This window comes from Kitasatospora sp. NPDC086009 (assembly GCF_044540385.1).
Lineage (GTDB): Bacteria > Actinomycetota > Actinomycetes > Streptomycetales > Streptomycetaceae > Kitasatospora.
Map to the genome: position 1 here is coordinate 1 of NZ_JBITSA010000027.1, position 57401 is coordinate 57401.

The 57401-nt window shown below is 74.6% G+C and carries 46 protein-coding genes and 1 pseudogene (1 of these 47 running past the window's edge); 25 read left to right on the plus strand and 22 right to left on the minus strand.

Annotation, left to right across the window (positions count from 1 at the left end; genetic code table 11):
• On the plus strand, positions 1-4982 hold a 4982-nt coding region (locus ACIF6L_RS35820; RefSeq protein ID WP_396492650.1), incomplete at its 5' end, for an SDR family oxidoreductase.
• 178 nt (positions 4983-5160) lie between these two features.
• On the opposite strand, the gene ACIF6L_RS35825 is transcribed toward ACIF6L_RS35820, so the two are convergent.
• Positions 5161-6855 carry a fatty acid CoA ligase family protein gene (locus ACIF6L_RS35825; protein ID WP_396490784.1) on the minus strand — a complete coding sequence of 565 codons (1695 nt, stop codon included), beginning with the start codon at positions 6853-6855 and terminating at the stop codon, positions 5161-5163.
• Between the two features lie 394 nt (positions 6856-7249).
• Between ACIF6L_RS35825 and ACIF6L_RS35830 the strand changes: the two genes are divergently transcribed.
• The gene (locus ACIF6L_RS35830) at positions 7250-8122 is read left to right on the plus strand and encodes an SDR family NAD(P)-dependent oxidoreductase (protein WP_359837311.1); all 873 of its coding nucleotides are present in this window, start codon (positions 7250-7252) and stop codon (positions 8120-8122) included.
• 28 nt (positions 8123-8150) lie between these two features.
• Here the strand turns inward: ACIF6L_RS35830 and ACIF6L_RS35835 are convergent, their stop codons facing one another.
• Entirely contained in the window at positions 8151-8957 is an 807-nt protein-coding gene (locus tag ACIF6L_RS35835) for an alpha/beta hydrolase (RefSeq protein WP_396490783.1), read from the minus strand.
• A 105-nt stretch (positions 8958-9062) separates the two neighbouring features.
• Positions 9063-9416, minus strand: coding sequence for a DUF6401 family natural product biosynthesis protein (locus ACIF6L_RS35840; RefSeq protein ID WP_396490782.1), 354 nt, complete (start codon positions 9414-9416; stop codon positions 9063-9065).
• A 162-nt stretch (positions 9417-9578) separates the two neighbouring features.
• Between ACIF6L_RS35840 and ACIF6L_RS35845 the strand changes: the two genes are divergently transcribed.
• From ACIF6L_RS35845 to ACIF6L_RS35865, 5 genes are all read left to right on the plus strand, one after another.
• On the plus strand, positions 9579-10505 hold the full coding sequence (locus ACIF6L_RS35845; protein WP_329491098.1) for an LLM class F420-dependent oxidoreductase: 927 nt from the start codon (positions 9579-9581) through the stop codon (positions 10503-10505).
• A 320-nt stretch (positions 10506-10825) separates the two neighbouring features.
• Positions 10826-11530 carry an AAA family ATPase gene (locus tag ACIF6L_RS35850; RefSeq protein WP_352293803.1) on the plus strand — a complete coding sequence of 235 codons (705 nt, stop codon included), beginning with the start codon at positions 10826-10828 and terminating at the stop codon, positions 11528-11530.
• A gap of 293 nt (positions 11531-11823) precedes the next feature.
• A complete protein-coding gene (locus ACIF6L_RS35855; RefSeq protein WP_396490781.1) occupies positions 11824-12834 on the plus strand; it encodes a zinc metalloprotease in 1011 nt (336 codons plus the stop codon).
• A 261-nt stretch (positions 12835-13095) separates the two neighbouring features.
• Positions 13096-13539, plus strand: a complete 444-nt coding sequence (locus tag ACIF6L_RS35860; protein WP_329491101.1) for a universal stress protein — start codon at positions 13096-13098, stop codon at positions 13537-13539.
• Between the two features lie 46 nt (positions 13540-13585).
• Positions 13586-14437, plus strand: coding sequence for a DNA-formamidopyrimidine glycosylase family protein (locus tag ACIF6L_RS35865; protein WP_396490780.1), 852 nt, complete (start codon positions 13586-13588; stop codon positions 14435-14437).
• Here ACIF6L_RS35865 and ACIF6L_RS35870 read toward each other — a convergent pair.
• From ACIF6L_RS35870 to ACIF6L_RS35880, 3 genes are all read right to left on the minus strand, one after another.
• Positions 14391-15020, minus strand: coding sequence for a uridine kinase (locus ACIF6L_RS35870; RefSeq protein WP_329491103.1), 630 nt, complete (start codon positions 15018-15020; stop codon positions 14391-14393). The two genes, ACIF6L_RS35865 and ACIF6L_RS35870, sit on opposite strands and share 47 nt — an antisense overlap.
• Before the next feature lie 64 nt (positions 15021-15084).
• Positions 15085-16401, minus strand: a complete 1317-nt coding sequence (locus ACIF6L_RS35875; RefSeq protein ID WP_396490779.1) for a PQQ-binding-like beta-propeller repeat protein — start codon at positions 16399-16401, stop codon at positions 15085-15087.
• Between the two features lie 145 nt (positions 16402-16546).
• Positions 16547-16870: a DUF4326 domain-containing protein gene (locus ACIF6L_RS35880; protein WP_396490778.1), complete on the minus strand. Its 324-nt coding sequence runs from the start codon at positions 16868-16870 to the stop codon at positions 16547-16549.
• Between the two features lie 182 nt (positions 16871-17052).
• On the opposite strand from ACIF6L_RS35880, the gene ACIF6L_RS35885 reads away from it, so the two are divergent.
• The 3 genes from ACIF6L_RS35885 (at position 17053) to ACIF6L_RS35895 (ending at position 22054) form a co-directional block, all read left to right on the plus strand.
• A complete protein-coding gene (locus ACIF6L_RS35885; protein WP_396490777.1) occupies positions 17053-19479 on the plus strand; it encodes a SpoIIE family protein phosphatase in 2427 nt (808 codons plus the stop codon).
• Between the two features lie 116 nt (positions 19480-19595).
• Positions 19596-21281, plus strand: coding sequence for a histidine kinase (locus tag ACIF6L_RS35890; RefSeq protein WP_396490776.1), 1686 nt, complete (start codon positions 19596-19598; stop codon positions 21279-21281).
• Between the two features lie 104 nt (positions 21282-21385).
• On the plus strand, positions 21386-22054 hold the full coding sequence (locus ACIF6L_RS35895; RefSeq protein ID WP_329491108.1) for a response regulator transcription factor: 669 nt from the start codon (positions 21386-21388) through the stop codon (positions 22052-22054).
• A gap of 31 nt (positions 22055-22085) precedes the next feature.
• Here ACIF6L_RS35895 and ACIF6L_RS35900 read toward each other — a convergent pair whose 3' ends face one another.
• Positions 22086-22517: an Lrp/AsnC family transcriptional regulator gene (locus ACIF6L_RS35900; protein ID WP_329491109.1), complete on the minus strand. Its 432-nt coding sequence runs from the start codon at positions 22515-22517 to the stop codon at positions 22086-22088.
• 69 nt (positions 22518-22586) lie between these two features.
• Between ACIF6L_RS35900 and ACIF6L_RS35905 the strand changes: the two genes are divergently transcribed.
• The 6 genes from ACIF6L_RS35905 (at position 22587) to ACIF6L_RS35930 (ending at position 27649) form a co-directional block, all read left to right on the plus strand.
• The gene (locus tag ACIF6L_RS35905; protein WP_396490775.1) at positions 22587-23324 is read left to right on the plus strand and encodes a LysE family transporter; all 738 of its coding nucleotides are present in this window, start codon (positions 22587-22589) and stop codon (positions 23322-23324) included.
• Positions 23325-23851: 527 nt separating this feature from the next.
• Complete coding sequence (locus tag ACIF6L_RS35910) at positions 23852-24619, plus strand: transglycosylase family protein (RefSeq protein WP_396490774.1); 768 nt, start codon at positions 23852-23854, stop codon at positions 24617-24619.
• A gap of 77 nt (positions 24620-24696) precedes the next feature.
• Entirely contained in the window at positions 24697-25389 is a 693-nt protein-coding gene (locus tag ACIF6L_RS35915) for a class I SAM-dependent methyltransferase (RefSeq protein WP_396490773.1), read from the plus strand.
• A gap of 94 nt (positions 25390-25483) precedes the next feature.
• Positions 25484-26233, plus strand: coding sequence for an SDR family oxidoreductase (locus tag ACIF6L_RS35920; RefSeq protein WP_329491113.1), 750 nt, complete (start codon positions 25484-25486; stop codon positions 26231-26233).
• Positions 26234-26428: 195 nt separating this feature from the next.
• Complete coding sequence (locus ACIF6L_RS35925; RefSeq protein ID WP_396490772.1) at positions 26429-27025, plus strand: TIGR03086 family metal-binding protein; 597 nt, start codon at positions 26429-26431, stop codon at positions 27023-27025.
• Between the two features lie 90 nt (positions 27026-27115).
• Positions 27116-27649 carry a GNAT family N-acetyltransferase gene (locus ACIF6L_RS35930; RefSeq protein WP_396490771.1) on the plus strand — a complete coding sequence of 178 codons (534 nt, stop codon included), beginning with the start codon at positions 27116-27118 and terminating at the stop codon, positions 27647-27649.
• 219 nt (positions 27650-27868) lie between these two features.
• Here ACIF6L_RS35930 and ACIF6L_RS35935 read toward each other — a convergent pair.
• From ACIF6L_RS35935 to ACIF6L_RS35975, 9 genes and pseudogenes are all read right to left on the minus strand, one after another.
• Positions 27869-28315 (minus strand): annotated as a pseudogene (locus ACIF6L_RS35935) ((2Fe-2S)-binding protein); the annotation flags it as partial.
• A gap of 71 nt (positions 28316-28386) precedes the next feature.
• Positions 28387-30444 (minus strand): molybdopterin cofactor-binding domain-containing protein, encoded by a 2058-nt coding sequence (locus ACIF6L_RS35940; RefSeq protein ID WP_396490770.1) that lies wholly within the window; start codon positions 30442-30444, stop codon positions 28387-28389.
• A gap of 587 nt (positions 30445-31031) precedes the next feature.
• Entirely contained in the window at positions 31032-31697 is a 666-nt protein-coding gene (locus tag ACIF6L_RS35945; protein WP_396490769.1) for a cysteine hydrolase family protein, read from the minus strand.
• Positions 31694-31933: an acyl carrier protein gene (locus ACIF6L_RS35950; protein ID WP_329491118.1), complete on the minus strand. Its 240-nt coding sequence runs from the start codon at positions 31931-31933 to the stop codon at positions 31694-31696. Before ACIF6L_RS35950 ends, ACIF6L_RS35945 begins: the two co-directional genes overlap by 4 nt.
• A 111-nt stretch (positions 31934-32044) precedes the next feature.
• A complete protein-coding gene (locus tag ACIF6L_RS35955) occupies positions 32045-33058 on the minus strand; it encodes a methyltransferase (protein ID WP_352293773.1) in 1014 nt (337 codons plus the stop codon).
• Between the two features lie 4 nt (positions 33059-33062).
• The gene (locus tag ACIF6L_RS35960; RefSeq protein WP_396490768.1) at positions 33063-34124 is read right to left on the minus strand and encodes an NAD(P)H-dependent flavin oxidoreductase; all 1062 of its coding nucleotides are present in this window, start codon (positions 34122-34124) and stop codon (positions 33063-33065) included.
• Positions 34111-34956: an aminoacyl--tRNA ligase-related protein gene (locus ACIF6L_RS35965; RefSeq protein WP_352293770.1), complete on the minus strand. Its 846-nt coding sequence runs from the start codon at positions 34954-34956 to the stop codon at positions 34111-34113. Before ACIF6L_RS35965 ends, ACIF6L_RS35960 begins: the two co-directional genes overlap by 14 nt.
• Before the next feature lie 124 nt (positions 34957-35080).
• Positions 35081-35968, minus strand: a complete 888-nt coding sequence (locus ACIF6L_RS35970; RefSeq protein WP_359807746.1) for a diiron oxygenase — start codon at positions 35966-35968, stop codon at positions 35081-35083.
• A gap of 187 nt (positions 35969-36155) precedes the next feature.
• The gene (locus tag ACIF6L_RS35975) at positions 36156-37496 is read right to left on the minus strand and encodes a condensation domain-containing protein (RefSeq protein ID WP_396490767.1); all 1341 of its coding nucleotides are present in this window, start codon (positions 37494-37496) and stop codon (positions 36156-36158) included.
• A gap of 1037 nt (positions 37497-38533) precedes the next feature.
• Here ACIF6L_RS35975 and ACIF6L_RS35980 point away from each other — a divergent pair.
• The 9 genes from ACIF6L_RS35980 to htpG all read left to right on the plus strand — a co-directional run bounded on the left by ACIF6L_RS35980 (position 38534) and on the right by htpG (position 51130).
• Positions 38534-40534, plus strand: coding sequence for an ABC transporter ATP-binding protein (locus tag ACIF6L_RS35980; protein ID WP_396490766.1), 2001 nt, complete (start codon positions 38534-38536; stop codon positions 40532-40534).
• Complete coding sequence (locus tag ACIF6L_RS35985) at positions 40531-42312, plus strand: ATP-binding cassette domain-containing protein (RefSeq protein ID WP_396490765.1); 1782 nt, start codon at positions 40531-40533, stop codon at positions 42310-42312. Before ACIF6L_RS35980 ends, ACIF6L_RS35985 begins: the two co-directional genes overlap by 4 nt.
• Before the next feature lie 218 nt (positions 42313-42530).
• Positions 42531-43787, plus strand: a complete 1257-nt coding sequence (locus ACIF6L_RS35990) for an MFS transporter (RefSeq protein WP_396490764.1) — start codon at positions 42531-42533, stop codon at positions 43785-43787.
• Positions 43788-43992: 205 nt separating this feature from the next.
• On the plus strand, positions 43993-45600 hold the full coding sequence (locus ACIF6L_RS35995; RefSeq protein ID WP_396490763.1) for an alpha/beta hydrolase: 1608 nt from the start codon (positions 43993-43995) through the stop codon (positions 45598-45600).
• Positions 45601-45866: 266 nt separating this feature from the next.
• Complete coding sequence (locus ACIF6L_RS36000; protein WP_396490762.1) at positions 45867-46559, plus strand: O-methyltransferase; 693 nt, start codon at positions 45867-45869, stop codon at positions 46557-46559.
• 129 nt (positions 46560-46688) lie between these two features.
• Positions 46689-47864, plus strand: coding sequence for an alpha-hydroxy-acid oxidizing protein (locus ACIF6L_RS36005; RefSeq protein ID WP_359807757.1), 1176 nt, complete (start codon positions 46689-46691; stop codon positions 47862-47864).
• 187 nt (positions 47865-48051) lie between these two features.
• On the plus strand, positions 48052-48738 hold the full coding sequence (locus ACIF6L_RS36010) for a type III effector protein (protein WP_396490761.1): 687 nt from the start codon (positions 48052-48054) through the stop codon (positions 48736-48738).
• A complete protein-coding gene (locus ACIF6L_RS36015) occupies positions 48735-49091 on the plus strand; it encodes a hypothetical protein (protein WP_396490760.1) in 357 nt (118 codons plus the stop codon). The genes ACIF6L_RS36010 and ACIF6L_RS36015 overlap by 4 nt, the downstream gene beginning before the upstream one ends.
• Positions 49092-49183: 92 nt before the next feature.
• Positions 49184-51130: a molecular chaperone HtpG gene (gene htpG, locus ACIF6L_RS36020; protein ID WP_396490759.1), complete on the plus strand. Its 1947-nt coding sequence runs from the start codon at positions 49184-49186 to the stop codon at positions 51128-51130.
• Between the two features lie 569 nt (positions 51131-51699).
• On the opposite strand, the gene ACIF6L_RS36025 is transcribed toward htpG, so the two are convergent.
• From ACIF6L_RS36025 to ACIF6L_RS36050, 6 genes are all read right to left on the minus strand, one after another.
• Positions 51700-52503: a hemolysin III family protein gene (locus ACIF6L_RS36025; protein ID WP_396490758.1), complete on the minus strand. Its 804-nt coding sequence runs from the start codon at positions 52501-52503 to the stop codon at positions 51700-51702.
• A gap of 173 nt (positions 52504-52676) precedes the next feature.
• The gene (locus ACIF6L_RS36030) at positions 52677-52955 is read right to left on the minus strand and encodes a MerR family transcriptional regulator (RefSeq protein ID WP_329492369.1); all 279 of its coding nucleotides are present in this window, start codon (positions 52953-52955) and stop codon (positions 52677-52679) included.
• Positions 52956-53844: 889 nt separating this feature from the next.
• Entirely contained in the window at positions 53845-54270 is a 426-nt protein-coding gene (locus tag ACIF6L_RS36035) for an Hsp20/alpha crystallin family protein (protein ID WP_396490757.1), read from the minus strand.
• Positions 54271-54889: 619 nt separating this feature from the next.
• Positions 54890-56143, minus strand: a complete 1254-nt coding sequence (locus ACIF6L_RS36040; protein WP_396490756.1) for an NAD(P)/FAD-dependent oxidoreductase — start codon at positions 56141-56143, stop codon at positions 54890-54892.
• Between the two features lie 177 nt (positions 56144-56320).
• A complete protein-coding gene (locus tag ACIF6L_RS36045; protein ID WP_329491137.1) occupies positions 56321-56758 on the minus strand; it encodes a nuclear transport factor 2 family protein in 438 nt (145 codons plus the stop codon).
• Positions 56759-56764: 6 nt separating this feature from the next.
• Positions 56765-57401, minus strand: the 3' portion of a protein-coding gene (locus ACIF6L_RS36050) for an MBL fold metallo-hydrolase (RefSeq protein ID WP_329491138.1). Its footprint extends 167 nt past the window's final position; 637 of the gene's 804 nt are visible here — the last part of the coding sequence; the start codon falls outside the window, past its right edge; it ends in the stop codon at positions 56765-56767.

Here is a 57401-nt window from a genome sequence, read left to right on the forward strand (position 1 = left end):
CGGCGCTGCCGGAGCGGGCCGCGGTCCTGGGCGCGGACCGGGCGGCGCTGCTGCACGGCCTGGACGCGCTGGCCGAGGGCCGGCCCGCCGCCGCGGTGGTCCGGTCCGCCGTCACCGAGCACGACGGCACCGTCTTCGTCTTCCCGGGCCAGGGCTCGCAGTGGCTCGGGATGGGTGTCGAGCTGCTGGCGGAGTCGGAGATCTTCCGGGCCCGCATGGCGGAGTGCGCCGAGGCGCTGAAGCCCTTCGTCGACTGGGACCTCCTGGACGTCCTGCGGGGCGCGCCCGGCGCGCCGTCGCTGGACCGGATCGACGTCGTCCAGCCCGTGCTGTTCTCCGTCCTGGTGTCGCTGGCGGCGGTCTGGCGCTCCTACGGGGTGGAACCCTCGGCCGTGGTGGGGCACTCCCAGGGCGAGGTGGCGGCGGCCTGCGTGGCCGGTGTGCTGACGCTCCCGGACGCCGCCCGGCTGGCCGCGCTGCGCAGCCGGGCCCTGGCCCGACTGGCCGGACTCGGTGGGCTGGCCCCGGTGTTCCTGCCGGTGGAGCAGGTGCGCGAGCGCCTGCGGGCCTGGGAGGGCCGGCTCTCGGTGGCGGCCGTGAACGGGCCGGGCACCGTGGTGGTGTCGGGGGACCTCGACGCGCTGGGCGCCTTCGTGAAGGACTGCGAGGCGGACGGCGTCCGGGTCCGCCGGGTCCAGGCGGGCGTCGCCTCGCACGGGCCGCAGATCGATCTGGTCCGGGACGAGCTGGCCGGGGTACTGGCGCCGGTCGTGCCGGGCCCGGCCGCGATCCCGTTCTACTCCTCGGTCACCGGGCGGCTGATGGAGGGGCGGGAGCTGGACGCCGCCTACTGGTACGCCAATCTGCGCCAACCGGTGGAGTTCGAGGCCGCCACCCGGGCGCTGCTCGACGACGACCACCGGGTCTTCGTCGAGGTCAGCCCCCACCCGGTGCTGGCGGCGAGCATCCAGGACACCGTCGAGAGCGCGGAGGCCACGGCGACGGTGACGGGCACGCTGCGCCGTGACGAGGGCGGGCCGGAGCGCTTGCTGGCCTCGGTGGCCGGGCTCTGGGCCGCCGGAGTGCCGGTCGACTGGAGCGCCGCCACCGCCGGCGGCCGCCCGGTCGAACTGCCCACCTACGCCTTCCAGCGCCGCCGCTACTGGCTCGACGCCGAGCCGGAGGAGGAGCCGGAGCCGGGCGGCCGGCCGCTCGCGGACCAGCCGTTCTGGGCGGCCGTCGAGCAGGGCGACATCGAGGCCCTGGCCCGCGCGCTCGGCGCCGGACCGGACGGCGGGGCGGCCGTCGACGCCCTGGCGCCCGCCCTGCCGCTGCTCGCCGCCTGGCGGCAGCGGCAGCGGACGCTGTCCGTGGTGGACGGCTGGCGGTACGTCATCGACTGGCAGCCGCTGCGCGAGCCGTCCGGGCCGGCCCTGTCCGGCACCTGGCTGGTGGTGGCCCCGGCCGGTGACACCGGCGACCCGTGGGCCGCCGAGGCCGAACGCGCCCTCGCCGAGCACGGCGCCCGGGTGCTGCGGATCGCGCTCGACCCGGCCGCGGACCGCGCCGGGCTGGCCGACCGGCTGCGCGAACTCGCGGGCGGGCCGGAGCCCTTGGCGGGCGTGCTGTCGCTGCTGGCGCCGGCCGGGCAGCCGCACCCCGAGCACCCCGCGCTGTCGGTGGGCCTGGTGCTCACGCTGACCCTGGTGCAGGCGCTCGGTGACGCCGGTGTCGCGGCCCCGCTCTGGTGCGCGACGCGCGGCGCGGTCACGGTCGGCGCCGCCGACCCGCTCGACAGCCCCGGCCAGGCCGCCCTCTGGGGCCTGGGCCGGACGGTCGCCCTGGAGCACCCCGACCGCTGGGGCGGCCTGGTCGACCTGCCCGGGCAGCCGGACGACCGGGCGCGCGCCCGGCTGTGCGGCGTGCTCGCCGGGATCGCCGACGAGGACCAGGTGGCCGTCCGGGCCGGCGGCCTGTACGCGCGCCGGCTGGTCCGCGCGTCGGCCCCGGCCTCCGGGGCGGAGGTCGCAGCGGGAGCCGGGGCCGAGCCGGGGACGGCGGCCGAACCGGCCGGCTGGCGGCCGCGCGGCACCGTCCTCCTCACCGGCGCCACCGGGGCGGTCGGCCCCTATCTCGCCCGCTGGCTGGCCCGCAGCGGGGCCGAGCACCTGGTGCTCACCAGCCGCTCCGCCGCCGGCGGTCCGGCCACCGACGTGCTGCGGGCCGAACTCGCTGCCACCGGTACCAGGTTGACGGTCACCGCGTGCGACGTCGCGGACCGGTCCGCGCTCGCCGCGCTGGTGGCCCGGCTGGCGGCGGACGGCACGCCGGTGCGGGCCGTCGTGCACGCGGCCGCCTTCATCCGGCTGAGTTCGCTGGACGCCACCACCCCGGCGGAGTTCGCCGAGGTGGTCGCGGCCAAGGCGGACGGCGCCCGCCACCTCGACGAGATCTTCGACCGGGACGACCTGGACGCCTTCGTGCTCTTCTCGTCCGTCGCAGGGGTCTGGGGCAGCGGCGACCACGGCGCCTATGCGGTGGCCAACGCCTACCTGGACGCCCTCGCGCAGCAGCGCCGGGCCCGCGGGCTGCGGGCGACCTCGGTCGCCTGGGGGCTCTGGAACACCCCGGACCGCTGGGGCCCCGAGGGCCCGTCGAAGGAGGCCGAGCGCCGGCTGTTCCGGCAGGGGCTGCCGCTGATGGACCCCGAACCGGCCGTCGCCGCCCTCCAGCAGGTGCTGGACCGCGACGAGACCTTCGTCGCCCTGGTCGACGTGGCCTGGGACCGCTTCGTGCCGACCTTCGCCTCCGCCCGGCCGCGGCCACTCCTGGACGCCATCCCCGAGGCCCGCCGGGGCCGCCGGAGCGAGCAGCCGGAGCCCGGGCACGCGGCGGACGCGCTCGCCCGGTGGCGCGACCGCCTGGCGGGTCGCCCGGCGGCGGAGGCCGACCAGAAGCTGCTGGAACTGGTCGCCGGGACGGTGGCGGCGGTGCTGGGCCACGACTCGCCCGAGGCGATCGCGACCGGGCGGCCCTTCCGCGAACTCGGCTTCGAGTCGCTGGCCTCGGTCGACCTGCGCAACCGGCTGAACGCCGCGACCGGCCTGCGGCTGCCGACCACCGTGGTCTTCGACCACCCGACGGTCCGGGCGCTCGCCGACCGGCTGCGGACCGAGATCCTGGGTAAGTCGCCCCAGGTGGCCGAGCACCCGGCGCCCGCCGGTGCCGCGGCCGGGGACGACCCCGTCGCGATCGTGGCGATGAGCTGCCGGCTGCCGGGTGGCGTCCGGACGCCCGAGGACCTCTGGCAGCTGCTCGACGCCGGTACGGACGCCGTCTCCGGGCTGCCCACCGAGCGCGGCTGGGACCTCGCGGGCCTCTACCACCCGCAGCCCGGACGCCCCGACACCACCTGCACGCGGGAGGGCGGATTCCTGCACGACGCCGCCGAGTTCGACCCCGGGTTCTTCGACATCGGCCCGAGCGAGGCGCTGGCGATGGACCCGCAGCAGCGGCTGCTGCTGGAGGCCTCCTGGGAGGCCGTCGAGCGGGCCGGCATCGACCCGCACGCCCTGCGCGGCAGCCGCACCGGCGTCTACATCGGCTCCCGCTACCAGGGCTACGGCGCCCGGGCCGAGGTCACCGACGAGCTGTCGGCGCACCTCGGTCTCGGCGACGTGATCAGCATCCTCTCCGGCCGGGTCTCCTACACCCTCGGCCTGGAGGGCCCGGCGGTCACCGTCGACACGGCGTGCTCGTCCTCGATGGTCGCCCTGCACCTGGCCGCCCAGGCGCTGCGCCAGGGCGACTGCTCGCTCGCCCTGGCGGGCGGGGTCACCGTGATGTCCTACCCCTCCGAACTGGTCGGGCTGAGCCGGCTGGGCGAGCTGTCGGCGGACGGCCGCTGCAAGTCCTTCTCGGCGGAGGCCGACGGCATGGGGATGGCCGAGGGCGTCGCCGTCGTCCTGCTGGAGCGGCTGTCGGACGCCCGCCGGCACGGGCACCCGGTGCTGGCCCTGGTCCGCGGCTCGGCCGTCAACCAGGACGGCGCGAGCAACGGGCTCACCGCGCCCAACGGTTCGGCGCAGCGGCGGGTGATCCAGCAGGCCCTGGCCAACGCCGACCTGACGCCCGATCAGGTCGACGCGGTGGAGGCGCACGGTACCGGTACGGCGCTGGGCGATCCGATCGAGGCCACCGCGCTGCTGGCCGCCTACGGCGCCGGCCGCTCGCCCGAACGGCCGCTCTGGCTGGGCACCATGAAGTCCAACATCGGCCACACCCAGTCGGCGTCCGGCGTGGCCGGAGTGATCAAGATGGTGCTGGCCATGCGGCACGGCGTGCTGCCCAGGACCTTGCACGCGGACCGGCCGTCACCGCAGGTGGACTGGGAGGCCGGCGCGGTCCGGCTGCTGACGCGGGCGCGGTCCTGGCCGGAGACCGGTCGGCCCAGGCGGGCCGGGGTGTCCTCGTTCGGGATGAGCGGCACCAACACCCATGTCGTGCTGGAACACGTGGCCGAGGACGCCCCGGACGCCGGGGGCTCTCCGGCTCGGCAGCACGGGCCGCTGCCCTGGGCACTGTCGGGCCGCACCGCGGCCGGGCTGGCCGCCCAGGCGGCGCGCCTCGCCGCCTTCCTGGAGTCCGGGGCCGAGCCGTCCGCCCTGGACGTCGCCTTCTCGCTGGCCACCGGCCGGGCGGGCCTGGAGCACCGCGCGGTGGTGTTCGCCGCCGACCGGGAGGGGTTCCTCGGCGGGCTCAAGGCGGTGGCCGAGGGGGCGCCGGCCGAGAACGTGATCGACGGCCGGCCGGAGGCGGACACCGCGGCCCCGGCGACCGGGACGGCCGGCGAACTGGAGGCGCTCGCCCGGCGGTGGGTGCGCGGCCAGGACGTCGACTGGCGGACCGCCCTGCCGGGCGGGCGGCGGGTGGACCTGCCCACCTACGCCTTCCAGCGCGAGGCCTTCTGGCTGACGCGCTGACGCGCTGACCCCCCGGCACCCGCGCGGGGGGGGGGGGGGGGGGGGGGCCCCGCGGCCGCCCCCCCCCCGGGGGGGGGGGGGGGGGGGGGGGCGCCGCCCCCCCCCCCCCCCCCCCCCCCCCCGGGGGCGCGGCGGCCCGGCCCCCCCCCCCCCCCCCCCCCCCCCCGCGCGGTTCGGCTCAGGTGCGGGCGGCCGTCTGCCGCTCGGCCCAGCCGGCCAGCTCCTCGCGCCCGATCTTCGCGTTGTGCCGGATGTCGACCGGGAACCCCGGGTGCCGCAGGAACTCGCGCAGCCCGGCCGTCAGCGGCCGGTCGGCGCCGAGCCGGCGCAGCTCGGTCAGCAGCTCCGGCCACTGCTCCTCGGAGACGCCGTCCTCGGTCTCCACACACACCACCGGGCGCTGGGCCCCGGGGGCCCCGATGCCGACCAGCGCGCTGCGCCGGACCAGCGGGTGCGCGTTGAAGACCCCCTCGCAGCGGACGGTGTGCAGGTCGCCCTCGGCGGTGCGCACCCGCTGGGCCCGGCGCCCGCAGAACCAGAGGCGCCCGGCGTCGTCCAGGTAGCCCAGGTCACCGGTCCGGTGCCAGGTCCGCTCGGGACCGTCGGCGGGCCGCTCGCGGATCTTGTACTGGGCGTTGGCGTCCGCGGTGGCGTGGTAGCGCGGGCTGACCACGTCCCCCGCCACCACGATCTCGCCGATCTCCCCCGCGGGGACCGCCAGGTCGTCCTCCCAGTCCGGCAGCGGGCCGTCGTCGACCCGCACCAGCCGCACCAGCGTCCCGTCGACCGGCCGGCCGACGCAGGTGCCGTCGCCCAGCGCGCCCCGGGCCGCCGTCTCGCCCAGGATCTCGGTGGACTCGATCGAGGAGATCGGCATCGCCTCGGTGGCGCCGTAGGCGACGTGGATCCCGGTCCGCTCGTCCAGCACCCGGCGCAGCGAGGCGACCAGGTCGGGCGGGACGGGTGCGCCGGCGGACACCACGCCGCGCAGCTCGGGCAGCGGGACGCGCTCGCGCTCCAGGTGGGCGGCGAGGACGCGGAACAGCGCCGGGGAGCCGAACACGGTGGACACCCGGAACCGGGTCAGGGCCGCCGTCAGCAGCTCCGGGTCCGCCTGCGCCACCTTGGCCGGCGCGATCGGCGCCAGCACCATGGTCGAGCCGTAGATGAGGTCGAACAGCCCCCAGATCGGGACGGTGACCAGGGATATGTCGTCACGGTCGCGCCCGTGCGCGGCGTGCATCTGGCGGGCCGTCGCGGTGGCCATCCGGTGGACGCTCTCGACGCCCTTGGCGGCCCCGGTGCTCCCGGTGGTGAAGGCGATCATCATCAGGTCCTCGCCGGTCACCGGCCGGGCCGGCGCCGAGCCGGAGCCGCCGAGCAGCCCGTCCAGGGTGTGGCCGCCCCAGAACCAGCGCCGGCCCAGCGTCACCTTGATCCGGACGGTCGCGAAGGTGCGGCGGCCGAGCACTCGGACGGCGTGCGCGACCGAGGGCCCGACGAAGGCCTCCGCGCCCACCGCGCGGTAGCAGTTGAGCATGCGCTTGATGCCCATGCCCGGGTCCACCACCACCGGTACCGCGCCGATCCGCAGCAGCGCGAAGACGAGGATGTACAGATCCGGTCCGGGCTTGGGCATCAGGATGGTCCGCATGCCCGAGGTGATCCCGATCCGGCTGAACCCAGCCGCCAACTCCTCGACCCGGCGTTGCAGTTCGCCGTAGCTGAGCTCGCGGTAGCGGATCGCGCCGTCCGGCTCCCGGCCGTCGGGGTGAATGATCGCGGTCTTCTCGGGGGAGGTGCGGGCGTGCCGTTCCAGGTAGTCGGCGAGACCGGCCTCGGCCTCGAAGGGGTGCCGGGGTGCGACGGTCATCGGCGGGCCGCCCGTCCGGCGGTGGCCTCGACTCCGCGGTGGCGCCTGGCAGTCATCACTGGTTCTCACTCCTCGGGGTCCACACGAAGGCGCGCTCCCCGTAGCGCCGCCCTGACATGTCGCACCGGGCGGCACACGGTGCCCGTGCGGCAGTCGGTGCCGGTGGGCCTCGGACGACAGGAGTGACGCTACCGGCCGGGCGATCATCGCGGTCGAGAACCGTCAAAAAGGGTCGTGCGCGGTGCAGATGGACCGCCCGGCCCGGATCACAGGCCGCATGCGAAGCCAATGAGACGATACGTCTCGTCTTGACGAGAAGCCGGAACGGGGGCGATAGTGGAGCTATCAAACGAGACGAACCGTCTCGTCTCTCGCAAGTGGAGGAGTACCGGGTATGCGCACCTCAGCCGCAAGCACCGACCGGGTCTGGTTCATCACGGGCGCCAGCCGGGGCCTCGGCCGTGCCTTCGCGGACGCGGCACTCGCCGCGGGGGACCGGGTCGCGGTCGCCGCGCGAACCACCGGGCCGCTGGAGGAGCTGGCGGCCGCCCACCCCGGGCGGGTGCTGCCCCTCGGGCTGGACGTGACCGACCGCGGCGCCGTCTTCGCGGCGGTCGCCGAGGCCGTCGGCCACTTCGGCCGGCTCGACATCGTCGTCAACAACGCCGGGATGCTCTCGATGGGCATGGTCGAGGAGTTCGGCGAGGCCGAGGCCCGGGCCCACCTCGACGTCAACTTCTTCGGCGCGCTCTGGGTGAGCCAGGCGGTGCTGCCCGTGCTGCGCGGGCAGGGCTCCGGGCACCTGGTGCAGATCTCCAGCGTCGCCGCGCTGGGCGGATTCCCGAGCACCGGGCTCTACAGCGCCGGCAAGTTCGCGCTGGAGGGCCTGAGCGAGGCGATCGCGAGGGAGGTGGCGGGCTTCGGCGTGAAGGTGAGCATCGTGCAGCCCGGTGGCTACTGGACCGACCTCTACACGGCGATGCACAGCACCGACACCCTCGACGCCTACGACCCGCTCCGGGCCGAACTGGCGAAGCAGTTCGCCGAGGGCTCGGTCGACAGCGACCCGAAGCTCGCCGCCGAGGCGCTGCTCCGGCTCGTCGACAGCGACGAGCCTCCGCTGCGCCTGCTGCTGGGGAGCATGGTCTACGACCTGGCGTTCGACATCGCGCGGACCAGGATGGAGACCTGGGCCGGCTGGGAGGAGGTCAGCCGTGCGGCGGAGCGCGCGGTGCCCGCGCCCGGCCCGGCCGCCGGGGTGCGGTGACCGCCGGGGCGGCCGCCGGCGCGCGGCGTCAGGCGTCGGTCGGCAGGACCGGGGTGAGGCGGCGCGGTGGCGCCGTGCGCGGCTGGGCGGGGAGCGGGAGGGCGAGGGCGTCGCGGCTGCCGGCCGGCAGCGCCAGCGCGGCCGCGACCTCGGCGGGCAGGTCGCGCAGGCCGAGCAGTCCGGTGCAGAGCCGGGCGGTGGCACGGTGCCAGTCACCGGAGCGCCGGAGGAGGGCGTGACCGCTGCCGACCACGGTGTAGCCGCAGACCCCGGCCCCGGCCGAGCGGGCGCGGGCGGCGAAGGCGCGGGTGTCGGCCGGGCCGGTGACCTTGTCGCGGTCGCCGTGCAGCATCAGGACGCTCCGGCCGGCGAGCTGTTCGCACGGATCCTCCGCCGGGCACCAGGGCGCCAGCGCGACCACGCCGGTGACGTTCGGGTGGCCCGCCGCGCGCAGCGCCGCCCGGCCGCCCATCGAGTGGCCGACCAGCAGGGTCGGCACGTGCCCCAGCTCCTCGGCCAGGTCGCCGAGCGCGGCCCGGGTGTCCCGGGCGGCGTCGGCGCGCTCGCCGTTCCAGCCCTGGTGGCGGTAGCGGACGGTGCCGATCGCGACCCCGGCCCCCGCCGTCTCCCGGCGCAGGGCCCGGACGAAGCCGGTCATCCGCAGACCGGGCAGGTTGACCGGGCCGGGCCGGCCGAGGCCCTGCTCCCGGCCGCCGTGCAGGACCAGCACCGCGGCCACCGGGCGCTCGGGCAGCTCCCGCCAGACCAGCGCCCGGTGGCCGGTCGCACCGCTCTCGCGACCCGCCCGGACCGTGCTCCCCGTGTCGCCGCTCACCCTGTACCGTCCCGCCCCCGCCGTCCGTCCGTTGGACCGCCACTGTACGCGTCGACCCGCCGGCGCCGGGCCCGCCCGGGAGGATCGCCCCGGCCGCGCCCGTCCTCAGCGGGTGAGCAGGCCCTGCTCGCGCACCAGCCAGCAGATCGCGGTCAGCCGGTGCACCGCGAAGTCGTACCCCACCGGCTCCCGCCAGCCGATGTCGATCAGCGCGTCGACGAACTCCGCCGCGTACTGCGACAGCTCCGCGCGGTCCAGCGCCAGGGGCAGCAGCGCCGGGCCCTGCGCGTAGAGCAGCTCGCGCAGCTGGGCGACGTGCTGGTCGACCGCGGCGACGAAGCCGGGCTCGAAGGCGAACTCGGCCAGCCGCGGCGTGAAGGCGGCGACGATCCCGGGCAGCGGGCAGCCGGCCGGCTGGTCGGGGGAGTCGCGGTGGGACTCGTCGGGCGTGGCGAACATCCGTCCAAGGTAGGCGAGCGGCGGCGGGGGAGCGGCCGCGCGGGCTGAGACCTTGGCCACCCCGCCGCCCGCGGCCCGGCCGGTCCCGCCGCCCGCCCCGCCGGGTGGCCGAAAGCGCGGATCGCCCGGAAGCACGGGGCGATCTGCCCCAGAATGGACCGCATGGATCTTCGAATCTTCACCGAGCCCCAGCAGGGCGCGAGCTACGACACGCTGCTCCGGGTAGCGCGGACCACCGAGGAGCTCGGCGCCTTCAGCGCCTTCTTCCGCTCCGACCACTACCTCAAGATGGGCGGGGTGAGCGGCCTGCCCGGCCCGACCGACGCCTGGATCACGCTGGCCGGCCTCGCCCGCGACACCAGCACCATCCGCCTGGGCACCCTGATGACCGCCGCCACCTTCCGGCTGCCCGGGGTGCTCGCCATCCAGGTCGCCCAGGTCGACGCGATGAGCGGCGGCCGGGTCGAGTTCGGCCTCGGCGCCGGCTGGTTCGAGGAGGAGCACACCGCCTACGGCATCCCGTTCCCCAAGGAGAAGTTCGGGCGGCTGGAGGAGCAGCTGGCGATCATCACCGGCCTCTGGAACACCAAGGTCGGCGACACCTTCGACTTCGCCGGCGAGTACTACCGGCTGACCGAGTCGCCGGCGCTGCCCAAGCCCGCCCAGGAGAAGATCCCGGTGCTGGTCGGCGGCACGGGCCCCACCCGGACGCCGGCGCTGGCCGCCCGCTTCGCCGACGAGTTCAACCTGCCCTTCGTCTCGGTCGAGCAGAGCGCCGCCCAGTTCGGCCGGGTCCGGGCCGCCGTCGAGCGGGCCGGGCGCCAGGCCGACGACCTGGTGTACTCCAACGCCCTGGTCGCCTGCGTGGGCCGGGACGACGCCGAGGTGGCCCGCCGGGCCGCCGCGATCGGCCGCGACGTGGACGAGCTGAAGGCCAACGGCCTGGCCGGCACCCCCGACGAGGTGGTGGCGACGATCGGCCGCTACGCCGCCGTCGGCTCCGAGCGCTTCTACCTCCAGATCCTCGACCTGGACGACCTCGACCACCTGGAGCTGATCGCCTCCCGGGTCGCTCCGCAGCTGGGCTGACCCGCCCCGCGACCGTCCGGCTCCCCTGCCCGCCCCTGCCCACCTCCGCCCGCCTGCGCCGCCGGGCGGGGGCGGGCGGGCGGGGGCGGCGCGCTCTGCCCCGGGCAGCCGGGCCGAAACAGCCGGTACGAACGGCCGGGGCGAATGCGTCGGTTCCGAGGGCGTGGCGCGAGGGCGTTGTGCGGGAGGCGCCGCCGCGGCGCGGGAGGGCTCGGCCGTACCGGCGCTGACCACTAGTCTTTACTCTCTCTTGAAGGGGGAAGGTTTCTTCGGGAGGCGGAGGCCGGGGAGCCGGGGCCGCGGAGTCAGGGGGAGTGCCGGTGGTTGAGGTCGGGGTGTCCGGGGCCAAGGTGCCCGTACCGAGATCGGCGTGCGCCGCCGAGGTCCGCCCGGCCGCGGCGGTGCTGCGCCCGCGCGGCCTGCACGACCTGCGCCGGGGGCCCGGCGCGGCCGGGTGCCCCGAGGCGGGGGCCGCCGCGGTGCCCGCGCAGGCGCTGCACTACCGCGCCGACGACCTGCTGGTCGTGTCGGGCCTGCCGGGCAGCGGCAAGAGCACCCTGATGCGCCGCTGCGTCCGCGCCCCGCTGGTCGACTCCCAGCAGGTGCGGGAGGAGTACGCGGCCCGGGTCCCCGGCTGGCTGCCCTATGCCGCCTACCGCCCGCTGGTGCGGGCCGCGCACTACCGGCGGCTGCGCCGCGCCGTCCTGGCCGGCGGCCCGCTCGCGGTGCACGACTGCGGCACGCTGCCCTGGGTGCGGTACTGGCTGGGCCGCGCGGCCGCCCGGCAGGGGCGCCGGGTGCACCTGATCCTGCTGGACGCGAGCGCGGAGGAGGCCCGGGACGGCCAGCACGCCCGGGGCCAGCGCGTCTCCGCGTACGCCTTCGCCCGGCACCGCGAGTCCGCCCGGCGGCTGCGCGGGCGGCTGGCCGGGACGGGCGAGCCACCGGCGGGCTGTGCGTCGGCGGTGGTACTCGACCGGGCCGGTGCGCGCGCCGTGCGGGAGATCGTCTTCGTGGCGTCGTAGTCTCGGCGAGGCGGTGCGGGGCCGCCCACCCGACCGGTCCGGTCGGCCTTCCGAGGCCTGTCCGGCGGACGGAGCGTCAACTTTCGGACAACCCGGGGGCGTTGCCCCGACCGTGCGGCACCGGAAATGCTCCACCTGTGACCGGGGTCACTCGATCGGGCTTCCGGGTTATGTCCGATATGTCGTCAGAACTTTGCGGCCGGAAGAAACCTGACGCGTACACGCGGCCCTGCGTAGCCTAGGCTCGGCGGCCCCCCTCCGCCACCCCCCACAACTCCCCCTCAGGAGCGCAGATGCGTCGTTCTGCCCGCGTGCCCTCGCGTGTCCCCCGCAGATTCCTCAGCGCCGCAGCCCTCGTCACGGCCCTCGGGCTCACCCAGTTCGCCGCCCCCTCGGCGTTCTCCACCGCCGCCGCGCAGGCCCCCGGCGCGGTCGCCGCCCCGTGCGTCGGCGGGGAGAGCCAGGACGCCGGGGCCCGCAAGCCCGCCGGCAGCCCGGGCGGCCAGGAGCCCAACGCCGTCACCGAGGCCCAGGCCCACGCGATGGACGCGGACCTCAGCGCCCGGGTCGCCCAACTGGCCCACTCCTCCCAGGGCAGCGCGCTGCTCGCCCCGGGGACGCTCGCCGCCACCACGACCATCCCGGTGTACGTCCACGTGGTCCACGCCGGATCGACGGGCAAGCTGACCGCGACGGACATCAGCCGGCAGATCTCCGTCCTCAACGCCGCCTACGGCGGCCAGGGCGCGGGCAACACCGCCAGCCAGTTCCAGTTCCAGCTGACCGGCACCGACTACACCGACAACTCGTCCTGGTACAACGGCATCACCCCGGGCTCCTCGGCCGAACGGTCGATGAAGAGCTCGCTGCGCAAGGGCGGTGCCAACGCCCTCAACCTCTACACCGCCAAGCTCGGCCAGTCGCTGCTCGGCTGGGCGACCTTCCCCAGCTCCTACCGGTCGAACCCGAGCGACGACGGCGTGGTCATCCTCGACAGCTCGTTCCCCGGCGGCTCGGCCACCAACTACAACGAGGGCGACACCGTCACCCACGAGGTCGGCCACTGGCTCGGGCTGTACCACACCTTCCAGGGCGGTTGCGGCGGCCAGGGCGACTACGTCTCGGACACCCCGGCCGAGAAGACCGCCGCGTACCAGTGCCCGGCCGGCCGCGACACCTGCACGGCCACCGGCGTCGACCCGATCCACAACTTCATGGACTACACCTACGACTCCTGCATGACCCAGTTCACCCCCGGCCAGGTCGCCAGGATGTCCAACTCCTGGGCTGCCTATCGGGCCTGACGGGCCGTCCGTCCAGAGACCCTGGCGGGTGCGCGGGCAACGGGGCCCGCGCACCCGCCAGTACCAGTCTCCGTCCCCGGGCCGCCCGTCCACCGGACCCGCGGGCGCGTCACGCTTCTTCGGTCTCGGGGCGGCACCGCACAGGGTTCGAAAGTGTTCGACGTCTTCGGCGTGGCAATTAGCGGCCATATGCCCGTATTAATCTATGTTTGCCTGGTCAGCGGCAGGTGAAGCCGAGATAGTCGAACAAGGAGCAGCGGCATGGCCGACAGCGCGGAACCCCTGATCGTCGTCGGCGTGGACGGCTCGCCCGCCTCGGAGCGGGCGCTGCGCTGGGCGATCGACTACGCCAGGCTGGCCGGCGGCGGCGTCCGGGCGATCGCCGCCTGGGAGTACCCGGCGTTCTACGGCTGGGCCGGGCTCGCGATGCCCCCGGCCGAGGGCTTCAACCCCGAGGAACTGGCCGGGCGGACGCTCTCCGAGACGGTCGCCAAGGTCGCCGGGGCCGACGCCGGGGTCCGGATCGCCGAGACGGTGATGCCCGGCAACGCCGCGCAGGCCCTGCTGGAGGCGGCCCAGGGCGCCGCCCTGCTGGTGGTCGGCAGCCGGGGCCTCGGCGGATTCTCCGGCGCCCTGCTCGGATCCGTCAGCCGCCACCTCACCGAACACGCCCCCTGCCCGGTCGTCGTGGTGCGCGAGAAGTAGGCCCCGCCGACCGTGTCGGCGCCGGTGGGCGGGGGAGGATGGGGGCATGCCTGAAGGTGACTCCGTCTACCGTGTGGCGGCCCGGTTGCACGAGGAACTGGCCGGCCGGGTGCTGACCGCGGCCGATCTGCGGGTGCCCGCGCACGCCACCGCCGATCTGACCGGGCGGCGGGTGCTGGAGGTCGCCCCGCGCGGCAAGCACCTGCTGACCCGGCTCGACGGCGGCCTCACCCTCCACACCCATCTGCGGATGGACGGCCGCTGGGCGGTCTACCGCCCCGGCGAGCGATGGTCGGGCGGACCCGCCTGGCAGATCCGGGCCGTCCTCGGCACCGAGCACAGCACGGCGGTCGGCTACCGGCTGCCCGTCGTCGAGCTGCTGCGCACCGCCGAGGAGGAGCGGGTCGTCGGCCACCTCGGGCCCGACCTGCTCGGCCCCGACTGGGACGCGGGCGAGGCCGTCCGCCGGCTCCTGGCCCAGCCCGGTCGGCCGCTCGCCGAGGCGCTGCTCGACCAGCGCAACCTGGCCGGCATCGGCAACGTCTACGCCAATGAGCTCTGCTTCCTCGCCGGGGTCACCCCGTGGACGCCGGTCGGCGAACTCCCGCGCCCCGAAAGGCTGGTGGAGCGCTCCCAGCAGATCCTCGACGCCAACCGGCTGCGCCCCGGGCACGTCACCACCGGCGACACCCGGCCGGGCCTCCGGCACTGGGTGTACGGCCGGGCCGGGCGGCCGTGCGCGCGCTGCGGCACGGTCGTCCGGACGGCGACCCAGGGCACGCCGCCGCAGGAGCGGGTGGCGTTCTGGTGCCCGCACTGCCAGCGCGGGCCGGCCCCCGGGACGCGGACCGCTACTCGACCAGGGCCGGGTGGCGCGGGTCGTCGACCCGGACGGTGAGGTCGGCCGCCTCGGCGGGGACGGTCTCGGCCGCGTAGCGGGCGAACGCGGGCAGCGTCCACTGCTCCTGGGCCGGTGTGCGGCGGGCCAGCGCGGCCGGGGTGAGCGCCAGATGGACGGTCAGCTCCAGCGGCAGCCAGCGGCCGAGCAGCAGCGCGCCGTCCAGCAGCAGCACGCCGCCGGGCGGCAGCGGCGTGTACGGCGCGCGGGTCGCCCGGTCGGTGACCGGGTCGCGCAGCGACGGCAGGACGAGGCCGGTGCCGCCGGGCTCCAGCGGGTCCAGCACCTCGCGCAGCAGGGCGCCGTCGTCCAGCCAGAGGTCGTGGTAGGCGTCCGGGTCCTGCTTGCCGTACTCCAGCCGGACCGAGGCCGGGCGGAGGAAGGCGGCCGCCGACACCCGCAGGGTGGGGCGGCCGCGCTCCCGCAGCGGCTCCACCAGCGCGTCGGCGAGTGCGTCGGGCCGGGCGGCCGGGGCGCCGTCCACGGCGACCCGCAGCCACCGCTCACCGGCTCCGGGCAGGGCGGTGACGCGGTCGGCGAGGCGCTCGGCGAGCCGGTCGGGCGAGATCGGGTGTACCTGCACGCCGCCATCCTCCTCCGTCGCCGGGGCGGCGGCGGGACCGGGGCCGCGCAGCGGTGACCGGGGGTCAGGCGAGCGGGAGCGCGTGCAGGACGTCGTCGTGGCCGGCGTACAGGCGGGTCGCGTCGTGGGAGAGCGACCAGACGTCCACTCCGGGGCCGGAGTCGCGGAAGGTCCAGCGCTCCTCGCCGGTGGCGGCGTCCAGGGCGCGGACGCCCGCGGCGGCCGGACCGGGCACGTAGAGGACCGGTCCGGCGAGCAGCGGGCTGCTGCGGCGGTCCAGCCGGAACGGCAGGCGGTGCTCCCAGACCTGGGCCCCGGTGTCCGCGGCGTGGGCGGTGACCAGGCCGTTGTCGCGGAACAGGTGGACCAGGGCGCCACCGGCGACCGGCGGCAGCAGCCGCCACTCGTCGGCCGGCCCCGGGACGACCGACCAGTGCGGGCCGCCGTCCGCCACCCGCAGGGCCCGCAGCCCGGCCGGGCCCTGCGGGGCGTAGACGTGCTCCGGGTCGGTGACCGCCCAGCCCGTGCCCCTGTCGGTGGGCACCGTCCAGAGCCGCTTGCCGGTGGCGGCCTCCAGCAGGCGCAGGCCGCCGGCCGAGCCGTCGAAGGCCGGCACCCGGCCCCCGGCCGCGGTGAGCGGGGAGAGCGGCCGCTCCCCCTCGGACGGACGGGACCAGAGCACCCGGCGGTCCGTGACGTGCACCGCGAAGAGCCGGCCGTCCCCGGTGAACGGCCGGGGCTGGACTTCGCCGTACACGACGTCGCCGGCGCAGCCGAACAGCGTGACGGTGCCGTTGCCCAGCTCCTCCGGCAGCGGCAGGCTCCACTCGGCGGCCGGGTCGGTGAGGTGGTGGCTGTCGAGGTGGCCGTTGGAGGTGGTGAACACCCGGTCGGGGCCGACCACCACATGGGCGCCCGGCTGCTGCACGTCGTTCGGCCAGTCCGCCTTGGCCGCGGCGAACGACAGCAGCCGCAGCGGCCTGCCGTCGGCCGGGTCGAGCACCTGGAGCCCCTCGCGGGTGAGGAAGACGGGGACGGCCGGGCGGCCGGTCAGCCGCTCGGCCGCCATCGCCTCCCGGCCCCGGTACGTCCAGAGCGGCTGCGGTCCGGCGACGCGGGTCGGCAGCGGCCGGGGCGGAGCGGGCGCCGGTTCGTCCGCCGAGCGGGCGAACGCCCAGACCGCGGCGCCCGCCGCGAGCACCCCGGCGCCGGCCAGCAGCCGCCGCCGGGTCAGCCGCGGCCCGCCGCCCGCCTCGGAGCCGCCGCTCAGCACGTCGGCCGGTTCGGCCGGCCGGTCGCCGCTCTCGCCGTCCCACTGCCAGGCGGCGCCGGCCTCCTCGGTCTGCGCCGTTCGGGCACGGTCGGACGGTGCCGGCTGCATGGACGTACTCGTTTCCCCGGGGCAGCCGCTGCGCTGCGCTGTCCGAGTGAGGATATCGAAGCGCGTCCGGACGGTTCGCGGGCGGCCGGTGCCGGGGGCGGTGCCCGGCCACCCGGACGAGGGCCGCCGGCCCCGGCGGGCCGCCTCAGCTGCCCTGGTCGGCCAGCTCGGCGAGCACCTGGGCGTGGCAGGCGAGCGGGACGCACCAGCAGCCGAGCCGGCGGCCGCGCAGCTCCGGCAGCAGGGCGAGCAGGTCCGGCCGGTCCAGCAGGTAGGCGCGGTACTCGGCGAGCATCCGCTCCCGGCTGAGGTCCGGTCCGGGCCGGTAGGGGCAGTGCAGCGGCGACTCGTCGAGGTGCCAGCCGCCGCGGTGCATCGCCCGCCCGACGTAGACGACGTCGGCGTAGTCGGGATCGTCGCGATGGCCCTTGAGGTTGACCACGGTGGTGCGGCCCGGATCGGTCGGCATGGTGACCATGCTGGCGCGGTCCGGCCCGGGCGGCACGCGGGGCTCGCCTTGACAGTCCCTTGACCCGGGCGTAGCAAGAGAAGATGCGCCAGGGTGTGCCGGCGGACCGGCCCGGTCCGCATGTGACCGGCGGGACTCGGGCGACGCGACCCGACGCGCGCCGCCCCCGGGAGCGCGATGCCGTGGCCGGGGCGACGCACGAGCGGGACGCGCTGCTCGCGACCGCCGTCCGCAGGGTGCTCGCCGAGACCGACGCGTACGGCGGGATGGTCTACCTGCGGGCCCGGGACCGGCGCTCACTGGTGCTCTGCACCATCGCGGGCGTGCCGCTGTCGATCATCGCCCAGTACCGGCGGATCGCCGCGGCCGGGCCGATGCCGGTGGCGGTCAGCTTCCGCACCGGCCGGGTGATCGCGCTGGCCGATACCGAGGACACCATGCGGCGCTTCCCGCAGATGGCCGTCGGCATGCCCTACGACTTCGCCTCCGCCTGCGTGCCCGTCAAGGCGGGCAAGGAGACGTACGGGGTGATCAGCGTGCTCTGGGCCGCCTCGGACGAAGGCGTGCCGGCGGGCGCGCAGCGGCACCTGCGGTCGGTGGCCGACGGGCTGGCCGCCGCGCTGGCGGCGCTGGACGGGAACGGGCGGCTGATCGAACCCAATGGCGAGACCGCCGTGGTCGAGCTGGCGCCACCGTCTCCGCCGACCACCAGGGTCGGCCTGTTCGACTGGAACCTGGCCACCGGGGCGCTCGCCGTCGACGAGCCGTTCTGCGAGATCTTCGGGATGTCGCCCGCCGAATTCGACGGCCGGGCGGCCACCCTGACCACCCGGATCGCCCCCGGCGACCTGCCGGAGTTCCGGGCCGCCGCCCGGGCCGCGCTGGACGAGGGCCGGATGCTGGCCGCCCGGGTCCGGGCGCTCGACCACGACGGCCACCCCTATCCGGTCGAGTTCTGGGGCAGGGTGCCCGAGACGGCCGGGCCGGACGGCCGCACCCACCTGGTCGGCGCCGTGCTGGACACCCGGACCGGCACCGCCGCGGCCGAAGCCGTCGAGCGGCTGCGCGACGGCGTCTTCTCGCTGGACCCGGACGGCCGGATCACCTACGCCAACCGCAGCGTCGAGCTGCTGCTGCACGCCCGCCGCGAGGACCTGGTCGGCCACCATCCGTGGGACGTGCTGCCCTGGCTCTCCGACCCGGTCTACGAGAACCGCTACCGCGCCGCGATGGTCTCCCAGCAGCCCACCGCCTTCCTCGCGGCCCGCCCGCCGGACGGCTGGCTGGCGTTCTCGCTCTACCCGGACACCCACGGCGTCACCGGTCGGGTGGTCGCCGCCGAGCCGCCCTCCGGCGCGCCGGAGCCGCCGGCCGAACCCCCGCCCGGCGCCCGGACCAGCGTCGGGGCTATGTACCACCTGCTCCAGCTGGCCAGCGCGCTGAGCGAGGCCGTCACCGTCCGGGAGGTCTGCCGGGCCGTCGCCGACCAGATCCTGCCGGCCTTCGGCGGCCAGGAGCTCGCCATCTACACCGTCCGCGACAAGCGCCTCCACCTGGTCTCCCAGAGCGGCTACCCGGACGGCTTCCTGGACCGCTTCGAGGGCACCCCGGTCGGCGCCCGGGTGCCCGGCGCCGAGGCGCTCAGCTCCGGCACACCGATCTTCTTCGAGTCCGTCCACGAACTCGCCGCCGCCTACCCCGGCATCGCCCTGGACGAGATGCGCGCCTGGGCGTTCCTCCCGCTGATCGCCTCCGGCCACCCGGTCGGCAGCTGCATCATCGGCTTCGACGAGTCCCGCTCCTTCACCCTGGAGGAACGCGGGCTGCTCACCGCCCTCGGCGGCTTCATCGCCCAGGCCCTGGAGCGGGCCCGGCTCTACGACGCCGAGTTCGCCCTCGCCCGCGGCCTCCAGCAGGCCCTGCTGCCGCACCGGCTGCCGCGCCTGGAGAACGTCCGGATCACCGCCCGCTACCTGCCCGGCACCCAGGGGATGGAGATCGGCGGCGACTGGTACGACGCCATCGTCACCGGCCACGACCTCAACCTGGTGATCGGCGACGTCGAGGGCCACAGCGTCGGCGCCGCCGCCACCATGGGTCAGCTGCGCAGCGCGGTCCGGGCCTTCGCCGCCAGCGGCCACCCGCCGGACCAGGTGCTCGCGCAGACCAACCGGCTGCTGCTCGATCTTGACCCCGGGCTGCTCGCCAGCTGCTGCCTGATCCGGCTCACCCCCGCCGACGGCACCGCCAGGATCGCCCGGGCCGGCCACCTCCCGCCGGTGCTGCGCCACCCGGACGGCAGCACCGAGGCGCTGTACGTGGCGGGCGGGCCGCTGCTCGGCGTCGACCACTGGGCCGAGTACCCGGTGAGCGAGTTCCGGATGGCGCCGGGCTCGCTGCTCGCGCTCTACACGGACGGGCTGGTCGAGGACCCCGCGGTGGAGATCGACCACGGCGTGGACCGGCTGCGCGACGCCCTCACCGGACCGGCCGGCGCGGCCGGCGACGCGGAGGACGGACTGGAACGGCTGGCGGAGCGACTGCTGCAGGAGGTCGGCTCCACCGACCGGGTGGACGACGTGGCGCTGATGCTCACCGCCTACGGGTGAGCCGGCCGCAGCCGCCGACGGAGCCCGCGACTTCCGTCGGGCCCGCGACTTTCGTCGGGGCGGGCAACGACGAACGGTGGCGGTGCCCGGGCGGGCCGCTTCGCTAACCTCGCGGCGTGGACGCGATAGCGAAGGCCTGGTCGAGGGCGGTACGAGCGGCGCTGCCCGGGCCCTGGCGGCCCTGGACGGTGGCCCGGGAGGCCGTCGGCGCGCTGCTGGTGGGCGCGCTCGCGGCGCTGATCGAAGTGGTCTCCCACACCTGCCTCTGGCCGGTCGTCGGCCTCGGGGCGGCCGTGCTCTTCCTGCTCCGGCGCGCCCTGCCCTCGACCGTGCTGCTGCTCGCGGCCGGCGCCTGCGGCTGGTTCGGCGGGACACTGCCGCTGCTGGTCTTCGCCGGCTGGTCGGCCGGCGCCCGGGTGAGGCGGGTCGGTGTGCTGGCCGGCTCGTTCGCCGGTGCCTTCCTGCTGACGACGGCCGTCAGCGTAGTGAAGGAGGCCGGGGCGACGCCGATCAAGCTGACGATCGGGCTCTCGCTGGGCGGGTTCCTGCTGATCGCCGTGCTGCCCGCGCTCTGGGGCCGCTACCGGGCCCAGCGCCGGGCACTGCTGGACGCTCTGCGCGAGCGCAACGAGCAGCTGCTGCGCGAGCGTGCCATGGTGGCGCACCAGGCCAGGCTGCGCGAGCGGCACCGGATAGCCCAGGACATGCACGACAGCCTGGGCCACCAGCTCGCCCTGATCTCCGTCCACTCCGGCGCGCTGGAGGTCGACCGCACCCTGTCCGACCGGCAGCGGGAGGCGGTCGGGGTGCTGCGGCTGGCCGCCGTCACCGCGATGCGCGAGCTGCGCGAGGTGGTCGGCGTGCTGCACGACGAGTCGAGCGCCCGGGAGCCGGCCCCGGTCGGCGGGCCGGCCGGCGCCACCGTGCGCACCGGTGGCACGGAGGGCATCGAGAAGCTGGTCGAGTCCTCCCGGGCGGCCGGGACGACGGTCTCCTTCGGCGAGGACGGCGAGCGCCGACCCGCGGCCGCCAGCGTCGGCCAGGCCGCGTACCGGATCGTCCAGGAGGCGCTCACCAACGCGCACAAGCACGCCCCCGGCGCGCCCATCTCGGTGGCGCTGCGCTACGAGCCGGACGCCCTGGTGGTCGAGGTGGCCAACCCCCGCGCCCCGGAGCCGGCCGAAGTGCCGGCGGGTGGCCGGGTCGCGCCGGTCAGCGGCGGTCAGGGGCTGACCGGACTGCGTGAGCGGGCCCGGCTGGTCGGCGGGATGGTGCACGCCGGGCCGACCGCCGAGGCCGGGTTCCGGCTCGCCGCGGTGCTCCCCTACGAGGGGGCCGGCGGCGATCCGGCCGCCGCCCCGGGCGCGGCCGGGGCGGAGGAGGCCTGGGTGCGGGACGTGCTGCCGGAGGTCGGGAGCGGGTCCGGCGACCGGCGGCGGCGCAGCCCGGCGATCGGCTGCGCGGTCGGCGGGGTGGTGGTGCTGCTCACCGTGCTCGGCCTGCTGGTCTGGGGTGTGATGGCCTTCATCGGCGCCGCGGGCGACGCGACCGTGCCGCGCGGGCTGTACGACTCGCTCCAGGAGGGCACTCCCGAGGCCGAGGTGGGGGGCCGCCTCCCGATCGGCAACAGCCTCTTCACCCAGGACTACGAGGGCAGCGGCCCGACCCCGCCGGCCGGTTCCTCCTGCCGCTACTTCGTCTACGGGACCACGGGCGGCCTGGGGAGCGAGGAGGAGGTGGCGCGGTTCTGCTTCAAGGACGGCGTGCTGCTGGAGAAGCAGCACTACCCGGCCCGGTCCTGACGCCTCGCCACCGGGGCCGCCCGGGCCGGTGACCGGTCGGCCCGCGAGATGTGAGGATGGTGGCGAGCAGCGCCACCCGCACCACATCGAGGGGATGACCAGCAGTGATCCGAGTCCTCGTCGCCGACGACGAGCCGCTCATCCGGGCCGGGATCAGGATGATCCTGTCCTCCGCCGACGACATCGACGTGGTCGCCGAGGCCGCGGACGGCCGGCAGGCCCTCGACCTCGCGCTGGCCCACCGGGTCGACGTCGTCCTGCTGGACATCCAGATGCCGGTCATGGACGGGCTGACCGCCCTCGGCGAGCTGCGCCGGGTGGTGCCCGGCGCGCGGGCGCTGATCCTCACCACCTTCGGGGAGCGCGACAACGTCCTGCGCGCCGTCACGGAGGGCGGGGCCGGGTTCCTGCTCAAGGACACCGCGCCGGCCGAGCTGATCCAGGCCGTCCGCGCCGCCGCCACCGGGAACGCCTTCCTCTCTCCCGCCGCGACCCGGTACATCGTGGACTCGCTGGCCGGCGCCCGCAGCGGCCCGGCCGCGGCCCGGGGCGCGTCCGCCCGGCAGCGGCTGGAGGTGCTGACCGCGCGCGAGCTGGAGGTGCTGGCCCTGCTGGGCGAGGGGCTCTCCAACGCCGACGCCGGCGCCCGGATCCACATGAGCGAGGCGACGGTGAAGACGTACGTCAGCCGGATCCTGGCCAAGCTGGGCTGCGAGAACCGGGTGCAGGCGGCGCTGCTGGCGCGCGACGCGGGGCTGGGTGGCGGGATCTGACCCGACCGGGTGCCCGGTGCCGGGTCCCCGGTCAGCGGGTGGCGATCCGCAGGGCGAGCCGGGTGTTGGAGTGGGCGACGCCCGCCTCGTGCTTCAGCCGGCGCAGCAGCTGGTCGAGTCCGGCGGCGTCGGCCACCCGGGCGCGCAGCAGGTAGTCGTACTCGCCGGTGACATGGGCGGCCTCGGTGACGCCGGGCAGTCGTAGCGCGGTGGTCTCGAAGGCGTCGCTGTCCGTCTCCGGCCGCAGCCGGACGTCGACGAAGACGGTCAGGCCCGGACGGGCGGTGTCGGCGGCCGGGTCGACCAGGGCGGTGAAGCCCCGGATCACACCGCTGCGGACCAGCCGGCGGACCCGGTCGGCCGTCGCGTTGGCACTCAGGCCCACCCGGGCGCCGAGGTCGCGGTAGGAGATCCGCGCGTCCGCGCGCAGTTCGCCGATGATTTCGCTGTCGAGGGCATCCATACCGCGATTGTCGCGGCCCTGGCCGGTTTCCGGCCGCCGTTGTCCCGGCGGGTGGGCCACGGTGGCGCCATGACTTTCGGGACGGCCCTCGGGGCCGGGGTGACGGCGACGGACCCGATCCAGGCCGTGGCGGCCGCGGCGGGGCCCGCGGCGGCGGCGCTGGCGGGCGTCGGGGCGGGGCTGGGCGTGGCGGTGCCGCTGGGGGCGGTCGGGGTGCTGCTGCTGGAGGAGGGGCGGCGCGGGCGCGCGGCCGCGGTGAGCGCGGCGTGCGCGGTGGCCTGCGTGGACGCGGCGTACGCGGCGCTCGCCACGGCGCTCGGCTCCCGATGGGCATCGACCTCCGCCGGCTGGGAGTCCTGGGCCCGGATCGGCTCGGCGGTGGTGCTGGTGGTGGTGGCGGTCCGGGGGCTGCTCGGGCTGCGGCGGGCACCGGGCGGGCCGGCGGGCCCGGGCAGGGCGGCCAGGGGCGGCAGGCCCTTCGTGGGCGCGGCGGGCGGGGGTGGGGCGGGGCCGGCGGGCCCTCCGGTCCGGGCCTTCCTGCGGTTCACCGCCCTGACCGCCGTGAATCCGACCACCGCGCTCTACTTCGCCGCCCTGGTCACGGGCGGTAGCGGCCCGCGGGGCGGCCCGGGTGGCGTGGCCTTCGTCGCCGGGGTTCTGGTGGCCTCGCTGCTCTGGCAGCAGGGGCTGGCGGCGGTGGGCGTCTCGGTGGGCGCGCGACTCTCGCCGCGGGCCCGGGCGCTCAGCTACTGCGTCGGGTACGGACTGGTCGTGTGCTACGCGCTGCGCATGGCGTGGCCACGCTGAGTGACAGGTGTGGGCGATGCCACGGGGGCGGCCCGCGGAACCGGGAACTCCGGTGGCGGTGGTGACGGTCCGTCGGCCCGCCATTGCTCTGTGTCGACGGTGTGGGGGGCCTCACAGATGGACAGGTGTGAGCGATGGCACGGAAATTGATCATTCGATCTTGAAAATGCGGTCAAACACGCAAATTTCGGGCACAGTTTCATGATCGATACCGCCGGTAACAGTCAACTGACCTGCGGCGTCCAAGAATTGCTTGAAGCCGCCCCGGGTGGGGCCGTAGCTTCATTGGCGGTGCAACGAGCACCACCCGGGTTCACCCCCGACGCACAGCCCGCCGACTGACCCCCGGCGCGAGGGCCGTGCCCGTTGACGCGATCGGCTCGAACAGGCCGTCGGCGAGCGAGGGTGGCCGGGGCGGCGCGGCACGTCCGACACGTGCCCGGCCGCCCGTCGAGTGAGGTGAGCGCGAAGGCCCTGCCAAGGGTCTGGTTCCGCCTGCCCGCCCGGGGCTTGTCGAGAGGACTTTCATGACGATCCGTAACGAGACCGCCGCTGCCACCACCAACACCACCACCGCCGGGAAGCGCCGCAGCCGTGCCCGTCTGGTGCTGGTCGGCGGGGCCGTCGCGGCCCTGCCGGTGGCCGGCCTCGTCACGGCCACCTCGGCCTCCGCCGCGTCCACCTCGACCTGGGACGCCGTCGCCCAGTGCGAGAGCGGTGGCAACTGGAGCATCAGCACCGGCAACGGCTTCTCCGGCGGACTGCAGTTCACCCCGTCCACCTGGGCCGCGTACGGCGGTACCGCCTACGCCTCGCAGGCCAACCAGGCCACCAAGGCGCAGCAGATCTCGGTCGCCGAGAAGGTGCTCGCCTCGCAGGGGCCCGGCGCCTGGCCGGTCTGCTCGGCGAAGGCCGGTCTGGCGAAGGGCGGCGCCCCGGCGGCCGTCGACACCGCCGCCGAGGCCGCCCCCAAGGCGCAGCAGCCGGCCAAGCCCGCCAAGCCTGCGCAGACCCCGCAGGCGAAGCAGGCCCCGGGCAAGGCCGCACAGGGCGACCAGGCCCAGAAGTCGCAGAAGACCCAGTCCTGGAAGTCCCAGGACACCGCCAAGCCGGCCAAGCCGGCCGCCGCCGACCGGAACGGCTCCGGCGGCAGCTACACCGTCAAGAGCGGCGACACCCTGAGCGACATCGCGGCCAAGTTCAGCACCGACACCGCGAGCCTGCACGCCAAGAACGTCAAGGCGATCGGCGGCAACCCGGACCTCATCTTCCCGGGTCAGACCCTCAGCGTCTGACGCCCGCCCCGCACCTCGCACCGAGCGGCCGCCCCGTCCAGGGGCGGCCGCTCGGGCGCGTCGGTAGGGTCGACGCCATGCCCCGACTGATCGGTGACGGCGAGTTGACCAGCTCGGACGTGGTCGCCAACAACACCATGAACCGCGAGCGAGGGCTCAGCGGCGTCAACAGCTACACCCGGGAGCTGGGCTTCGACCCGGCCGGGTGGCTGGGCGGCCGCTGCGGCGCCCCCAGCTGGCTGGACCTGTGCAGCGGGGAGGGGCGGGCGCTCGTCGAGGCCGCCCACCGGCTGCCGACCGCGAGCGTGCTGACCGGTGTCGACCTGGTGGGCCCGTCGGCCCCGCCGGCCGCCCTGCCGGCGGGTGCGGCGCGGCTGGAGCTGGTGACGGCGGCGGTTGCGGACTGGGTGCCGGAGCGCGCCTACGACCTGATCACCTGTGTGCACGGACTGCACTACCTCGGCGACCAGCTCGGTGCGATCGCCCGTGCGGCGGGCCGGCTGGTGCCGGACGGGCGGTTCGCCGCGCACTTCGACCCGGATTCGGTGCGCCGGGTGGACGGATCGAGCGCCGCGCGCGCCGTCCTGACGGCGTTGCGCGCGGCCGGGTTCGAGTACCGGGCCCGGCGGCACCTGCTGGTGCTGGACGGTGCGCGGACCGTGCGCCTGCCGTTCGGGTACCTGGGGGCGGACCCGGCGGCCGGTCCGAACTGGACCGGCCAGCCCGCGGTGGCCTCGTACTACCGGGAACAGGCGATTGTTGAAGATTGAACGCGACGTCCGAATACCGCCGGACTCGTGGGCGGCGCCGGTCGAGGATTGAGTCATGTCCGCGAACGAGTCAAGGAGTTCTGACGATATGACGATGACCCAGCTTGCGAAGCTCGACGGCAAGGTGGCCCTGGTGACCGGCGGCAGCCGGGGGATCGGGGAGGCGGTGGCCCTGCGGCTGGCCGAGGACGGCGCCGACGTCGTGGTCACCTACCAGGGCAGTGCGGAGCGGGCCGAGGCGGTCGCGGCCAAGATCACCGGCATGGGCCGGCGCGGCTGGGCCGTCCGGGCGGACAGTGCCGACCCGCAGGCCGTCCGGGCCGTGGTCGAGGCCGTGGCCGAGCGCTTCGGGCGGCTCGACATCCTGGTCAACAACGCCGGCGTCGGCGTGCTCGGCCCGATCGAAGAGCTCACGCTCGACGACGTGGACCGGGTGCTGGAGGTGAACGTCCGGGCGCCGTTCCTCTACGCCCAGGCGGCCTCGGCCCACCTGGCCGAGGGCGGGCGGATCGTCACGATCGGCAGCTGCGTCGCGAAGCACGTGGCCTTCCCCGGTGCCACGCTCTACGGGACGAGCAAGGCCGCCATGATCGGTCTCACCAAGGCGCTCTCGCGCGAGCTGGGCCCGCGGGGGATCACCGCGAACGTCGTCCACCCCGGCCCGATCGACACCGAGCTGAACCCGGCGGACGGTCCGTCGGCGGAGTTCCAGCGCGGGCTGACGGCACTCGGCAGTTACGGCCGGGTCGAGGACGTCGCGGCCACCATCGCGCACCTCGTCGGTGAGGACGGCCGGTACATCACCGGCGCCGAGATCGCCGTGGACGGCGGCCTCGCCGCCTGATCGGGCGTGGTCCGGCCTGATCGGGCCTGATCCGGCGTGGTCCGGCCCGTTCGGGTCGGCCGGCGGCCGGCGGTCGGCGGGCCGGTCGAACGGGGCGACGGCCGGCCCGGCGCGGTGTTGCGCCGGGCCGGTTGTCGGTCCCCCCGCTTACGATCGGCCGGTCCGACCGCCCGCCCCGAAGCGAAGAGGTGTGCCATGACCGCAACGGAAGACCCGATCGACCTGCTCGCCCGGGCCCTCGCCCAGACCGCCGGGCTGATCGACGGCATCGATGCCGAGCAGGGCATCCACCCGAGCACCTGCCGCTCCTGGGACGTCACCCAGCTCGTCAGCCACCTCCTGTTCGACCTGCGGCAGTTCACCCTCCGGGCCGAGGGCGGCGACCCGGACTGGTCACAGCCCTTCGACCGGGTCGAGGGCGACTGGCTGCACGCCTTCGAGGCCGGCGCCGAAGAGCTGGTGGCCGCCTGGCGCGCGGCCGGCGACCTGGACGGCGTCATCGAACTCCCCGGGGGGACGCACCTGCCCGCCCGTTTCCCGCTGGACCAGCAGATCGCCGAGTTCGCCGTGCACGGCTGGGACGTGGCCCGCTCCACCGGCCAGTCCACGGCCGGCCTGGACCAGGAGGTCGGGCGGGCCGCGCTCGACTGGGGGCGCGGCGCGCTGCGCCCCGAGTACCGGGGCAGCGAGGAGGAGCACCACTCCTTCGGCCCTGAGGTGGCCGCGCCCGAGGACGCTCCGGTCTACGACCGGTTGGCCGCCTTCTTCGGCCGGGACCCTGAGGCCCGCTGAGCCGCGGGCGGGGTGGCCGGTCGCCGGTGGCCGGCGCCCGGACCAACCGGCTCCGGCTCCCGCCCGTACGGAATCCGGCAGGATCCGCCGATGACCCGATCCGCGGTGACTTTGCGCAAGCCCGTGCTCGACGACTGGCAGGCCGTGCACTCCTGGGCCGGCCTTGAGGAGGCTTGTCGCTACCAGGCGTGGGGGCCGAACACCGAGGACCAGACGCGCGCGTTCGTGCAGACCGCCGTCGACGCCTGGTCGCACGCCCGTCAGCAGCGATACGTCTACGTCGCCCGCTTCGAGGGCGAACTCGTCGGCATGGGTGAGCTGCACATTCGCCATCGGCAGGGCGAAATCGCCTACATCGTGCACCCGAGGGCCTGGGGGCGTGGCGTGGGCACGGCGATCGGACGGGAGCTACTGTCGCGCGGGTTCGGGGAGTTGGGACTCCACCGGATCTACGCGACCTGTGACCCCCGCAACCTCGCGTCGGCCCGGTTGCTGGCCGGGCTCGGCATGACGTACGAAGGGCGGCATCGGCACACCGCGTTGATCCGGGACGGCTGGCGGGACTCCGAGATGTTCGGCATCCTCGAAGCGGAATGGCGGCCGAATCCCGGCGATGGACGGTGATCTCGCTGGTGCGGGCCCATTCGGGCAAGGGCGCGGCCACCGTTGTCGGCACGGGCCGGGCCGAGACGTTCCGGTTCGGCAAGGGTGTGGCCGGTCCGTCCCGGGCCGGGCTCAGGGTGTGGGGCGCGGTGCGGGCCCGGCCGTGGCCCGGGTGGTGAACACGGGTACGAGTCCGGGTGCGAAACCGGTCGTCGCCGTGGGTGCGGGGGCCGCCTGGGCGGCGGCGGCCTTCTTGATCGCCTCGCGGATCCGCGGGTAGGTGCCGCAGCGGCAGATGTTCTGGATCCCGTCGATGTCGGCGTCGGTCGGCGCCGGGGTGCGGCGCAGCAGGGCGACGGCCGTCATGATCTGGCCGGGCTGGCAGAAGCCGCACTGGGCGACGTCGCACTCCAGCCAGGCCTCCTGGACGGGATGCAGGACCTCGCCGTCGGCGAGGCCCTCGATGGTGGTGACCGTCCGTCCGGCGCAGTCCTTGACCGCCGCCGTGCACGGCTGGAACTCCTCGCCGTCCAGGTGGCTGGTGCAGGCGCGGCAGACACCGACCCCGCAGCCGTACTTGGGGCCGGTGACGCCGAGCTTGTCGCGCAGCACCCAGAGCAGTGGCATGTCGTCCGGCGCCTCGACGGTGACCGGCTGCCCGTTGAGGACGAAGGTGTGGCTGGGCATGGGGGTCGGGCCCTTCGAAGAGGTCGGTGGCGGCGGCGGACCGGAGCCACCGGGGGAGTGCGGGCGGCGGGTCAGAAGTCGAGCGGGAAGGAGCGCGGGGCGGTTCCGGTCGCGCGGGCGTAGGCGTTGGCGACCGCGGCCGAGGCCGCCGGGACGCCCAGCTCGCCCGCGCCGCCGGGTGGGCCGCTCGGCGGCAGCAGGTGGATCTCGACCGAGGGCGGGGTGTCCCGCTGCCGGGCGTAGCGGAAGTCCGAGAAGCTGCCCTCGCGGACGGCGCCGTGGTCGATGTGGTTGCCGGCCCGGAGGATCACCGAGATGCCGTCGATCAGCGCGCCCGTCAACTGGGCCTCCAGACCACTGGGGTTGATCACGCGGCCCACGTCGGCGGCGATCACCGCCCGGGTGACCCGCGGCCGGCGGGGGTCGGAGGCGTCCAGCTCGACCAGGTAGGCGACCCGGCCGCCGTTCTCGTCGTGGTAGCCGATGCCCTGGGCCTGGCCGGCGGGCATCGGGCGGCCCCACCGGCCGGCCTGGGCGACCTTGTCCAGGACGGCCCGGCCCTGGGCGTCGCGCAGCCGGGCCCGGCGGAAGGCGACCTGGTCCTGGCCGAGCCGCCGGGCCAGTTCGTCCATCATGATCTCGTCGGCGACCCGGACGGTGCCCGAGTAGACCGAGCGCCAGCTGCCGGTGGGCACCTCCAGCGGCACCTCGGAGAGCAACTGGGTCGGGACGCCGACGTTGTACGGGTTCTTCTCGCTGAGCAGGAAGAAGGCCTGGGCGAGGCTGATCCCGGCCACCGAGAGGTTGAACCCGGCGGCGGTGAGCGCCTCGCCGAGGCCGTGCCGGAAGTCGGTCCGCACGGTGGCGACCCGGTGTTCGTAGCTGAGCACCTGCCCCAGGCCGTAGGTGGCGCGCACCCGGTGGTGGCTGGCGGGGCGCATCCGGCCGTGGCGCATGTCGTCGTTGCGGGTCCACATCAGCTTGACCGGGCGGCCCGCCGCCCGGGAGATCTGGGCGGCCTCCAGTGCGGCGTCGAAGAACAGCCGCCGGCCGAACGAGCCGCCGCCGCGCACCACATGGACGGTGACGGCGTCCTGCGGCAGGCCGAGTTCGGCGGCGATGGTCTGCTGGGCCACGATCGGGGTCTGCGAGGCGAACCAGATCTCGGCCCGGTGGGGGCGCACGTCGGCGACGGCCGTCAGCACCTCCATGGGCGCGTGGTTGACGAAGGCGAAGTCGAACTCGCCGTCCACGTACTGGGTGAGCAGCGGCGGGACGAGGAACGGGGCGTGGGCGGCGCGGAGTCGGGCCCGGATGTCGGCGTCGGAGAGCGCCGCGACCGGACCGGGGTTCCAGGACGTGCGGAGCGCGTCGCGGGCCTTGAGCGCCTGGTCGAAGGTTTCTGCCAGGACGGCCACGCCGCTCGGGATCCGCACCACGCCGAGGACGCCGGGCATGGTGCGGGCGGCCGAGGCGTCCAGGGACCTGAGGGTGCCGTTGATGGTGGTCGGGCGGGCGACCACGGTCGGCACCGCGCCGGGGACGGCGAGGTCGCCGGCGTACTTCGCGCGGCCGGTGACGATGGACCGGGCGTCGATCCGCCCGGTCCGCCGGCCCACCAGGCGCTGCTGGTCGGCCGGCTTCGGGGTGGCGGGCACGGCCGGGACGGCCACGGCGGCGGCCTCGGCCGCGAGTTCGCCGTAACCGGCCCGACGGCCGTCGGGGGCGAGGACGGCGGAGTCGGCGGTGCGCAGCGTGTCGGCCGGCAGCGACCAGCGGCGGGCGGCGGCGGTGACCAGCCGGGCGCGGGCGGCGGCGGCCGCCGCGCGGACCGGGTCGTACAGCGAGCGGACCGAGTTGGAGGCGCCGGTGAGCTGGTTGAACAGCAGGTCGGGGCGGCCGTCGGAGAGCGGGACGTCGACATCGCCGAGCCGGGCGTCGAGTTCGTCGGCGACGAGCATCGCGATGGTGGTGGTGAGGCCCTGGCCGACCTCCAGCCGGGGGAGGTGGAGCGCGGCGCGGCCGTCGGGGGTGATCTCCAGGACCAGCAGGTGGGCGGTGGGCAGTCCGGCCACGATCAGCGCGTCGCCGAGGTCCAGGATGTCGGGGATGCCGGGCAGACCGAGCAACTGCGGTGCCTCGGCGGCCCGTTCGGCGGCGGCGTGGGCGGTGGCGGGTGCGGCGGCGTCGAGTCCGGCCCGGGCGGCGACGGTGAGGGTGGGGGCGGCCAGCAGATAGGTGAGGAAGCGGCGGCGGCCGGTGGGCCTGGCGGCACGGTCGGCGGCGGCCTGGGCGGCGGTGTCCCGCCCGCTGTCCGGGGATGCGACGGAGGTGCTGATGGCAGGAGCCCTTCGAGCCGGGGTCGGCTCCGGCCGGGCGGCCTCGGCGGCCCCGGCCCCGGTGCCGGATCACGAACGCGGTCGAGCATAGGAGGGGGTTACTGGCCGGTCAACACGGGCACTTCGGGCCGGAACGGGCATCTGCGGGGATGTCGGATGGGGCGGATACGGACGGCACCGCAGGGCGTGGCGGCGGCCGCGGTACCGCTGTCCGGGTGACGGCCGGGCCCTGCCCGTACGGGGGTTCGCCGCTCGGCCGCGGGTCCGGCCCGGGGTGTCCGCGGGCCCGCCGGCGAGCGGGACCGCAAAGCCGTAGGAGGAGCCCGTGCGGGTGGTCGGAGCGGACCGGGGCGGCCCGCTCCGACCACCCGCGGACGTCAGCCCTCCTCGGGCGCCGGGAACCCGAACCGCGCCAGCAGCTCGGCGGTGTCGAGCAGTTGGACACCGAGCCCGGCGACCTCGGCCAGCCCCTGCTCGCTTGTGCGGGAGATCGCGTCGGGCACGGCCACCACCCGGTAGTCCCGCTCGCTGGCCTGGATCAGGGTGGCCCGGGGGCAGTTCGGGAAGTTGCAGCCGACGAGGACGACGGTGTCCACGCCGTGCCCCTCCAGCAGCTCCTGCAGGGGCGTCCGGTAGAACGCGCCCCAGCGCGGTTTGAAGATCGCGTACTCGCTCGGACCCAACTCCTGGGCCCGCCCGGCCAGCAGGAGCCCGGGGTCGAGCGGGGGCGCGCCGAGCGGGGCGAGCGCCGGGGCGAGCCCGCTCCCCTCGGAGCCGGGCGAGACCAGGTCGGTGCCGGAGGCCAGCAGCGTCCGGCGGACCAGGTCGGCGTTGCCGCCGCCCTTCTCGTACAGCCGGACGACGTGGACCACCGGGCGGCCGGCGGCGCGGAAGGCCTCGACCGTCCGGCGCACCTGCGGCAGCACCTCGGTCGTGCCAGGGATGCCGTAGGGGCTCTCGGAGAGGAAGTCCCGCTGCAGGTCGATGGTGACCAGGGCGGAGGACGCCGGGTGCGGGGCGAGGTGCGGGTCGGCCGTCGTCATGCCGCCTCGATCAGGTCGGCGAGGAAGCGCTGCTCGATCCGCTCGACCGTGCGGAAGTCGTCGACGCTGACCTCCTGGAGGTCGATGGTGCGGCCGGAGATGCTCTCCAGCAGGTAGATGAACTCCAGGAAGTCCAGGGAGTCGATGAGGCGGCCCTCGATGAGGTCCTCCTCGCGGTCGATCTCCCGGTCCAGCTCGGGGTTCTTGGCGTTGATCCACTCGATGATCTGCTGCATGACAGCTCCTGGGAGGTTTCGAAGGTGTGCCGGCGACGCGTCCGTGACGGAGTCCGCGGGGACGGCGCCGGCCCGGCAGGCGGTAGGACGGGCGGGCGGTACGGGCGGCGCTCAGGCGGTGGTGCCCCCGGCGCGGCCCACCAGGAGGCGGGCCGACTGCTCGGCGGTGGGCAGCACCTCGATGTCCGACAGCCCGGCCGCCGTCATCAACTCCGCCATCTCGGCGGTGGTGTAGCTGCGGCCGCCGCTCCAGAGGGCGAGGGCGGAGAGGTTGTGCAGGGTGGTGAAGACCGGGGCGGTGCGGGACTCCTCCAGGAAGTGGCCGTGCACCAGGACCCGGCCGCCGGGGCGCAGCGCCGCCGCCGAACGCCGCAGGATGGAGAGGCAGTTCTCCGGGCTCTCCTGGTGCAGCACGTTGGAGAGCAGCACGACGTCGGCGTCGGTGCCGAAGGCGTCCCGGTAGTAGTCGCCGGTCCGGGCGGTGATCCGGTCGGCCAGACCGGCCTCGCCGATCACCTTGCCCGCCAGCTCGGCCACCGGCGCGAGATCGACCACCTCGGCCCGCAGCCCCTCCCAGACCCGGCAGAACGCGATGCTGTAGCTGCCCGCGCCGCCGCCGACATCGATCAGCCGCCGGGCGTCCTCGGGCGGCAGCGCCCGGGCGACGGCCTCCGCCGTCCGGGAGTTGTACTCGTGCATGCCGAGGATGAAGTCCTCGACGTACGCCGGGTCGTCGGTGAGCCGGCCGCTGCGGTCCTCGACCGCGCGGCCCTGCTCCAGGGCCTGGCCGAGCCGGCCCCAGGGCTGGTACCAGCGGCCCATCACCCGGACCCAGCGCACCAGCGACTCGGGCGAGCCGGTGGTGAGCAGGCGCTCGGCGGTGCGGGTGTTGCGGTACCCGCCGTCGGGGTCCCGGGTCAGCAGCCGCAGGGCGGTCGCGGCGTCGAGCAGCCGCAGCGCGGAGTCCGCGGGGACGGCGCATCGCTCGGCGACCTCGTCGACGCCCAGCGGGCCGTCGGCGAGTGCGTCGAACACCGCGAGCTCGACCGCGGCGATCAGTACCTGGGAGTGCCAGTAGCCGAACGCCAGCTGGCTGACCTGGGTCAGTCCGAGGTCCAGGGCCATGGGGTCACGTCCTTTCGGAGGGTCGGGGGGAGTCGGGGACCGCGTCGCCGGTGAGGGCGGCGTCGCCGGCGAGGGCGGTCCGGAACTCCTCGCGGAGCCGGGCGACCACCCGCCCGGCGGGCTCGACGGCCGTGATCCGCCCGCTGCCGAGGCCGGCGTAGCGGGCCATGGCGTCGATCCGGCCCTCGGCCTCGACGGTGGGGGCGGCCGCGGAGCCGCGCGGCACCGGACGGCGGACCCCCATCACGGTGGTCCAGGCGATCAGGGTGGCCGGCGGCGGCTCGGGCGAATCGGTGACCGGCCCGCGCAGCACCCGGTGCGGACGGCCGGGCCAGCCGATCGAGAAGCGGTCGGTGATCAGGGTGTCCGCGCCGGTCGCCGCGACGACGGCCGTCTTGTAGTCGTCGTGTGCGGCGGACTCCGCGGTGGTCACGAAGACCGTGCCGCACAGTGCGCCGCTCGCCCCGGCCCGGAGCGCGGCCAGCAGGCCGGCGCCGTCGGTGACGGCGCCGGCCACCAGCGCGGGCGGCTCCTGGTCGTAGGCGGCCAGCAGCTCGGCGAGCGGCCGGGTGCCGAGGTGGTGGCCGCCGGCCTCGGTGCCTTGCAGCACGACGGCGTGGGCGCCCAGCGCCGCGGCGGCGGCCGCGTCCTCGGGCGTGCCGACCTGGACGACCAGCCGGTGGCCGGCGTCGAGCACCCGGCGGGCCTCGGCCTCCGGCGGCAGGCCGTAGCTGTTGAGCACGAGCTGCCGGTCGGCCGCCTCGATCAGCGCGCCGATCTGCTCCGGGAGCAGCCGGCCCGACACCTCGGGGATCAGATTGACGCCGAAGGTGCGCGCCGTGCGGCGGGCGGTGTCGCCGATCAGCTCGACGGCCAGCGCCCGGTCGCCCTTGTAGAGCGCGACCGTGCCCAGCGCGCCCGCCTCGCTGACGGCGGCCGCCAGGGCCGGTCCGGCGATGCCGCCCATACCGGCCTGCACCAGGGGGAACTCCACGCCGAGGGCGGCGGCGCCGCGCTCGGCCGCGGCGAGCACCCGGGCCCGCTCCCCGGTGTCAGGCGCGGACATCGCGCACCCGGGCCAGTGCCTTCTCGGCGGTGCCGTGGGCGAGCAGCATCGCATGCACCCAGCGCTCGACGCCGAACGCGGTGCAGCTGCTGTGCGCGGTCGCGCCGCCCGAGGTGATGCCGAGCCGCTCGCCGAAGAAGTTGCGGTGGCGGTTGACCGAGGCGATCGCGGTGCCGTCGGTGGCGACGAACTCGTACTTCACCGGGTCCAGGGCCATCAGCTTCGCCCGGGAGCCGGTCCGGTCGTAGAACGGGTCGTTGGCGGGCTGGTACGACAGCTCGACGCCGAGGCGCCCGGCCAGCTCCTCGACGAAGACCCGGGAGGTGGCGAGGTGGTCGCGGGCACCGTCGGCCGAGCCGAAGTACACGACCTCGCGCATGTGGAAGCCCCAGAGCCGGCGCAGGCCGTCGTAGTGGTCCTCGTTGCGGAAGCAGCGGCCGACGGCGGTCAGCCGCAGCTCCTCGCCGACCTCCTGGCCCTCCAGCGAGAGCAACACGCCGTAGCAGGTGGCCGAGGGCAGCACGTAGCCGGTGGGCTCGACGGGCTGCCGGCCGGCCTCCGCACCGGCCGCCAGCTCGTCGACGGCCTGCTCGGACAGGCGGGCCGCGAGCACCCCGAGGTGGGGGAAGTTCCGGAAGTAGTCGAGCTTGGCCAGGCCCTCGACGGGCAGCAGCGGCGGGCCCACCACGGCGGGCGCGGCGACCTGGTCGGCCAGGCCGGTGAAGAGCGCGTCGAGCTCCAGCAGCAGCGCGGCCCGGTCGGGGTCGAGGGCGACCAGGCCGGGGCCGGGGTCGCGCAGCCGGACGGCGGCGGGCTCTACGGTCGATGTCATGCGAGCGGTACCTCGTTCTCGTGGATGGGGCCGGAGGGCTGGTGGTTCCGGTGGTTCCGGTGGGTCCGGTGGTTCTCGTGTGCCGGGGGTTCCGGTGGCCGGTGGTCCCGGCGGGGCCGAGGGCTCAGGCGGCCTTCGGTGCGAGCACGCCGATCCGGCGGTAGAAGGCGGTGGTGCGGCTGACGATCGCGTCGTGGACCGGCCCCCGGGCCGGGTCGGCCAGCAGCCGGGTGCGGAAGGCGAACGGGTCGGGGATGCCGGCGTCCCGGTAGACGTCCACGCTGTAGAGCTGCTGGATCGAGGCGTTGATGTACTTCTCGATGTACTGCCGGGCGGCGGTCAGCTCCTGCTCGTCGCCGGCCTCGCGCAGCCGGTCCCAGAGCGCGCGGACCAGCTGGGCGCCGAACGCGATGTGCCGGGACTCGTCCTGGTGGTGGACCCGGTTGATCGCCCGGATCGTCTCCGGCAGCGCGGTGTCACCGGCCATCTTGCTGTTGAAGTGGTCCACGATCTGCTCGAAGATCAGGATCCGGCTGAACACGATGAAGTTGTCGAACAGCGCGGAGTGCTTCTGGTCGCCGAAGCTCATCGCCCGGTTGGGGTAGAGCTTCCCGCCGTAGCGCAGGCAGAACTCGGCGAAGAACCACATGTGTTCGTTCTCCTCCCCCAGGAAGTGGTGGAAGAACGGCGTGGGGATCTCGTAGCCCGGGGCGTGGATGCGCGCCACGACCTCCTGCATCAGCTCGCGGATGCCGTGTACGTTCAGGCTGTAGAAGTTGACGCTCTCCCACTTGGCCAGCGTCAGGTACTGCTCGCGGGTGAGCTCGGCGGCCGCGTCGGTGCCGTGGACCGTCATCAGGTCCTCGCTCATCCACAGGGCGCCCTCGGGGATGCTCTCCGGCCAGTCGAAGGTCTGGTACGGGTTGTAGTACTCGTTCTCGGCGGCGGTGGTCAGGCGCTCGACGGCGGCGCTGACCTCCTCGTCCCAGATGGCGGGTGCGGTGCTGCTCATGGGTGCGTGCTCCTGTGCGACGGAGGGCTTCTGGGGGTACTTCGGGCGTACGTCGGGCGTACGTCGGGCGTACTTGGGCGAACGTCGGGCGCGCTCCGAGGTACGTGGACGTACTTCGGGCATGACCGGACCTACGCCGGGCGTACTTCGGCCGGGCGTACTTCGGTGGTGGGGGAGGGAGGTCGGGTCAGGAGCCGGCGACCGGGAGGGTGTCCAGGCCCGGCAGGCCGGCCGCGCTCTCCACGAGCAGCCGCTCGAAGGCGCGCAGCAGGCGCTCGATCTCCGGACGGGGGATCAGCGCGGTGTCGGCCATCAGGTACAGCAGGCAGGTGTCCGGCTCGTAGGTGGTGTGCACGAAGAAGTCGGCGTCCTGGCGCTCCCAGGTGCCGATCAGCGAGACCTCGGTCTTCTCGGTGAGCGCCCGCAGCTGCTCCGCGGAGCCGTCGGTGGCCGGCAGCCGCTCCCAACGGTCGTGCAGGCGGACGTCGTTGAAGAAGGACGCGAGCCGCAGGGTGCCGCCGCTCGCCTCCCGGGCCGCGTCGATCACCCCGTCGACCACCAGCGGGTCGTACTGCGCGAAGCGGTAGGCGTTCATGCCGGCGAGGAAGGTGGCGCGGATGACCTCCTCGAAGGTCGACCGGGCCACGTCCAGCGAGAACAGCGCGTTGGCGGTCATCGCGGCCACCAGGCGGCGGCTGCGCTCGTCGTGCCGGTTGACGGCGATCAGCTGCAGGACGGCGGTGCTGTTCCCGGTGTACGCGCCGAGCAGTGCGGCCGTCCCGGCGAGCAGGACGGTACCGGTGCTGACCCCGCAGCGGTCGGCGAGCGCGCTGGCGGCCACAGCGGTGGCGGGCGAGTCCATGCGCAGCCGGACGAACCGCTCGGCGGCGTCCGTGACCGGGGAGGCCTCGCCCGCGACCGGCGGGAACCGGGTGGCCGGGAACATCGTGGGCGGCAGGCCCGCGAGGCTCCGGCGCCAGTAGTCGACCGAGGCGGCGCCGCGGGCGGCGCCCGGGCCCTCGGTCTCGAATCCCGCCTGGTCCAGCGGCTGCCAGGCCGGCGGCTGCGGGTCCTGCCCGGCGAGCAGGTCGCGCAGGTCCTGCTCGACCTGCTGCACGCCCCAGAAGTCGACGCCCAGGTGCGAGAAGACCAGCGCGACCTGGACCGGCTCGCCCTGCTCCGTCACCACGGCGCAGCGGAACGGCCACTCCTCGCGGTGCCGGAAGGGTTCGGCCGCCAGCGCCCGGGACACCTCGTCGGCGACCGTCGCGCCCTCGCCCGGCGGGGCCTCGTGGACGGGGACGGCCAGCTCGCCGGAGGCCGACACGTGCTGCACCGGCCCCTGCCCGGTCTGCTCGAAGCGGGTGCGCAGTGCCTCGTGGCGCGAGATCAACCGGCCCAGTGCGTCTTCAATCTGATGGCTCGTCAAGCCTGGTGGTGCGGACACGACCCGGGGGATGTTGTAGTAGTGGGCGCCTTCGTCGAGCCACTGGATGGACTTCCAGATGGCGCGCTGACCCCAGGTCATCGGGGCGCTCCCGGTCCGGTCCCCATGGAACCGGAGGGAGCCGACACGACGTTGTTCCATGCCTATGCCTCTCGGGGCTGCGCCGCGTCAGCGGCGCGGTCGGTTGACGGCGTGGTGCGGTGCGGTGATGCGGTGGGGCTGCCGCGTCCTCGGCCGGGCGCCACGGCAGTGGGGCGCCTCGGGGGTGCGGTGCATCGCTCGGGGACGTGCGGGCGGGCCCGGTCGACCGCCGTACGCGGCCGGCCCGGCGGAACGCGAGGCGGGAGCGGTGCGGCGGGCGGCCGGCGGTCGCGGGGACGGTGCGGCGTGAAGTCCGGTGGAGGGTGGGACGCCGCGGAGGGTGGGGCTGGCTGTGGGCCTCGCCCTCGGTCCGGCTTCCAGAGGTGCGGGGCCACCGATCGGGCGGCGGCCCACGTCGACCCCGGTCCGAGGTGAAGGACGGAGACACCGACCCGGCCGGCCGGTTTGCTCCCTTCCGCTTCGGACCCTAGCGACCACCGCTTCGGGTTGTCCAGCACCTTCCGGCGGCCCGCGCCGCCCCTCGGCCGGGCGGGCCGAACCACCCGGCCCGCCCGGAACCGGCAGTTCCACGAATTCCTTGACGTGACCACTGGTCTAGTCCAAGCTGATCGCGGCGCACGATCATGAGCAGCAGCGGAACAAAATCGGTTGTCACCCACGCCCGCCCCTCCGCCGACCGCCCGGGTACCCCGTGGCTCCTGCTCGCGCCGAACCGCACAGCCGCCGGTCCTGCTTCGGGGTGTCTTCCAGCACCGGTACGAACGACCGCGGTCGACGACGCGTCACGCGTCCGCTCCCTTCCTCGCCGGCCCGGCAGTCCGCCGGTTCCGTCCGTCCGTCCTTCCGGTCCACGTCCTGTGGTTCGCCCTGCACGTCGTTCACCCGGCTCATCGTTCGCCCTGCACGTGGTTCACCCGGCTCATCGTTCGCCCTGCACGTCGTTCACCCGGCTCGTCGGGCCGGTGCCTCACCGGTCCGCCGGCTTCGTCAGCACACTTGTCCACGGGGGTTTCAAGGTGTCGTCATCCGTTCCGTCTGCCGACGCCGGCTGGCTCGGCAGCCGCGTCAGGCGCTGGCGCGCCGTCGTCGAGCTGCTGCGCCATGCCGGCGCCGGCCTGCTCGTGTCGGGCGCCGTGGTCCACCTCGTGGTCGGGCTGCTGCCGATCGCGTTCATCGCCTGGACCAGCCGGGTCATCGCGGACATCCCGGCCGCCGCGGCGGCCGGGGGCACCACGGGAGCGGACTGGGAGAAGGTCGCCGCGGCGCTCGGCATCGCCGTCGGGGCGTTCGTGCTGCAGCAGTTGCTGACCCCGTTCCAGACCGTGGTCAGCGAGGTGGTCACCCGCCGGGTGGACGGCGCCTGCATCGGCCGGCTGATGGACGGCGCGCTGAACGACCTGCCCGCGGCGGAGCTGGAGCGGCAGGACGTGCTCGACCTGCTCTCGGACGCCCGCAGCGCCTTCGACCGGGCCCGGCCCACCCCGGGCGACGCCGCCGCCGGAGCCCTGGCGCTGATCGCCCGCTACGCCCAACTGGCGGGCGCCGCCGTGATGGTGGCGGTCACGCTGGGTGTCCTCCCCGGGGTCATGGTGGCCCTCACCGCCCTGGTCATCCGCTTCGGTCAGCGCGGCTCGCTGGGCCGCTTCGCCACCCTGCTGGGCTCGCTGGCCGCCCCGCGCCGCCGGGTCGGCTATCTGCGGCGGGCCGCCGGCGGGCCCGAACTCGCCAAGGAGACCCGGATGCTGGGGCTGCTCCCCTGGCTGCTCGGCCGTCACGAGCGGGAGGCCCGCGAATACCTCGAACCGCTCTGGACCGGGCGCCGCCGGCTGCTCTTCTGGCCCTTCGTCGGCCTCGCGGTGGTCGGTCTGCTCGGCGGCGGCACCGCGCTCGTGGTCCTGGCCCGCAGCGGGGTCGACGGCACGCTGTCGCTGCTCCAGCTCTCGGTGGCGCTCCAGGCCGTGCTGATCCCGATGCGCTTCGGTGTCTACTTCCCGGAGAGCGACGTCCAGACCCAGTACGGGCTGGCGGCCTACGACTCCCTGGTCCGCTTCGAGGCCCTGGCCCGCGCTCGGGTGCCCGCGCGGCCCGGCGTCGGCCCCGCGCCGGACTCCGCCGCCGGGACCTCGCCCGCCGGTATGTCGCCCACCGGGACCTCGCCCGCGATCGACGGTCCGATCCGCTTCGAGAACGTCGCCTTCCGCTACCAGGAGGACGGCCCCGACGTGCTGCGCGGCCTGGAGCTGGAGCTGCGGCCGGGCCGGTCGACCGCGATCGTCGGCCTCAACGGCTCCGGCAAGACCACCCTGGTCAAGCTGCTGGCCGGGCTCCACGAGCCGACCGAGGGCCGGATCACCGCCGGCGGCACCGACCTCGCCGGGCTGCCCGCCGAGGCGTGGCAGCGCCGGATCGCCGTCATCTTCCAGGACTTCACGCGCTACCAGCTCACCGCCGCGGAGAACATCGGGATGGGCCGGCCGGAGCTGCTCGGCGACCGCGAGGCACTGCTCGCCGCCGCCGAACGGGCCGGAGCGGCCGAGATCGTCGCGCGGCTCCCGAAGGGCCTGGACACCGTCCTGTCCACCCAGTACGAGGGCGGCAGCGACCTCTCCGGCGGGCAGTGGCAGCGCATCGCGCTGTCCCGCGCCCTGCTCGCGGTGGACGCCGGCGCCTCGCTGCTGATCCTCGACGAGCCCACCGCGCAGCTCGACGTGCGGGCCGAAGCGGCCTTCTTCGACCGCTTCCTGGAGATGACCGAGGGCATCACCAGCGTGATCATCGCCCACCGGTTCTCCAGCGTGCGCCGCGCGGACCGGATCGTCGTGCTGGCCGACGGCGGCGTGGCGGAGAGCGGCACCCACGAGCAGCTGATGGAACTTGACGGCCGCTACGCCGAGCTGTTCAGGATCCAGGCGGAGCGGTTCGCGCGCGACGAGGAATCCGGCGACGGCCCGACCGGCGCGCAGGACCCGGACGGACAGGAAGAGGACCGCACCATGCGCCCGGTGGGTGCCCGATGACCACACTGTTCCACGCCGTGCGCCGGCTGCTGAGGCTCGCCGTGCACTGCGATTCCCGCCGGCTGACCCACGCCGTTCTGCTGATGACCGTCGGCTACCTGGCCACGCCGCTGATCGCGGTCAGCCTCAAGGAGCTGACCACGGCCGCCATCGACGGCACCGGCTCGGCCGCCACCTGGCTGGCGCTCACCACGGCGCTCCTTCTGGTCGTCGAACTGACGATGAATCACTTCGCCCACCTCTCCTACTTCGAGCTGGGTGAGCTGGAGGAGCTCAGCCTGCAGGCCGAGGTGATCTCGATCGCCCACGGCGACCGCGGCCTGGAGAAGCTGGACCGCGCCGATGTCGCCGACGCCCTGACCCTGATCCGCGAGGAGCTGCCGCGCACCCGCGCCGCGCTCGAAGCTGTCCTCCAACTCGGCGGCCTGGGGCTTCAGATGGCCGTCACCGCCGTCCTGCTCGGACTGCTCAACCCGTGGCTGCTGCTGCTCCCGCTGTTCGCCGTGGTGCCCGTGCTGGTCGGCAACCGGGCCCAACTCCTGGTCGATCGGGGCAAGGAGGCCACCGCGCCGGAGAACCGGCTGGGCCGGCACCTGCTCGAACTCGCCACCACCCACGCCTCCGTGAAGGAGGTGCGGCTGTCCGGCGCCGCGTCGGTGCTCATCGAGCGCCACGGCCGCGACTGGCGGCGCGCCACCGGCACTCTGGCCCGCGCCCACGCCAAGGCCGGACTGCTGCGCGCGGCAGGGCAGTTGGCCTTCGCCGCCGCGTACGGTGGTGCGATCTACCTGGTCGCCCGGCAGACCGTGAACAGCGGCGCCGGCGCCGGCATCGGCGACGTCATCCTGGTCATCACGCTGGCCGCGCAGGTCAGCCTTCAGGTCTCCAGCGCGCTCACGCTGCTCTCGGTGCTCCAGGGCGCCGGCCGCACCCTGCAGCGGCTGGACGGGCTCCGCGAGCCGCGCCGGGAGGAGGCGGCGGGCGGCGCCGTCCCCGAGGCCATGACGGTCGGCATCCGCCTGGAGGGCGTCACCTTCCGGTACCCCGGCCAGCAGCGGGCCGTCCTGGACGACGTCACCCTGGACATCCCGGCGGGCGCGGCGCTCGCCGTGGTCGGCGAGAACGGCGCCGGCAAGAGCACCCTGGTCAAGCTGCTGTGCGGGCTCTACCGGCCCACCTCCGGCCGGATCCTGATCGACGGCGTCGACCTGGAGGAGTGCGACCCGCAGCTCTGGCAGCGCCGGGTGGCCACGCTGTTCCAGGACTTCGCCCGGCTGGAGCTGAGGCTGCGGGACAACGTGGGCATCGGGGACCTGGAGCGGCTGGACGACGACGCGGCGCTCACCCGGGTTCTGGAGAGCGCCGACTGCGGCCCGGCGCTGGCCCGGGTCGACGGCGACCTCGACGGGCTGCTCGGCCGCGGCTACGGCGACGGGGCCGAACTCTCCGGCGGCCAGTGGCAGAAGCTCGGCCTGGCCCGGGCCCTGCTGCGCCGCCGCCCGCTGCTGGTGGCGCTCGACGAACCGGCCTCCGCCCTGGACGCCACCGCCGAGCACGTGCTGTTCGAGCACTTCGCCGACCTCGCGGCCCAGGCCCGGGCGGACACCGGAGCGGTCACCCTGCTGGTGTCGCACCGCTTCTCGACGGTGCGGATGGCGGACCTGATCGTGGTGCTGGAGGGCGGCCGGGTCTCGCAGGTCGGCAGCCATGCCGAACTCGCCGCCGCGGAGGGCCTGTACGCGGAGCTCTACCGTCTGCAGGCCCGCGTCTACCGCTGAGCTCTGCCGTCGGCGGGCCCGCGTTCGCCGCTGGGCCGACGGCCCGGTCCCGCCCCCTTCGTCGGGGCCGGGGCCGGACCGGGACCGGCCCGGCCCTGGCGGCGAAGTGGCCCACTCCGGTGCCACACCACTGGCCCTGTCGGCCGGTCCACCCGCTCCCTAGCATTGATCCTGTCAGTGCGACCGAGCGGCCGACGGCCGCCCGACCCGGGAGAGCTGTGTCGATTCGATCCGTCCCACCGGCCGGGGCCCGGCGGACCCTCGCCGCCGCCCAGTTGATCAGCTCGATCGGCGACGGCGCGTACTTCACCTGCTCGGCGCTGTACTTCACCCACGTCGTCGGCCTCTCGCCCGCCCGGCTCGGCCTCGGCCTGGCCGTCGCCTGGGCGATCGGCTCGCTGGCGGGAGTCCCGCTCGGCCACCTCGCCGACCGGCGTGGGCCGCGGGGCACGGCGGTGCTGCTGGCCCTGGCCACCGGTGCGGCCGTCGCCTCCTTCCTGGTCGTCCACTCCTTCGCGGCGTTCCTGCTCGCCGCCTCCGTGTACGCCACGACGCAGTCCGGGCTCACGGCCGCGCGCCAGGCGCTGGTCGGCGGCCTCGTTCCGCGCGAGGAGCGCACCGAACTGCTCGCCCGGCTGCAGTCCACCCTCAACGCGGGACTGGCGCTCGGCGCGGCCCTCGGCGGCGTCGTCCTGACCGTCGGCACGCGGACGGCCTTCCTCGCTGCCTTCCTGGTGACCGCGCTGGGCTTCCTGGGCGCCGGACTGACGCTGCTGCGACTGCCCGAGGTGGCGCCCGGCCGGGACCGGACCGGCGCCGCACCCCGGCTGGAGGTGCTCTCGGACCGGCCGTTCGCGGTGGTGACCCTGCTCAACACCGTCCTGCTGCTGCGGATGCCCCTGCTCAGCCTGGTGATCCCGCTCTGGATCGCCGAACGGGCGCCCGGGCTCGGCTGGTTGGGATCGGGCCTGTTCGTCCTCAACACGGTCGGGGTGATGCTCTTCCAGGTGCGGGTGGCCCGCCGGGTCACCGGACTGCGGACCGCCTCGCGGGCCGTGCGCGAGGCCGGCGTCGTCCTGCTCGTCTCCTGCGTGGTCTTCGGCGTGGCCGCCGCCGCGGGCCTGCCGCCCTGGGCGCTGGGCGGGCTGCTGGTCGCCGCCGCGGCGCTCCAGGTGGCCGGTGAGCTGCGGCAGTCGGCCGGCTCCTGGCAGATCGCCTTCGACCTGGCGCCGGCCCATCAGACCGGCCAGTACCAGGGGTTCTTCGGCTCGGGCGTGGCCGTGGCACGCACGGTCGGGCCGCTGCTGCTCACCACGCTGCTGCTGAGCTGGGGCACACCGGGCTGGTTGCTGCTGGGCGCACTGTTCGCGGCGGCCGGTTGGGCGATGGGGCCGGCGGTGCGTTGGGCGGAGCACCGCCGCCCGGGAGCGGTGGCGGAGCCACCGGCGGCGCAGGCGCTACCCGCGCGAATCTGACGGGCCATCACCAGTAGGCGGGCGCTGTCCGGATGGTGAGGGGGTGCGGACGGCCTGCGGCGGATTTTGCGCCAAATCCTGTTCCGATAACGGAAATTGTTGGACAGATGGCGTCGCACCAGAAGAATCCACGGCGGTACGTGGTCTTCCCCTCCCGAGGAGCGGCTGCCAGGCTGACCGGGTTTGCAGAACCGGAGGAGGTTACGTGTCCCGTATCACCAGTCTCGCGCTGGCGGTCGCCAGCGCGTTCGCGCTCGTCGCCGGCACCACCGCCGCCGCCTCGGCGGCCCCCGACCCGGGCGCGGCGGCCGCCGAGGCCCGGGTCGACCCGGTCGCCTGGGCACCGTGCAATCCCGACCCGTCCAAGCCGGACCCCGGGATATACGACTGCGCCGTCTACCCGGTGCCGCTGGACTACGCGCACCCGTCCGGCGAGAAGATCGGCATCGCCATGATGCGCCGGCGCGCGGGTGACCCGGCGAAGCGGATCGGCTCACTGTTCCTCAACCCCGGCGGCCCGGGCGGCAGCGGCTACCTCTGGGCGACCACGACCCGCTTCGAGCCCGAGGTCCAGGCCCGGTTCGACCTGGTCGGTTTCGATCCGCGCGGCGTCGGCCTGAGCAACCCGCTGAAGTGCTTCGGCACCGACGAGGAGGCCAATGGCGTCTTCGACCGGCTGACCGGGGTGCCCGTCACCAAGGCCGAGATCGACGGCACGCTGGCCGCCACCCGGGACTACACCGACGCCTGCGACCGCAACGCCGGCCCGCTGATCGAGCACATGTCGACCGAGAACGTGGTCCGTGACCTCGACCGGATGCGCCGCGGGGTCGGCGACCGCCAACTCTCCTTCGCCGGCTTCTCCTACGGCACGCTGATCGGCGCCACCTACGCCAACATGTATCCCGACAAGGTCCGCGCGGTGATCATCGACGGCAACGTCGACCCGAACCTGCGGCTGCACGACGGCCTGGAGTACGACCGGCAGCGCGCGAACGGCTTCGAACTCGCCCTGGACGAGTACCTGAAGCGCTGCGCGGCGGCCGGTGCGCCGCGCTGCGCCTTCGGCGCGGGCGACACCCGGGCGAAGTTCGACGCGATCCGCGACCACCTGCGCACCTCCCCGGTCACCCTGCCGAACGGTACCCAGGTGACGCTGTCCAGCTTCACCAGCCAGGTCGCCAACGCGCTCTACGCGCAGAGCCGGCAGGCCCCGCTGGCCACCTCGCTGCAGGCGCTGGACGACGTGCTCCGCCAGCAGAAGGCCCCGTCCCTGGCCGTCCCGAAGAACGCGGCCGACGCCGACCCGCTGGCGGTGACCGTGCCCGCCGCGCTGCGCGAGGCCCCGGCGGACACCCCGTACTCGGCGGACGACTCCTACTACGGCGTCAACTGCCAGGACAAGCCGTACCCGTCCAACCCGCGGGCCTTCGTCAACGCGGCCCGCTCCTGGGAGCGCGACGCGCCGACCTTCGGGCGCTACCAGGCCTTCGACGCGCCCGCCTGCGCGACCTGGCCGGCCCCCGCGCGTGACGTCGAGCGGTACACCGGCCCGTGGAACCGGCGCACCGCCACCCCGGTGATGGTGATCGGCAACCTCTACGACCCGGCCACCCAGTACACCTTCGCCAAGCGCATGCAGCGCCAGCTCGGCAGCGCCGTCCTGGTCAGCGTCGACGTGATCGAGCACTGCGCGGTCGGCCGGAGCAAGGAGCTGAACAAGCTGGTCACCTCCTACCTGGTGAGCCGGCAGGTGCCGGCTCCCGGCCAGCTCCTCAAGCCGGACGCCGAGGCCTTCCCGCCGGTGGCCTGACCCCGCCGGGTCGGCAGGCAGCCGACGGGCGACCGGCCCCCCGTCCGTGCGGCGGGGGGCCGGTGCGCGGGCCGGCCCCGGCTCGGGGGAGGGGCCGGTGCTCGGTCCGGCCCCGGCCCGGGGGAGGGGCCGGTGCGCGGTCCGGCCCCGGCCCGGGGGAGGGGCTGGTACTCGGTCCGGCTCGGGCTGGGGCCGGTGCTCGGGCCGGCTCGGGCATGGCGTAGGTTTCCCTTCGGAACTGAGTCAGTACTGAAAGGGAACTCGCGATGACCACGGAGACCGGCCGGCCGACCCCGCAGCAGACCTGGACCGCCGTCGACGACTACTTCAACGGCCTGCTGGTCGAGGAGGACGCCGCCCTGCTCGCCGCCGTCGCCGACAGCGAGGCGGCCGGGCTGCCCCCGCACCAGGTGGCACCCAACCAGGGCAAGCTGCTCGCCCTGCTGGCCCGCGTGCACGGCGCCCGCCGGGTGCTGGAGATCGGCACCCTCGGCGGCTACAGCACCATCTGGCTCGCCCGCGCGCTGCCCGAGGGCGGCCGGGTGGTCACCCTGGAGGCCGACCAGCGGTGCGCCGCCGTCGCCACCCGCAACCTCGAACGGGCTGGGCTCGCACCGGTCGTGGACCTGCGCACCGGCCCGGCGCTGGACACCCTGCCGCAACTGGAGCAGGAGGGCGCCGAGCCCTTCGACCTGGTCTTCATCGACGCCGACAAGCCCAGCAACCCCGACTACCTGGAGTGGGCGCTACGGCTCACCCGGCCCGGCAGCCTGATCATCGGCGACAACGTGGTCCGCGACGGCGCCGTCACCGACGAGACCAGCATGGACCCCCGCGTCCAGGGCGTGCGCCGCTTCACCGAGCTGATCGCCGCGCACCCCCGGCTGACCGCCACCGCCGTCCAGACCGTGGGGGAGAAGGGCTACGACGGCTTCGTCGTCGCGCTGGTCACCGCCTGACCGGCGGAGCCCGTCCCGACGCGCGGGGGTCTCCCCCGGCGGCCCGTGGTTTGACAAGGTGGGGTCGGCGCGGCCGCCGCCCGGGACCGGCCCGGACGGACCGGCCCCAGGAGAGGACGGCGACCGGTCATGACGGGGCAGCAGTTCGGGGACTACCAGAACGAGATCTACTTCGACGCGCTGTTCGGCAGGCAGCCGAAGCTCCCGATGGCCTTCGCCGAGCTGGCGGCGCGTGCCGAGGCCGCGCTGCCGCCGACGCTGCTGTCCTACGTGGCCGGCGGCGCCGGTGACGAGCGGACCCAGCGCGCCAACACGGCCGCCTTCGACCGGTGGGGCCTGGTGCCCCGGATGATGGTCGGCGCCGCGCGGCGCGACCTGTCGGTGGATCTCCTCGGAATGCGGTGGCCCGCACCGCTGTTCCTGGCGCCGATCGGCGTGATCGGCCTCTGCGCCCAGGACGGCCACGGCGACCTCGCCACCGCCCGGGCCGCCGCGCGCACCGGCGTGCCGATGGTGGCCTCCACCCTCTCGGTCGACCCGCTGGAGCAGGTCGCCGCCCAACTCGGCGACACCCCGGGCCTGTTCCAGCTCTACACCCCCACCGACCGGGCGCTCGCCGAGAGCCTGGTGCGCCGAGCCGAGGAGGCCGGCTACCGGGGCATCGTGGTCACCCTGGACACCTGGGTGACCGGCTGGCGCCCGCGCGACCTCGCCACCGGCAACTTCCCCCAGCTGCGCGGGCACTGCCTGGCCAACTACACCTCCGACCCGGTCTTCCGGGCCCGCCTCGCCAAGGCCCCGGAGGAGGACCCGGGCGCCGCCGTGCTGGAGTGGGCGAGTGTCTTCGGCAACCCGCTCACCTGGGCCGACCTGCCCTGGCTGCGCTCGCTCACCGAGCTGCCGCTGATCCTCAAGGGCCTCTGCCACCCGGAGGACGTCCGCCGCGCCCGGGACGGCGGCGTGGACGGCGTCTACTGCTCCAACCACGGTGGCCGGCAGGCCAACGGCGGCCTGCCGGCGCTGGACGCGCTGCCCGGCGTGGTCGAGGCCGCCGACGGCCTGCCCGTGCTCTTCGACTCCGGTGTGCGCAGCGGCGCCGACGTGGTCAAGGCACTCGCCCTCGGCGCCACAGCGGTCGGCGTCGGCCGCCCGTACGCCTACGGCCTGGCCCTCGGTGGCGAGGACGGCGTGGTGCACGTGCTGCGCTCGCTGCTCGCCGAGGCCGACCTGATCATGGCGGTGGACGGCTACCCGACGCTCGCCGACCTGCGTGCCGAGGACGCCCTGCGCCGGGGGTGGAGCTGACGACGGGCCGCCGGGCCGTGGAGGGGGCCAGGATCGGCAGGGCCCGCTGCTCGTCCTGGCGGACACGGTGGCGCTCGGCAAGGGAGTGCGGCCGGCGCAGGTGGTTCGAACCGGTGTGACGCGACGCGAATCGTGTACTATGTCATCCCTATGATGACAAGCATCCAGTCATCGAAAGGGTGACAACATGGACAGCCAGGACACCGGCGCGGCCGGGGTGGGGCCGGCCTCGTTCCTGGCCGCCGCCGCCGCGCTGGGCGCGATGGACGCCGCCGCCCGCACCGCCCGCCACGCACCCCCGGACGACACCGGACAAAACGATCCGCAGCAGGCCCTTTCCGCACTCCTGCTGCTGCGCCACCTGCGCGCGGAGCTCGCCGACTGGGAGACCGGCCTGATCGAGACCGCCCGCGACGCGGGCGCCACGTGGGCCGAGCTCGCCGAGCCGCTGGGCGTCCAGAGCCGCCAGGCCGCCGAACGCCGCTACCTGCGCCTGCGTCCCAACGCTGACGCCGGCACCGAGGCGGGCAGCACCGGCGAGCAGCGCGTCCAGGCCACGCGCAGCCAGCGCGCCGCCGACCGCGCGGTGGCCACCTGGGCCCGCGACAACGCCGCCGACCTGCGCCGCCTCGCCGGACAGATCGGCGCCCTGGACGGCCTCGGCCCCCAGGCAGCCCCCGCCGTCGAACGCCTCCTGGACGCACTGGGCCACCACGACCCTGCCCGTCTGCTCGCCCCGCTCGCCGAGACCCGGCCCCTCCTGGAGGCGGGCCACCCGAAGCTCACCGACCGCCTCGATCGGCTCACCGCCCGAGCCGACCAGCTGCGGGACGACCGCGCTCGGCAGCGCCGCACACCGCCAGCCGGCCCGTGACCGCGCCGGGCAGGCCGCTGCCGGTCCGCGACCCGCACGCCGGTGGCCCCGCGCCCACCGTCGCCACCGGCGACGGTGACGGCGGCGTGGGGGTGCCGGACCTGGCGGGCTCGTCGGTTCCGGTGGCCCTCGTCGAGCAGGCCCTGGTCGCCGCCGCCGTCGCGGCCGACGACGCGGTCGGCGGGATCGTGCGCGTCGACCGGTACAGCACGCGCCCGGACCCGCCCGCGGTCCGCTACGGCGCGACGCTGGAGTGCCGAGACGGCCGGAAGCCGTTCCTGTCCTGCTACGGCACCGCCCGGCCCGGCCACACCCGCCCCGAGCAGTCCTACCAGCCCCTCAGTCACATCTGAACACCTCCGGGGCCGGCCACGCGGTACACCCGCCGGCCCCAATGCCCTGACCGGATACGAACCCTTTCCATCACTCGAAGGAGAAGCCTCCCGTGGCCAGTCCGACCCAGACGCTGGAGTTCCAGGCGGAGACCCGCCAGCTGCTGCAGCTGGTGATCCACTCGATCTACTCCAACAAGGACATCTTCCTGCGCGAGCTGATCTCCAACGCCTCCGACGCCCTCGACAAGCTCCGCCTGGAATCCCTCACCGACTCCACCCTTGAGGCCTCCGACCCGCACATCGTCCTGGAGGTCGACAAGGACGCCCGCACCCTGACGGTGCGGGACAACGGCATCGGCATGACCCGCGACGACGTCGTCGACCTGATCGGCACCATCGCCAAGTCCGGCACCGCCGGCCTGCTGGCGAAGATCAAGGAGGCGAAGGACGCGGATGCCGCGCAGCACCTGATCGGCCAGTTCGGCGTCGGCTTCTACTCGGCGTTCATGGTCGCCGACAAGGTCACCCTCCACACGCGTCGCGCCGGCACCGAGCAGGGCACCGTGTGGGAGTCCGACGGCGAGGGCACCTACACGATCGCGGAAGTCGAAGGTCTGCCGGTGGGCACCTCGGTCACCCTGCACCTCAAGGCCGAGGACAGTGAGGACGGGCTGGGCGACTACCTGGCCCGGTGGAAGATCCGGCAGATCGTCAAGCAGTACTCGGACTTCATCCGCTGGCCGATCCGGATGGCCACCGAGCCCGGCCGTACCACTGCCGACGACAGCGCCGACGCCGACGCCGACGGTGCGGCTGCGGGCGAGCCGGAGACGCTGAACTCGATGAAGGCGCTGTGGGCCCGTCCTCGCAGCGAGGTGACCGAGGCCGAGTACAGCGAGTTCTACCAGCAGATCAGCCATGACTGGCAGGCCCCGGCCGAGACCGTTCACATGCGCGCCGAGGGTACCTTCGAGTACGAGGCGCTGCTGTTCATCCCCGCCCAAGCCCCGTTCGACCTGTTCTCCCGGGACACGAAGCGGGGCGTGCAGCTGTACGTCAAGCGGGTGTTCATCATGGACGACTGCGACGCGCTGATGCCGAACTACCTGCGGTTCGTCAAGGGCGTGGTGGACGCCCACGACCTGTCGCTGAACGTCTCCCGCGAGATCCTGCAGCACGACCGCCAGATCACCGCCGTGCGCCGGCGCCTCGTCAAGAAGGTCCTCGGCGCTCTCAAGGACATGCGGACCAAGAACGGCGAGACCTACGCGAAGGTGTGGGAGCAGTTCGGCCGGGTCCTCAAGGAGGGCCTGATCGAGGACCGCGACAACACCGACGCCCTGTTGGAACTGGTCAGCGCCGCCTCGACCTATGACGCGGAGAAGCCGACCACGCTGCGCGACTACGTCGCGCGGATGAAGGACGGCCAGGACACCATCTACTACCTGACCGGCGAGAACCGGGCGATGGTGGAGAACTCCCCGCACATGGAGGCCTTCACCGCCAAGGGCTACGAGGTCCTGATCCTCACCGACCCCGTCGACGAGGTCTGGACCGACCAGATCCCCGCCTTCGACGGCCACCGCTTCCAGTCCGTCGCCAAGGGCCAGGTCGACCTCGACGACAACGCCGACGGGGAAGGCAGTGACGAGGCGAAGGCGGAGAAGGCGCAGCGCGAAGAGGACTTCGCCGCCCTCCTCGCCTGGCTCCAGACCACGCTGGCCGAGCACGTCAAGCAGGTCCGACTCTCCACCCGCCTGACCACCTCCGCCGCCTGCCTGGTCGGCGACGCCCACGACCTGACCCCCACCCTGGAGAAGATGTACCGGGCCATGGGCCAGGAACTTCCCCAGGTCAAGCGCATCCTCGAACTCAACCCCAGCCACCCCCTCATCACCGCCCTGCACCAGGCCCACCAGGCCGGAGCGGACAACCCGGCGCTCGCCGAAACCGCCGAACTCGTCCACGGCAGCGCCCTGCTCGCCGAAGGCGGAGACCTGCCCGACCCGGCCCGCTTCACACGCCTGCTGGCCGACCGCCTCACCCACGCCCTGTAGCCCCCGCCGGGGCGCGGCCGGCCGGTCAACCGACCAGTCCGGCCGGCCGCGCCCCGCGCCGCGCTCGGCCGTCCCCGCCCGGCGCGCGCCGCTGGGAAGGGCCTTGGGGCGCTGCCGCGGCCGGGAACACCGAGGACGCGGACCGCATCGCCTCGCGCAGACGGCACCCCGTCGACCTGCTGCTGGACCGCTCCCGCGTGCCTGCCACGGCGGTCCAGGCCGGCCGGGTCACCGTCGTCGGGCTCTCCTGCCGGCTCGCCGACGGCACCGCCCACCTGGTCACCAGCCTGGCAGGAGTCACTCTGCCTGGGGGCCGGATGGGCGGGGGCGTGGAGGAAATCGCGCAGGGCGTACAGGTCGGCGATGGAGGCCGGTTCGGCGAAGCGGGCCAGCAGCCGGCGGATGGTTCGCCGCCGCCGCGGACAGCTTCGCCCGGTAGATGGTGCTGTACCCCTTCGGGGCCCCGGAGCCGCAACGGCACCGGGGCCCCTCGCCGCGTCCCCGAAGATCCATGAAGAGCTGCAGTGACCGCCCGTTGCACCCGTGTCCGCGTGTCCGCGACGACCAAGTCATGTGGCTGCGAGAAGAACGGCCGTGTAGTGCGCGCTGAAGGCGGCGACGGTGAGGGCGTGGAAGACCTCGTGAAAGCCGAACCAGGACGGTGACGGGTCTGGACGTTTGAGTCCGTAGACGACACCTCCCGCGGTGTAGAGCAGACCGCCGGCGATGACGAGGACGACGACCGCGGTGCCGCCGGTGCGTGCGAAGTCGGGCAGGTAGAGGACGGCTGCCCAGCCCAGGGCGATGTAGCACGGGGTGTACAGCCACCGGGGAGCCCCCATCCACAGCGTGCGGAAGGCGATGCCGGCCAGGGCGCCCGCCCACACCACGGTGAGCAGCACCGTCCGGCGCCGTCCGTGCAGCAGCAGCACCGCCAGCGGGGTGTAGGTGCCGGCGATGATCAGGAAGATGTTCGCGTGGTCGAGCCGCCGCAGGACCGCCTCCCCGCGCCGGCCCCATGTTCCCCGGTGGTAGACGGCGCTGGTACCGAACAGCAGCCAGGCCGACAGCGCGAACACCGAGCAGGCCGCCACCGCCGCGGCCGGGCGCGCAAGGGCGATCAGGACGACGCCGCCGGCCAGTGAGAGGGGAAAGATGCCGGCGTGCAGCCAACCCCGAAATCTCGGTTTCAGCGCTACCGCCGCGCACGGCGCGCCGCCGGCCGGGTCGGTGGCAGTCAGTCGGCCGGTCGGCCGGCCGGTCGTGCCGGCGGGCGCATCAAGCGCGGCGGTGTGGAGGGAGCCGGACGTGCTGCGGGGGCCGGGCCGGGACGTTCCTCCGTCTCCCGGCGGCTGGGTGTCTTCGGCGATCATGCGCTCATTTTAGGAAGGGCGGAGGACGTGCGGCCGACGCTCGCAGGAAGGCCCGGGTGCCGGCCCATCGGGCGCGGTGGGAGTGGCCGGCCGGCGGTCGGGGGCGACCGGGGCGGCCTGCGGTGAGCACCTGCCGCTCACCGCGGGCCGGTCTCGTCGGCGTGGTGGGTGGGTCAGGTGTCGGCTGCGGGTTCCTGTCCGGCGTCGCGGCGGAGCTGTTCGTTGATGCGCAGGGCTTCTTCGAGTTGGTCTTCGAGGATGATGATGCGGCAGGCGGCGTCGATGGGGGTGCCCTGGTCGACGAGGTCGCGGGCGCGCATGGCGATCCGTAGTTGATAGCGGGAGAAGCGGCGGTGGCCGCCGTCGGAGCGCAGGGGTGTGATGAGGCCCTGGTCGCCGAGGGCGCGTAGGAAGCCGGGGGTGGTGCCGGTCATCTCGGCGGCGCGGCCCATGGTGTAGGCGGGGTAGTCGTCGTCGTCGAGGGAGTCGGGGGTATGCGGTCGAATGGCTGTCGTGGTCACTGCACCTCTTCTTGTTGTTGTGCCCGGGGACGCGCTGAGGGGCCCCGGGGCCGTTGCGGCTCCCGGGGCCCCGAAGGGTTTTACACCATCTACCGGCTCTGGGGCCGGGGTCCTTGTGTCCGCACTGCCCCGGGGGAGGGGGTGTGCGGGGATCGCGTATGCGTGACCGGAAACCACCGTCCTTGCGTTGGGGTCTACGGAGTCCGCCCGGGCTGTTTCCTCACGGGCCGGGCGATCCTGATGGCGCGTTGTCCCTCCATTCATCCTCTGTACGGGCCGGTTACTGCGAACTGCGGTACTTCCCACTGCGTGGTAGTGCCAACTACCCGGTCCTGCTGCGGCGGTCCCTGGCGGTCCCGCCGACTCCGGCAGCCAGCCCCGTCGCCCGTCCTGCTCGGCTTGGAACCCCACTGCCGGACTCCCAGTGCGCGCGCCCGCAGCCTGGGCGCCTTCACCGGGATACCGCGTACTGCGACTGCCGGTACTGCCGAACTCAACTTCACCTACGAGTAGTGCACTTGCTGAACTGCGGTACCGCTCGGTGGTGGCCCCTGATACCCGCGGGCCACCCGGCCCGGCCGCCAGCCCCGTCGCCTACTGCACCATCCATGGCTTCAGAACCCTGCAACCGTGCCGACCTGCGCACTTCTGAACTGCTGCCCGCCAGTTCGTGTCTGGCGGGTACCGCTTGATCTCGGCTACGAGAGAAACACTAACCACGGTGCGCGGCAATGTCTACTCCAGCGGGCATAGATTTTCCGCGCCGGTCAGGGAGGCAGTCTTCGCCCCGCACGAGGCGGGGCGCCCCGCCTCGCCGCGGTCAGGCGGAGATGGCCTCGCGTTCGCCTTTCGCCGTGATGGCGATCTTGCGGGGGCGGGCCTTCTCGCTGATCGGCACGCGCACGCTCAGCACGCCCTGGTCGAAGTCGGCCTCGATCCGGTCGGTGTCCAATGCGTCGCCCAGGAACACCTGCCGGGAGAAACGGCCCAGCACCCGCTCGTCCGCCAGCACCTCCGCGCCCTGCGGCAGCCCGGACGCGCGCTCCGCGCGCACGGTCAGGACGTTGCGCTCCACGTCCAGGTCGATGGTCTTCGGGTCGATGCCCGGCAGGTCCAGGCGCAGCACGAACACCTCTCCGTCGCGGTAGGCGACCAGCGGCATCCCCGCCGGCTGGGAGGCGGTACCGACCAAGTGCTGGGTCAGCCGGTCCAGGTCGCGCATTCCGCGCAGGGAGTCGGTACGCATCAACAAAGGGATCAGCTCCTCACGGTCGTGAACGGTCACGGGTGCCCAGAGGCGCCATCGCGCCGGACCTGCCCGGCTCTGTCCTCCTGCCTGGGCACCTCGACGAGAAAGTTATAGCGACGCCAGAGCTTTCTTGACAAGCTGACGCTCAACTTTGGCGAGCTTGGTGCGCGCGACCTTCGGCGTGGCGAGGTCTGTGCGGCGAGCGTGTCGGACGTCGAGGACATCAGGGTGGGTGAGGCCCCGATCGAGGCGAGCGACATCGTCGCGGCCGAGATCGGGGCTACCGGCAGGCGATGACCTACATCCAGCGCCTCACCGAGGCCGGTGAGGATTTCGCCTACAGCCAGGAACTGCTCAACGCGCTGCACTTCATGAGGCGGGGCCACCACCTGCCCAAGCGCCGATGCCGCCGCCCACCAGGTCGAGCGGGGGGCGGACGAGGATGGCCGCTCGCCGCATGTGAGGGACGGACGCGTCCCGGTGCCGGCTGGGCCACCCCCCTTGTCGAGGGCGTTCACGCCCGCCGGGTGGAGCCCTGGCCACCGAGCCGGGTCCCGTTCGTCGCCCGCGGCGATTGATCGGGCGGCTTCTTGCCGGCCAGGGCTCTTGTTGTGCCTCAGAGCTCGCCGAGGGGGATCTTGGGATCCGTCAGGCGGTCGGCGTCCACCACGCGCTTGGAGGCGATCAGTTCGCGGATCGGGTCGGTGACGTCCCAGACGTTGACGTTCATCCCCGCGAGCACCCGGCCGTCGGCGAGCCAGAAGGCGATGAACTCGTTGGCCTTCACATCGCCGCGGAAGACCACCCGGTCGTAGCCGCCGGGCTCCACGTAGCCGGTGTACTCCATGCCGAGGTCGTACTGGTCGGTGAAGAAGTACGGCACCCGGTCGTAGGGCGTGTCCTGGCCGAGCATCGCGCGCGCGGCGGTCTGCGGTTGGTTGAGTGCGTTGGCCCAGTGCTCCACCCGGATGTGGCGGCCGTACAGCGGGTGGAAGGCGTTGGCGACGTCGCCCGCCGCGTGGATGTCCGGGTCGGAGGTGCGCAGGTACTCGTCGGTCTTCACGCCGTTGTCGAGCGCCAGCCCGGCCGACTCGGCCAGCGCGGTGTCGGGGGCGATGCCGATGCCGACGATCACCGCGTCCGCCGCCACCGTCGTGCCGTCGCCGAGCCGGACGCCGGTGACCGTGCCGCCCTCGCCCGTCAACTCCTCCACCTGGGCGCCGAACCGCAGCTCCACGCCGTGGTCGCGGTGCAGGTCGGCGAAGACCTGGGCGACCTCGCGGCCGAGCACCCGCAGCAGCGGGAGCTCGACCGCCTCCAGCACGGTGACCTCGGCACCCGCCGTCCGGGCCGCCGCCGCCGTCTCCAGGCCGATCCAGCCGGCCCCGATCACCACGACCCGGGCACCCGGTACCAGCGCCGCCCTGATCCGGTCGCTGTCCTCCACCCGGCGCAGGTAGTGCACGCCGTCCTGCTCCGCGCCGGGTACCGGCAGCCGGCGCGGCACCGAACCGGTGGTGAGCAGCAGCTTCGCGTACTCGATCCGGCCGTCGTCGGCGAGCGTGACGGTGTGCGCGACCGGGTCGACCGAGGTGACGGCGGTGCCGAGCCGCAGCGTGACGTCGTGGTCGGAGTACCACTGCGGCGGGTGGACGTAGATCTTCTCGCGCGGCGTCTTGCCGAGCAGATAGCCCTTGGAGAGCGGCGGCCGCTCGTACGGGCGCTCGTGCTCGGCGCCGATCAGGACGATGTCGCCCTGGTGGCCGGCCTCGCGCAGGGCCTCGGCCGCCTTCGCGCCGCCGAGGGAGGCGCCGACGATGACGTACGGGCGCCCGCGCCCGTCGGCCGTACCCGCTGTGTCCGTGCTCATGCTGAACTCCTCGCTCTCCGGCCGGAATCACGGACAGCCTGCCGCCGGCCGGAGGGCCTGTCGAGGCCACGCCAGGCGCGCCGCGACAGGCTCCCCCGAACGGGTGAAGCGAGGGCGTTCGGGGTTTGCGGCGGCCAGCAGGCGGACGTGAAGGCGCCCCGCGTCACGGCACCCGCGTCACGGCGTGTGCGTCATCGCCTCGCGGACCAGTGCGGTGTCGACGAACTGCTCGAAGCGGACGATCCGGCCGCCGCGCACCGTGAAGTGGTGGGCCACCCGGACGTCGAGCGGTCGGCGGGTGGCCCGGTTGACCGCGGTGTAGCGGGCCAGCACCACGACGTTCTCGCCGGCCACCACGTAGCTGTCGTCGTGGGCCGTCCAGTCCTCCCAGTCGGCGGCCAGCCGCTCCATCACGCCGCCGGTGACGCCCTTCGGTGTCCGGTAGGTGCCGCCCAGCGGGAAGCCGGCCATCTCCGTCCACTCGACGTCCTCGGCCAGGGTGGCCCGCAGCGCGGCCAGATCGCCGCGTGCCGAGGCCAGGTACTGGCGGCGCACCACGTCCGCGGGCGCGTCGGACTCGGCGAACGACATCTCGGACCTCGGGATCTCGATCATCGCGGCTCAGCCCCAGACCATCTCGCCCTTGGCGACCTTCGTACCGAGGTCGACCGCCAGTGCCATGCCCAGCCCCGGGTAGCGGTGCTCCAGCGCCTCCTTGGCGGCGGCCGCGTCGGGGGCCCGGCCGATCTCGGTCTCGAAGGAGCGCAGGTAGTCGCGGGTGTGCGCGATCGCCGTGGTGTCGGTGGGCGCGTCGGCGGTCCGGTGGCCCGCCACCACGAACTCCGGCTCCAGCGCCTCCATGCCGTCCAGCAGGTCGATCCAGGCACCCCGCTGCGCCGGGGTCGGGGTGTCGGCGGTCCAGACGTGCAGGCCCTCGAAGAGCAGGACCCCGCCGAGGAGCGCCCGGTGGTGGTGCTGCCAGAGGTAGTGCCGGTCCGGCAGGTGGAAGTCGGCGCCGCGCAGTTCGAACCGGTGTCCCTCGAAGACGAGTTCGTCACCGTGCAGCGGCTCCGGCCGCACCAGGCGGGTCGGCAGCTCCGGTCCGAGGTGCGCCCAGGCCTTGAGCTTGCCCTCGTAGGACTCCTGGATGTGCTCGACGGTGGACGCCGTGGCCAGGAACCGCGCCTGCGGGAAGGCGTCCTGCACCTCCTGCGCGCCGAAGTAGAAGTCCGGGTCGCCGTGGCTGACGAACACCGTG

Coding starts and splice junctions, on each gene's coding strand:
- ACIF6L_RS35825 (WP_396490784.1), bottom strand. CDS start 6,855: ATGACCGTCGCACCCCGGCACCCCTTCGAGGCCGAGGCCGGTCTCGCC.
- ACIF6L_RS35830 (WP_359837311.1), top strand. CDS start 7,250: ATGCGCACCTCAGCCGCAAGCACCGACCGGGTCTGGTTCATCACGGGC.
- ACIF6L_RS35840 (WP_396490782.1), bottom strand. CDS start 9,416: ATGTTCGCCACGCCCGACGAGTCCCACCGCGACTCCCCCGACCAGCCG.
- ACIF6L_RS35845 (WP_329491098.1), top strand. CDS start 9,579: ATGGATCTTCGAATCTTCACCGAGCCCCAGCAGGGCGCGAGCTACGAC.
- ACIF6L_RS35855 (WP_396490781.1), top strand. CDS start 11,824: ATGCGTCGTTCTGCCCGCGTGCCCTCGCGTGTCCCCCGCAGATTCCTC.
- ACIF6L_RS35860 (WP_329491101.1), top strand. CDS start 13,096: ATGGCCGACAGCGCGGAACCCCTGATCGTCGTCGGCGTGGACGGCTCG.
- ACIF6L_RS35865 (WP_396490780.1), top strand. CDS start 13,586: ATGCCTGAAGGTGACTCCGTCTACCGTGTGGCGGCCCGGTTGCACGAG.
- ACIF6L_RS35875 (WP_396490779.1), bottom strand. CDS start 16,401: ATGCAGCCGGCACCGTCCGACCGTGCCCGAACGGCGCAGACCGAGGAG.
- ACIF6L_RS35880 (WP_396490778.1), bottom strand. CDS start 16,870: ATGCCGACCGATCCGGGCCGCACCACCGTGGTCAACCTCAAGGGCCAT.
- ACIF6L_RS35900 (WP_329491109.1), bottom strand. CDS start 22,517: ATGGATGCCCTCGACAGCGAAATCATCGGCGAACTGCGCGCGGACGCG.
- ACIF6L_RS35905 (WP_396490775.1), top strand. CDS start 22,587: ATGACTTTCGGGACGGCCCTCGGGGCCGGGGTGACGGCGACGGACCCG.
- ACIF6L_RS35910 (WP_396490774.1), top strand. CDS start 23,852: ATGACGATCCGTAACGAGACCGCCGCTGCCACCACCAACACCACCACC.
- ACIF6L_RS35915 (WP_396490773.1), top strand. CDS start 24,697: ATGCCCCGACTGATCGGTGACGGCGAGTTGACCAGCTCGGACGTGGTC.
- ACIF6L_RS35920 (WP_329491113.1), top strand. CDS start 25,484: ATGACCCAGCTTGCGAAGCTCGACGGCAAGGTGGCCCTGGTGACCGGC.
- ACIF6L_RS35925 (WP_396490772.1), top strand. CDS start 26,429: ATGACCGCAACGGAAGACCCGATCGACCTGCTCGCCCGGGCCCTCGCC.
- ACIF6L_RS35930 (WP_396490771.1), top strand. CDS start 27,116: ATGACCCGATCCGCGGTGACTTTGCGCAAGCCCGTGCTCGACGACTGG.
- ACIF6L_RS35945 (WP_396490769.1), bottom strand. CDS start 31,697: ATGACGACGGCCGACCCGCACCTCGCCCCGCACCCGGCGTCCTCCGCC.
- ACIF6L_RS35950 (WP_329491118.1), bottom strand. CDS start 31,933: ATGCAGCAGATCATCGAGTGGATCAACGCCAAGAACCCCGAGCTGGAC.
- ACIF6L_RS35955 (WP_352293773.1), bottom strand. CDS start 33,058: ATGGCCCTGGACCTCGGACTGACCCAGGTCAGCCAGCTGGCGTTCGGC.
- ACIF6L_RS35960 (WP_396490768.1), bottom strand. CDS start 34,124: ATGTCCGCGCCTGACACCGGGGAGCGGGCCCGGGTGCTCGCCGCGGCC.
- ACIF6L_RS35965 (WP_352293770.1), bottom strand. CDS start 34,956: ATGACATCGACCGTAGAGCCCGCCGCCGTCCGGCTGCGCGACCCCGGC.
- ACIF6L_RS35970 (WP_359807746.1), bottom strand. CDS start 35,968: ATGAGCAGCACCGCACCCGCCATCTGGGACGAGGAGGTCAGCGCCGCC.
- ACIF6L_RS35975 (WP_396490767.1), bottom strand. CDS start 37,496: ATGACCTGGGGTCAGCGCGCCATCTGGAAGTCCATCCAGTGGCTCGAC.
- ACIF6L_RS35985 (WP_396490765.1), top strand. CDS start 40,531: ATGACCACACTGTTCCACGCCGTGCGCCGGCTGCTGAGGCTCGCCGTG.
- ACIF6L_RS36000 (WP_396490762.1), top strand. CDS start 45,867: ATGACCACGGAGACCGGCCGGCCGACCCCGCAGCAGACCTGGACCGCC.
- ACIF6L_RS36005 (WP_359807757.1), top strand. CDS start 46,689: ATGACGGGGCAGCAGTTCGGGGACTACCAGAACGAGATCTACTTCGAC.
- ACIF6L_RS36010 (WP_396490761.1), top strand. CDS start 48,052: ATGGACAGCCAGGACACCGGCGCGGCCGGGGTGGGGCCGGCCTCGTTC.
- ACIF6L_RS36025 (WP_396490758.1), bottom strand. CDS start 52,503: ATGATCGCCGAAGACACCCAGCCGCCGGGAGACGGAGGAACGTCCCGG.
- ACIF6L_RS36030 (WP_329492369.1), bottom strand. CDS start 52,955: ATGGGCCGCGCCGCCGAGATGACCGGCACCACCCCCGGCTTCCTACGC.
- ACIF6L_RS36035 (WP_396490757.1), bottom strand. CDS start 54,270: ATGCGTACCGACTCCCTGCGCGGAATGCGCGACCTGGACCGGCTGACC.
- ACIF6L_RS36040 (WP_396490756.1), bottom strand. CDS start 56,143: ATGAGCACGGACACAGCGGGTACGGCCGACGGGCGCGGGCGCCCGTAC.
- ACIF6L_RS36045 (WP_329491137.1), bottom strand. CDS start 56,758: ATGATCGAGATCCCGAGGTCCGAGATGTCGTTCGCCGAGTCCGACGCG.